General features: G+C 50.7%; 48 protein-coding genes (2 of these 48 running past the window's edge). 24 read left to right on the top strand and 24 right to left on the bottom strand.

Going from position 1 to position 57,671, the window contains the following annotated elements; translation table 11 throughout:
- Positions 1-494, bottom strand: the 5' portion of a protein-coding gene (locus EVJ28_RS04470) for a Sau3AI family type II restriction endonuclease (protein ID WP_131488105.1). 877 nt of this gene lie to the left of the window's left edge; only the first 494 of its 1,371 coding nucleotides appear in the window; the start codon lies at positions 492-494; the stop codon falls past the left edge of the window.
- A gap of 142 nt (positions 495-636) precedes the next feature.
- On the opposite strand from EVJ28_RS04470, the gene dcm reads away from it, so the two are divergent.
- The 7 genes from dcm to EVJ28_RS04435 all read left to right on the top strand — a co-directional run bounded on the left by dcm (position 637) and on the right by EVJ28_RS04435 (position 11,142).
- Positions 637-1,971 (top strand): DNA (cytosine-5-)-methyltransferase, encoded by a 1,335-nt coding sequence (gene dcm, locus EVJ28_RS04465; RefSeq protein WP_131470465.1) that lies wholly within the window; start codon positions 637-639, stop codon positions 1,969-1,971.
- A gap of 294 nt (positions 1,972-2,265) precedes the next feature.
- On the top strand, positions 2,266-5,256 hold the full coding sequence (locus EVJ28_RS04460) for a UvrD-helicase domain-containing protein (RefSeq protein WP_145963148.1): 2,991 nt from the start codon (positions 2,266-2,268) through the stop codon (positions 5,254-5,256).
- On the top strand, positions 5,249-7,867 hold the full coding sequence (locus tag EVJ28_RS04455) for a hypothetical protein (protein WP_131470461.1): 2,619 nt from the start codon (positions 5,249-5,251) through the stop codon (positions 7,865-7,867). The genes EVJ28_RS04460 and EVJ28_RS04455 overlap by 8 nt, the downstream gene beginning before the upstream one ends.
- Complete coding sequence (locus tag EVJ28_RS04450) at positions 7,845-8,048, top strand: hypothetical protein (protein WP_131470459.1); 204 nt, start codon at positions 7,845-7,847, stop codon at positions 8,046-8,048. Before EVJ28_RS04455 ends, EVJ28_RS04450 begins: the two co-directional genes overlap by 23 nt.
- Before the next feature lie 15 nt (positions 8,049-8,063).
- Positions 8,064-9,491 carry a 3'-5' exonuclease gene (locus tag EVJ28_RS04445; RefSeq protein WP_131470457.1) on the top strand — a complete coding sequence of 476 codons (1,428 nt, stop codon included), beginning with the start codon at positions 8,064-8,066 and terminating at the stop codon, positions 9,489-9,491.
- A 49-nt stretch (positions 9,492-9,540) separates the two neighbouring features.
- The gene (locus EVJ28_RS04440; protein ID WP_131488101.1) at positions 9,541-10,047 is read left to right on the top strand and encodes an HIRAN domain-containing protein; all 507 of its coding nucleotides are present in this window, start codon (positions 9,541-9,543) and stop codon (positions 10,045-10,047) included.
- A gap of 72 nt (positions 10,048-10,119) precedes the next feature.
- On the top strand, positions 10,120-11,142 hold the full coding sequence (locus EVJ28_RS04435; RefSeq protein ID WP_131470453.1) for an HNH endonuclease: 1,023 nt from the start codon (positions 10,120-10,122) through the stop codon (positions 11,140-11,142).
- A gap of 46 nt (positions 11,143-11,188) precedes the next feature.
- Here EVJ28_RS04435 and htpG read toward each other — a convergent pair whose 3' ends face one another.
- The gene (gene htpG, locus EVJ28_RS04430; protein ID WP_131469561.1) at positions 11,189-13,057 is read right to left on the bottom strand and encodes a molecular chaperone HtpG; all 1,869 of its coding nucleotides are present in this window, start codon (positions 13,055-13,057) and stop codon (positions 11,189-11,191) included.
- A gap of 301 nt (positions 13,058-13,358) precedes the next feature.
- Positions 13,359-13,985: a TetR/AcrR family transcriptional regulator gene (locus EVJ28_RS04425; protein WP_131466078.1), complete on the bottom strand. Its 627-nt coding sequence runs from the start codon at positions 13,983-13,985 to the stop codon at positions 13,359-13,361.
- 122 nt (positions 13,986-14,107) lie between these two features.
- Here EVJ28_RS04425 and EVJ28_RS04420 point away from each other — a divergent pair, with 122 nt between their 5' ends.
- Positions 14,108-14,857, top strand: a complete 750-nt coding sequence (locus tag EVJ28_RS04420; protein ID WP_131466080.1) for an SDR family NAD(P)-dependent oxidoreductase — start codon at positions 14,108-14,110, stop codon at positions 14,855-14,857.
- 33 nt (positions 14,858-14,890) lie between these two features.
- Here the strand turns inward: EVJ28_RS04420 and EVJ28_RS04415 are convergent, their stop codons facing one another.
- Positions 14,891-15,217 carry a hypothetical protein gene (locus EVJ28_RS04415; protein WP_131488099.1) on the bottom strand — a complete coding sequence of 109 codons (327 nt, stop codon included), beginning with the start codon at positions 15,215-15,217 and terminating at the stop codon, positions 14,891-14,893.
- 122 nt (positions 15,218-15,339) lie between these two features.
- Between EVJ28_RS04415 and EVJ28_RS04410 the strand changes: the two genes are divergently transcribed.
- The gene (locus EVJ28_RS04410; RefSeq protein ID WP_131488097.1) at positions 15,340-15,774 is read left to right on the top strand and encodes a hypothetical protein; all 435 of its coding nucleotides are present in this window, start codon (positions 15,340-15,342) and stop codon (positions 15,772-15,774) included.
- Between the two features lie 30 nt (positions 15,775-15,804).
- Here the strand turns inward: EVJ28_RS04410 and rluF are convergent, their stop codons facing one another.
- The 3 genes from rluF to EVJ28_RS04395 form a co-directional block, all read right to left on the bottom strand.
- Positions 15,805-16,515 (bottom strand): 23S rRNA pseudouridine(2604) synthase RluF, encoded by a 711-nt coding sequence (gene rluF / locus EVJ28_RS04405; RefSeq protein ID WP_131457879.1) that lies wholly within the window; start codon positions 16,513-16,515, stop codon positions 15,805-15,807.
- 59 nt (positions 16,516-16,574) lie between these two features.
- Positions 16,575-17,222 carry a C39 family peptidase gene (locus EVJ28_RS04400; RefSeq protein WP_131488095.1) on the bottom strand — a complete coding sequence of 216 codons (648 nt, stop codon included), beginning with the start codon at positions 17,220-17,222 and terminating at the stop codon, positions 16,575-16,577.
- 75 nt (positions 17,223-17,297) lie between these two features.
- On the bottom strand, positions 17,298-18,674 hold the full coding sequence (locus EVJ28_RS04395; RefSeq protein ID WP_131488093.1) for a YjiH family protein: 1,377 nt from the start codon (positions 18,672-18,674) through the stop codon (positions 17,298-17,300).
- A gap of 275 nt (positions 18,675-18,949) precedes the next feature.
- Here EVJ28_RS04395 and EVJ28_RS04390 point away from each other — a divergent pair, with 275 nt between their 5' ends.
- Complete coding sequence (locus EVJ28_RS04390) at positions 18,950-19,942, top strand: MsnO8 family LLM class oxidoreductase (RefSeq protein ID WP_131457876.1); 993 nt, start codon at positions 18,950-18,952, stop codon at positions 19,940-19,942.
- A 39-nt stretch (positions 19,943-19,981) separates the two neighbouring features.
- Here the strand turns inward: EVJ28_RS04390 and EVJ28_RS04385 are convergent, their stop codons facing one another.
- A complete protein-coding gene (locus tag EVJ28_RS04385; RefSeq protein WP_131488091.1) occupies positions 19,982-20,293 on the bottom strand; it encodes a hypothetical protein in 312 nt (103 codons plus the stop codon).
- Positions 20,294-20,448: 155 nt separating this feature from the next.
- Between EVJ28_RS04385 and EVJ28_RS04380 the strand changes: the two genes are divergently transcribed.
- From EVJ28_RS04380 to EVJ28_RS04370, 3 genes are read left to right on the top strand one after another with little or no spacing between them, the layout of a single operon-like run.
- Positions 20,449-23,643 carry an EAL domain-containing protein gene (locus EVJ28_RS04380; protein ID WP_131488089.1) on the top strand — a complete coding sequence of 1,065 codons (3,195 nt, stop codon included), beginning with the start codon at positions 20,449-20,451 and terminating at the stop codon, positions 23,641-23,643.
- Between the two features lie 17 nt (positions 23,644-23,660).
- Complete coding sequence (locus EVJ28_RS04375) at positions 23,661-24,521, top strand: MBL fold metallo-hydrolase (RefSeq protein ID WP_131488087.1); 861 nt, start codon at positions 23,661-23,663, stop codon at positions 24,519-24,521.
- Positions 24,521-24,958 carry a GNAT family N-acetyltransferase gene (locus EVJ28_RS04370; protein WP_236634036.1) on the top strand — a complete coding sequence of 146 codons (438 nt, stop codon included), beginning with the start codon at positions 24,521-24,523 and terminating at the stop codon, positions 24,956-24,958. Before EVJ28_RS04375 ends, EVJ28_RS04370 begins: the two co-directional genes overlap by 1 nt.
- 28 nt (positions 24,959-24,986) lie before the next feature.
- On the opposite strand, the gene guaC is transcribed toward EVJ28_RS04370, so the two are convergent.
- The 9 genes from guaC to EVJ28_RS04325 form a co-directional block, all read right to left on the bottom strand.
- Positions 24,987-25,970: a GMP reductase gene (guaC, locus tag EVJ28_RS04365; protein WP_070328030.1), complete on the bottom strand. Its 984-nt coding sequence runs from the start codon at positions 25,968-25,970 to the stop codon at positions 24,987-24,989.
- A 202-nt stretch (positions 25,971-26,172) separates the two neighbouring features.
- Positions 26,173-28,239, bottom strand: a complete 2,067-nt coding sequence (locus EVJ28_RS04360) for a PAS domain S-box protein (RefSeq protein ID WP_236634035.1) — start codon at positions 28,237-28,239, stop codon at positions 26,173-26,175.
- 93 nt (positions 28,240-28,332) lie between these two features.
- Complete coding sequence (locus EVJ28_RS04355; protein ID WP_131457870.1) at positions 28,333-29,517, bottom strand: MFS transporter; 1,185 nt, start codon at positions 29,515-29,517, stop codon at positions 28,333-28,335.
- A gap of 140 nt (positions 29,518-29,657) precedes the next feature.
- Positions 29,658-30,914, bottom strand: a complete 1,257-nt coding sequence (locus EVJ28_RS04350; protein WP_131488079.1) for an MFS transporter — start codon at positions 30,912-30,914, stop codon at positions 29,658-29,660.
- A gap of 126 nt (positions 30,915-31,040) precedes the next feature.
- Positions 31,041-33,050 (bottom strand): catalase, encoded by a 2,010-nt coding sequence (locus EVJ28_RS04345; protein ID WP_131488077.1) that lies wholly within the window; start codon positions 33,048-33,050, stop codon positions 31,041-31,043.
- Between the two features lie 110 nt (positions 33,051-33,160).
- On the bottom strand, positions 33,161-35,245 hold the full coding sequence (locus EVJ28_RS04340; RefSeq protein WP_131488075.1) for a heparinase II/III family protein: 2,085 nt from the start codon (positions 35,243-35,245) through the stop codon (positions 33,161-33,163).
- Positions 35,246-35,347: 102 nt separating this feature from the next.
- Positions 35,348-35,998, bottom strand: coding sequence for a hypothetical protein (locus EVJ28_RS04335; protein ID WP_131457867.1), 651 nt, complete (start codon positions 35,996-35,998; stop codon positions 35,348-35,350).
- Between the two features lie 51 nt (positions 35,999-36,049).
- Positions 36,050-37,255 carry an NAD(P)/FAD-dependent oxidoreductase gene (locus EVJ28_RS04330; RefSeq protein ID WP_131488073.1) on the bottom strand — a complete coding sequence of 402 codons (1,206 nt, stop codon included), beginning with the start codon at positions 37,253-37,255 and terminating at the stop codon, positions 36,050-36,052.
- Between the two features lie 98 nt (positions 37,256-37,353).
- Positions 37,354-40,860: a chitobiase/beta-hexosaminidase C-terminal domain-containing protein gene (locus tag EVJ28_RS04325; protein ID WP_131488071.1), complete on the bottom strand. Its 3,507-nt coding sequence runs from the start codon at positions 40,858-40,860 to the stop codon at positions 37,354-37,356.
- Between the two features lie 387 nt (positions 40,861-41,247).
- On the opposite strand from EVJ28_RS04325, the gene EVJ28_RS04320 reads away from it, so the two are divergent.
- The 6 genes from EVJ28_RS04320 (at position 41,248) to EVJ28_RS04300 (ending at position 46,453) form a co-directional block, all read left to right on the top strand.
- On the top strand, positions 41,248-42,003 hold the full coding sequence (locus tag EVJ28_RS04320; protein ID WP_131470217.1) for an alpha/beta hydrolase: 756 nt from the start codon (positions 41,248-41,250) through the stop codon (positions 42,001-42,003).
- Positions 42,004-42,171: 168 nt separating this feature from the next.
- Positions 42,172-43,827: a glycoside hydrolase family 13 protein gene (locus EVJ28_RS04315; protein WP_131470281.1), complete on the top strand. Its 1,656-nt coding sequence runs from the start codon at positions 42,172-42,174 to the stop codon at positions 43,825-43,827.
- A gap of 48 nt (positions 43,828-43,875) precedes the next feature.
- The gene (locus tag EVJ28_RS04310; RefSeq protein ID WP_131470218.1) at positions 43,876-44,208 is read left to right on the top strand and encodes a hypothetical protein; all 333 of its coding nucleotides are present in this window, start codon (positions 43,876-43,878) and stop codon (positions 44,206-44,208) included.
- A gap of 64 nt (positions 44,209-44,272) precedes the next feature.
- Positions 44,273-44,476: a YwbE family protein gene (locus EVJ28_RS04305; protein WP_016508010.1), complete on the top strand. Its 204-nt coding sequence runs from the start codon at positions 44,273-44,275 to the stop codon at positions 44,474-44,476.
- A gap of 1 nt (position 44,477) precedes the next feature.
- The gene (locus EVJ28_RS14195) at positions 44,478-44,645 is read left to right on the top strand and encodes a hypothetical protein (protein ID WP_016507944.1); all 168 of its coding nucleotides are present in this window, start codon (positions 44,478-44,480) and stop codon (positions 44,643-44,645) included.
- A gap of 347 nt (positions 44,646-44,992) precedes the next feature.
- Positions 44,993-46,453, top strand: coding sequence for an alanine/glycine:cation symporter family protein (locus tag EVJ28_RS04300; RefSeq protein WP_131488069.1), 1,461 nt, complete (start codon positions 44,993-44,995; stop codon positions 46,451-46,453).
- Between the two features lie 45 nt (positions 46,454-46,498).
- Here the strand turns inward: EVJ28_RS04300 and EVJ28_RS04295 are convergent, their stop codons facing one another.
- Together EVJ28_RS04295 and EVJ28_RS04290 are read right to left on the bottom strand one after the other, a co-directional pair.
- A complete protein-coding gene (locus EVJ28_RS04295) occupies positions 46,499-47,299 on the bottom strand; it encodes a formate/nitrite transporter family protein (protein WP_131470220.1) in 801 nt (266 codons plus the stop codon).
- 96 nt (positions 47,300-47,395) lie between these two features.
- Entirely contained in the window at positions 47,396-47,782 is a 387-nt protein-coding gene (locus tag EVJ28_RS04290) for a VOC family protein (RefSeq protein WP_070328049.1), read from the bottom strand.
- 80 nt (positions 47,783-47,862) lie between these two features.
- Between EVJ28_RS04290 and EVJ28_RS04285 the strand changes: the two genes are divergently transcribed.
- From EVJ28_RS04285 to EVJ28_RS04275, 3 genes are read left to right on the top strand one after another with little or no spacing between them, the layout of a single operon-like run.
- The gene (locus EVJ28_RS04285) at positions 47,863-48,981 is read left to right on the top strand and encodes a GTPase (protein ID WP_131488067.1); all 1,119 of its coding nucleotides are present in this window, start codon (positions 47,863-47,865) and stop codon (positions 48,979-48,981) included.
- 12 nt (positions 48,982-48,993) lie between these two features.
- Positions 48,994-50,136: a YcjF family protein gene (locus tag EVJ28_RS04280; RefSeq protein WP_131488065.1), complete on the top strand. Its 1,143-nt coding sequence runs from the start codon at positions 48,994-48,996 to the stop codon at positions 50,134-50,136.
- Between the two features lie 41 nt (positions 50,137-50,177).
- Positions 50,178-51,140 carry a 2-hydroxyacid dehydrogenase gene (locus tag EVJ28_RS04275; protein WP_131457859.1) on the top strand — a complete coding sequence of 321 codons (963 nt, stop codon included), beginning with the start codon at positions 50,178-50,180 and terminating at the stop codon, positions 51,138-51,140.
- Positions 51,141-51,187: 47 nt separating this feature from the next.
- On the opposite strand, the gene EVJ28_RS04270 is transcribed toward EVJ28_RS04275, so the two are convergent.
- The 4 genes from EVJ28_RS04270 to EVJ28_RS04255 form a co-directional block, all read right to left on the bottom strand.
- A complete protein-coding gene (locus EVJ28_RS04270; RefSeq protein WP_131457858.1) occupies positions 51,188-51,799 on the bottom strand; it encodes a YflT domain-containing protein in 612 nt (203 codons plus the stop codon).
- A 13-nt stretch (positions 51,800-51,812) separates the two neighbouring features.
- The gene (locus EVJ28_RS04265; RefSeq protein WP_131457857.1) at positions 51,813-52,328 is read right to left on the bottom strand and encodes a YflT domain-containing protein; all 516 of its coding nucleotides are present in this window, start codon (positions 52,326-52,328) and stop codon (positions 51,813-51,815) included.
- A gap of 114 nt (positions 52,329-52,442) precedes the next feature.
- Positions 52,443-53,264 (bottom strand): hypothetical protein, encoded by an 822-nt coding sequence (locus tag EVJ28_RS04260; RefSeq protein ID WP_131457856.1) that lies wholly within the window; start codon positions 53,262-53,264, stop codon positions 52,443-52,445.
- A gap of 79 nt (positions 53,265-53,343) precedes the next feature.
- Entirely contained in the window at positions 53,344-53,757 is a 414-nt protein-coding gene (locus tag EVJ28_RS04255) for a methylglyoxal synthase (protein ID WP_016507946.1), read from the bottom strand.
- A gap of 224 nt (positions 53,758-53,981) precedes the next feature.
- Here EVJ28_RS04255 and EVJ28_RS04250 point away from each other — a divergent pair, with 224 nt between their 5' ends.
- On the top strand, positions 53,982-55,754 hold the full coding sequence (locus EVJ28_RS04250; protein WP_131457855.1) for a mechanosensitive ion channel: 1,773 nt from the start codon (positions 53,982-53,984) through the stop codon (positions 55,752-55,754).
- A 119-nt stretch (positions 55,755-55,873) separates the two neighbouring features.
- A complete protein-coding gene (locus EVJ28_RS04245) occupies positions 55,874-57,352 on the top strand; it encodes an HD domain-containing phosphohydrolase (RefSeq protein WP_131457854.1) in 1,479 nt (492 codons plus the stop codon).
- Positions 57,353-57,391: 39 nt separating this feature from the next.
- On the opposite strand, the gene EVJ28_RS04240 is transcribed toward EVJ28_RS04245, so the two are convergent.
- Positions 57,392-57,671, bottom strand: the 3' portion of a protein-coding gene (locus tag EVJ28_RS04240) for an AzlD domain-containing protein (RefSeq protein ID WP_131457853.1). 23 nt of this gene lie beyond the right edge of the window; only the last 280 of its 303 coding nucleotides appear in the window; its start codon lies off the right edge, out of view; the stop codon is at positions 57,392-57,394.

Here is a 57,671-nt window from a genome sequence, read left to right as displayed (position 1 = left end):
AAGTGGGCCTCCCCACGTCTGATTTTTGCGACAATCGTCTCCCAATCTTGACGCATCACATCTAAATCTTCTTCGGAGAACTCGTTCAAGAACGCCTTATAGATGCGATAGTCGTCGATGGGGATGTCCGGCTCATATTGATAAAGCATGATGAGCATGCTCGTGGCTTTTGATAAGAAGCTCGATGTCTCGAATGAATATCCGTGCTCGTTATGATAGTCGATCATGTTCAAAACAAGCCGTTCTTTTGATGAATATGTACCGTTCTTATTTTTCTTGAAAGGTGTGACCTTCAACTCGATGCCGAGCTCCTCGAAGTCAGGTCGTGCATCCGAGTTGATTGGGTATCCGAAGTGGCTCTCCTCGATGATATGTCCGAGGGCGCCTTTCGACCGAACGTTCTTGATGCGTCCGGTCGTGTCGATTTCGCCGAAAGTCTTCCCCTCAGCCTCTCTCGCTTTATCCATAAGCTCTTGTATCGTTTCGTAGCGCAAAAAAAGACCTCCTGAAATTTACATTTATAACCATTATAGCGTATCGGTTGATCGATTTCACTGTTCGTGATACACTAATTCCATTGAGTAAATATAAAAAATAGAGTAAATTTAAGATAGAAAATACGAAAGGGTGTTCCCATTGATTAAAGTAGTTGAGTTATTTGCTGGTGTAGGAGGTTTCCGCATCGCACTTGAAGGAATTAAAGACGTGAATGCCGAGCCTACATCGGACAAATTCGATGTAGTTTGGGGCAATCAATGGGAACCGGCGACGAAGAGTCAACCGGCCTTCGATTGCTACGCCGAACGTTTTAAAGGGCGAGGCATGCATATGAATGAGGATATCGCTTTGTCTTGGATGGAGGCCGGGCCACACCATCTGTTGGTCGGTGGCTTCCCGTGCCAAGACTATAGCGTGTCGCGCAGCTTGAAGAACGAGCAAGGACTCCAAGGGAAGAAGGGCGTCCTGTTCTGGGAAATCATGAACATCATCGAGCAGGAGAAACCACCTTACGTTCTATTGGAGAACGTGGATCGACTCATGAAATCTCCGGCCAAACAACGTGGTCGTGACTTCAGCGTCATGCTTCGTGCTTTCGCCGACCAAGGCTATACGGTTGAATGGCGCGTCATCAATGCGGCCGATTATGGATTCGCGCAACGTCGCCGCCGCATCTTCATCTTCGCGACACGTGAAGATTTGAACCACTCAGAACGGGCGCGGAAAGCGAACCCGGAAGAATGGTTACTCGAGTCAGGATTCTTTGCACCGGCCTTCCACGTACACGAACTGACGAGCGAGAAGCACCCGGGGGCAGATTTCGAACTCCCGGAGGATATTGTCGAGATTTCTGATACGTTCTCGGCAACATATCGCAACGCGGGCATCATGACTGGTAGTAGAGTGACGACGCTAGAGACGCTACCGAAACGAGAGACGCCTAAAACGCTCGGAGCAGTCGTGCAAGAAGTCTATGAACAGTTTGGACCCGCGCCGGAGCAATATTACTTGGACATTGATACGATTAAAAAATCGGGTCGGAACGAACAGGAAGAATTGGCCTACCTGAAAGGGCCAAAGAAGATTGAGCGGACCTCGGCGAGCGGGCACGTCTACATCTATGCCGAAGGTGGCATGTCTTATCCGGACTCCCTCGAACTTCCGGGTCGGACAATGTTGACGAGCGAAGGAACGTGTAACCGTTCGAGCCACGTCATCGAGGACCCATATACAAAGAAACTACGTTATTTGCGTCCCGAAGAGTGCGAAGGATTGAACGGATTCCCTTATGGATGGACGGAGACGATGACCGATCGCAAACGTTACTTCACGATGGGGAACGCACTCGTCGTCGGATTGATTGAACGGATGGGCCATCGGATTGCAGAGGTTCATGAACAAGAGGACAATCAAAACATCTTGCAGGAAGCGAAACAGATGCAACTGCTAGGTACGTATAATAACTTCAAATGACAAAAAACTCCCATTAATTTAAATGGGAGTTTTTTGTTTTTAGTTTAGAAAGTATACCCATGTTTGTTATTGTATAATTAAGTAAAAAATATGTGAAGGTGGTAGTTTAAGATAAAGCGCTCAGTACTTTCTATTCTAAAGTCCTCGCGACATATAGAGGAGTTTTTAGATAATACCTATTCCGAATACTTGAGTATACCAGAGACAATTCCTGTTGAAGTGCATCACTCTACAACATTTGGACTCCCTAGCTTTTTGTCGAAGCTAAGACAACAAATATTATCATCAAACAGATTGCCAAGTGTCACTGAATTTATGAATCATTTTTCTTCATCTGTCCTTTCAAATGTAAACGAAAGGGAGTTGGTGAAGCATCATGTTCAACGCGCGGCGCATCTAGCTTACCTTGGTTTGGTTCGAGATTTCCATTTCGCGCTTCTGCTCCAAGAGTCTGGTCATTTTGATGAAGTAATCAGCCACGAAGAGGTTGATCTTCAAATGAAGCTTGATATCATTGTGAAAAAAAATGATGTAGCCATGGGAATTCAATTATTCTCTGGAAATGAAGAAACTAAAGCCTTGAAAATGGCGAATGCTCTTAAAACAAGATCGATTCAATCCGGGATAAAAGAATATTATTTTCCGTTGGATGGGAAATTAGCCAGACCTCAATCAAGGGTGTCTAAAATCGGAAATATGACTTATAAATTATACAGTCGTGCAGACGTTGAGCATATCGCTGAAGTTTTAATGAATGAGTCTTCGGATAAAATCGATTCTTCCGCAGTTCCAAAACAATTTTTATCATTGTCACCTCATCTAGACGAAGAGGTCGTCGATACTGGTGAAAAAATTCCCTATTCAATCTTATTGATTGAAAATGAGCTCTCGAGGAGTCGGATCGACAAGCTGAAGAAATGGGCAACACAAGGGACAAGGGTTGACGTAATGACAAGAAATACAAGTATTATAGAAAATCAAAAAAATCTTACAGTACACGAGCTTACTGAAGAAGTTGATGAGGCGCTGTTGATTAAAAATGGCCGGATATCCTCGGAACGTGAACGTTACATAGTAAACAACCAATTGAGTTCCCGATTCAACTGGGGACAGTATTATGTCGAGCATGCCCCATCAACTGCTGATATTTTAGTGAACGCTGGTGCCGGCAGTGGTAAGACAACCACCATGATTTCGCGCATCATGTATTTAATTCATACAAGTGATGTTAGGCTCGATTCCATCGTGATGATCACGTTCACTCGAGAGTCTGCGGCGTACATGCGAAAGAAAATAAAAGAACGTCTTCAATCTTACTATCAGACGACGAATATGACTAAATATCTAGATTTGATGGAGCAAGTTAATAGTATGCGAATCATGACAATAGATGCTTTTTCCAAGTATTTATTCGAACAATTAGGTGTGGTAGAGGGCTGGGGGAATACGATTGCAGTCGCTTCGTACAAATATCGCACAGAAACAATCATTCGAGAGGAATTCGCAAGGTACCTTACAGAAGAAGTCAAAGACGAGGAATTGCCTTATTTTTCTGATGTCGAAGAGTACAAGATGATCAAGTTTTTCATACATGTACAGGGCGAGTTAGATAAAAAAGGCTTGAGCGGGGACAATGACTCTCTTATCTGGGATCCCGCAGAAGACAGTCCAAGAGACATGAAGTATCAGCAAGCGACCCAGTATGTGATTGAACGGATGGCGAGTCGAATTAAGGAAGAGAAGTTGAGAGACAATTCACTAACGTTGTCGGACATAAAACGAGATTTATTGACCGTTGTTAAAGGTAACCGACAACTGGCGATAGAGCCTGCCATCGATTATATCTTTGTTGACGAATTTCAAGACACAGATGATCCTCAAATCGAATTGATTGTGTCTTTGTCAAATTCACTAAAAGCCAAGTTGTTCGTGGTAGGAGATATCAAGCAAGCGATTTATCGTTTTCGTGGTGCGAGTCATACAGCCTTCGAGAGTTTAAAACGACTAAAGAATGATTTCCTCTCCTATGAATTGACAATCAACTATCGAAGTTCGAAATTGTTGCTAGAGGAAATGGAAAGACTCTTCAAGGCATGGAAACAGAATGGCCGCTTACCTAATGAAATGAAAAACGGTGTTGACACGGGTAGACTAGTCTCCTATCTGCCTTCCAGAGTTGATGAAGAAGAGATTCTACACATCTCGACAACTAAAAAACCTAAACTCGAAGATATCATTCTTCATATGTATGACACGCTGCCATCAGACAATAAAGAGCAATCGATACTTGGTATATTAGTACGAAAGAACAAAGAAGCTATAGCTATAAAAGAGTTGTTAAAGGACCTAAGGAAAAATGACCGAGATGATTTGACATACGAAGTTACTGTAGGCGGGGGGCTATTCAAATCTTCGGCGGCGAAAGACCTCCTGCTCTTAATTCGTATATTAAAAAACGAAAACTGTCCGGAGAGCTTTTTTGCTCTTTATCAATCTGCTTTCGTTGAAGATCCTTTTGATTTTAATCATCTGATTCAGTACGAAGGTGACACTGACCAACTGACTTCAGAGATGACTCGGACTCTCGGTGACGAAAGATGGCAGTGGTTGCGTAAGGCAAGAGAAGATTTAAGGATAAAGCCTTTTTACAAAGTGCTTCAAAACGTTGTGATGGAGCTCCCGTATAAACGCATCATGGGGGCACAAGGATACCAACCCCATGAACTCATCCAATATGAACGAAACTTGTATAAAGTTTTAGACATTGCGATTAAACGTCTGAAGAGCGAGGTCAACAATCCTGTCGCTTTATATGATTGGTTGAGAATCCAATTAGCGACGAACCGTGATGAGGATGAAGCGAATATCGATAAAAAAGATATCAAAGGAGATAAGATCATTCGGGTGATGACCGTCCACAAGGCAAAAGGACTTGAATTTCATTCCGTGTTCATTCCGTTTACCGATTCAAGTTTGATACAAGGCTATCAACACAAGGTACTTCTCGCTTCTAAAGAGTCGAGCAGTCCTGCCAAGGTGCTGTCTTTTCAGTTTAAGGAAAATGGTGAAGTTTTCAATACGGCCTCTTTTCAAACGATAAAAAACGAGGATATCACCGAGACATTGAACGAAGAAACAAGGCTTCTCTATGTTGCGATGACGCGAGCCGAGCAGCGGCTGTGGATCAACGCGGATCGACCTCATATACCTAAAGGAACATGGGATAAGGATACGTGGGAAAAATTGATACGAATGGCTTTACGAAAGGAAACGTCAAATGAATAGACAGGTACTGACTTACCGGGTGCCAAGTGACTTGACATGGAAGGACTCAAAGTTTCAAAAACAATTTAACGATGTTCTCCATATCGCGGCAACACCTACGCTTCATGAATCGATTAATGAAAATTTAAGAATCTATCAGTGGCTAAAAGCACCGATTCTAACAATCAATCCATTGTTGGAAGAGGTACAGGGCCATGTTTGGAGTAATCAAAAGAATCAAATGCGTCAATACTTAGAGATTTCACAGGTTCTCAGAGCTAGATGGGAATCTTCGTCGAATGCTGATGTTCGAATACGAAAACATATTTTATCGTTCGAGAAAAATAGAAAAGAACTGATTTATACAATCCGATTGTTAAAAGAGTTACGGTTAGACAATGTGTTTTCAACCCTTGCCGATAAAAGTGATGAAGAATCATTGCTGCACGACATATTAAGTGAAATGCGTGATGACATACGACCGATTGCATGGGAAGAGCAACTAGAATCAAACTCTGAGTATTTCACCAATCTCGTGAAAAAATTCTTGCAACGTAATGCGAAAACCAAGAATAATCTGCATCAATTTAACATTGGTGAAGAAGATAAAATTGATGATCAGGTTGAAGCGTCATTAAATAAAAGAAAGATAGTCTTACATGGATTTTATTTCATTACCCCGCTACAGGAGTATTTTTTTAAGCATTTAGAACAACAATTCGAATTGATATTCGTGAATTATTATGATGAACTTCTACCTCACACCTACGAAACGGTAGAACGGTTTCTCTGGAAAGAAAAAGTGCCTTGGTCGGCTTCTTTCAACGAACCTACTGTTCAACATCCATACTCGGTACAGCTGTTAGAGGGACTTGAGGGTCGTCGTTTCCATTCGTTCACAGAAACCGAACCAGGAAAAGTGACCGTATACTCGAACATGTTAGAGTTTCTCTCAAAGGAACGGGAAATTCGAGAGCGCGAAAAAGAGCATAAGTATGAGCACTTCATTTCTTGTCGAGGCGGGGAAGTACGAGAACAGTTATATTATGCAGGGTTGATTGAAAAAAAAGCGCCATCATTAATTGATTATCCGATTGGCCGTTTTCTATTCGAACTGCACAATCTGTACACAGAACAGAAGACACCGCATCAAAACTCTTCAGTCATCGAAAGAATATTAAGACCAGATGTATTACAGAGGTTATTCAACAGTGGACATCTTTATGTAGATGGAATAGATGGTTCCAAAATCAACATGTCTTTGTACACGAAACAGTTAGATCAACTCCTCCCTTATTTTTATCTCGGTGAGGGATTTCTCGATGGACGAGACGCACAATATTTGACGATAGAAGAGTGGCTTGAAAAGATAAATTTCTTGATTGAAGAAAAGGAGAGATGGGAATCACTACGTCCTTTACCTGAAGGTCGTGTCCATCGCCTGCATGGGAGACCTCTAGAACAACTTTCTTATTTCAAAGTCAGCATTGAGGATATGAAGGTTATCCAACAGGGCCTTCATATGATTGGGCGGATGGTCCATGAACTATTTGAAATCGAAACTGATGTCAAGATTGGAGAGCACCTTGAAAAGCTGAAGACCTATGTCAGCGTCTCGGCTGAAGAGAAACGTCATGAAGAAGAAGTGGTCCTGCTAAAAGACCTGATGATGAAGCTTGAAGAACTAAAAGATGAGACCTTAAAGTTCTCACTATTAGACATCATGGATGGTCTGCGTTTTTATCTTCAATCAGGACTACAAAGCTATGATGATGAAGACGAGATGATAGACAAGGTTGGAGCGCTCTTCGTCGCAGATGGGATGGCGTTCAAGCAAAAGCGAAATATTCATCTCGGATTTATTGATGCGGATGCATTACCGATGAACACCAAATATAAGATCTGGCCACTTTCGAGTAAAACAATCGATGAATTGAGCGTCTCAAGGTCAGAGCTACATCTTTTCAAAGAGTTGAAGAACCTATCCGGGGCCATAACTAGATATTTATTGTATACATTGTTAATTGGCGCAAATGACGTAAGGGTTTCGTACGTGAGGAACTTAGAAACGGGCTACGAATTAGATATGGCTCACTATTTCAAAGTGGCTGACTTCAACAAAGAGCTCCCAGAACTAAAAGATGAAGAATTCGATTTATCAACAAGGACTAACGACATTGTCTTACCAAATTTTGAGCATCGACTGTTACAAGATGAGACCAATCAATGTCCACAACGCGCTACATTTTCTTATATCCTGAATGACTTTGGAACTTACTCGTCCCGATTCCATCAGCAGCTACTCTATAAGAAGATGCTTAGAAGTGTTCACAATGTGTTTAAAGACTGGGGCAAAACTGAGACGTATGTTTCTTATTTGTTCCCACAGTTGAGCGGCGCATACCGAAAGTTGATTTTGGAGGAGGTTAAACAGGAACCAACCCGATATCGAGAGTCCCGCTATGAAATAGAAAATGTCAGCTATAACGGCTCTTTAAAGAATTTTAGGTTGTTTTACAAGAAACCTGATCAATCCGTTGATAGTCTAGCTAACCCAGGAAACCATTGTCGCTTTTGTGAGTTTCTAGAGATATGTCGTGAGGGGAATTATGCAATCGATGATGAAAACTAATAATCATGAAATGTTCGAAGCCTTGAGTAAAGAGTTCATCTCGGCATGGATGACACCTCTTGTGAAAAGGGAGCCGCAAGGAATTCGGCAGGAAATCACCGATTTAAGTGTTTTGAAAAAGCAGGAACAAGAACTAGAGGAACAAAGACGCAAGAGTTTTTTTGAAGACGACTTTTTTTAAAGATGGAGTGATCACATGGTTAAAATAACCGTTACAAAGCAGCAAAACGATGCAATTAACTTTCAGGCAGAGCACGTGTTAATCAAGGGGGCGCCAGGTAGTGGGAAGACGACCGTTCTTTTGATGAAGATTGAAAAAATCTTACATGCAAACCCCAACGCTAAAATTTTGTTGATTACATATAACAAGACGTTGGCCGCCTATGCCCAAAAATATTTAGCCGACAGAGGATATAGCCAATGTAATTTAGAAGTGCGAACCTTTCATTCTTGGGCATCCAAGTATTTGAGACAGATTAAAGGGAAATTTTCTTCCTCTTCTTATCAAGTGGATAAGCTCTTCGATAACTGTTACGAGAATCAGAAAACGAAAGATCACCGTTTTTACAGTGATGACAAATTCAAATCGTTCTTGAAAGACGAAATTGAATGGATCAAAGGGAAAGGTATCGTCTCCGAGGATGAGTATTTGAACATACGCCGGAGCGGACGGATGGTCAGCCTTCAGCAATCGGACCGAAAAGAAGTATACACCTTCATGAAACAGTTTGATAAAAATTTAACAATGGCATCTATCATTCCTTTTGATGAGTATGGCATCCAACTTCACCAAAATCTTGATATCGTTAAAACAAAAGAATCCTATGAGTACGTGATGATTGACGAAGCGCAAGACTTAACACAAGTTCAGCTCATCGTCTTGAGAGAGTTGAATCCAAAGAGTCTAATCATTTCTGCGGATATCGGTCAACGCATTTATAAGACAGATTTCACTTGGAGAAGTGTCGGAATCAACATTGTTGGCGGGCGGACAAAACATTTAGAAGAGATGCATCGATCATGTCAGGAAATCGTCACGATGGCACGCCCGCTTTACAACAAAGATTTGAATAGTAATTCTTCAAAAAACAGTGAAGAGGCTCGTGAGGAGCTAATCGTACCTAAAAAGAGTAGTGGTTTTTTACCAGAAATTCATCAGTATGGCAAGCACGAAGAAGAATATGAGGGTATCCTGAAGCTTGTTCAGGAGTTATGGAATAAGACATCAGATAAAGATATCACTATCGGTGTTTTATGCCGACATAAAATGCACCTCAAGAAGCTTAAGGGGATGATGCCTTATAGCATTCCTCATGAGCATATTGAAAAAGAAAACGGAAGTTGCTTAACACCTGGAGTGAAGTTCGTAACAATGCATTCCGCAAAAGGACTTGAATTTGATGTAGTCATTATTCCACGTTTCACAGATAAAAATTTACCGAGTCTTAAAAGAGCAGAAGCGGAAGAGGAAGTTGAGGACGCTATCCAAGTAGAAAGAAGGCTCTTGTACGTGTCGATGACCCGGGCGAAGACTAGATTGTTCATTACTGGATATGGTAACAAGATGAGTCGTTTTATGGATGAGTTTGAGAGAGGCACTTATAATCTCATTGCTTATCAGTAAGGTTTAACGATACTTGTAACAGGCATACTTTGTTTAATGGGGTGGAAGATTGTTAGAGTTTATTGTTGTTGCCTTCATAGTATGGGCTCTTCTTGAAGACAGAAAAAATAAAAATAGGTCGAAGCGAACAAAGGAAACACATCGACAACATCCACATCATACTAATGGTCGAACAAATCGAAATGAAAAATATACGAATGAGAATTTTTCTGATTTTTTCCCGGAATTAAAAACACAAACCTCAAAAACGAATGAATTAAAAGTAAACAGGATTATAAGATTAGCTGGTGTCACCTTCGAAGGAAGGCAGAAATTGATAGCCGAAACAAATACAAATGAAAATATAAGATTGAAGAGAGAACCTTATAATCCACATGATAAGAATGCTATCAATGTGTACGATAGTAAAAATCGCAGTTTAGGTTGGATTCCAAGGGAAATTGCAAGAGAATTAGCCCCTTTAATGGACAAAAGGGTAACCTTCAAAGCTGAAATAATACAAAAAACGGGAGGAAGTTATCCAAGAGGTTTAGAGATTCGTGTTTACTCTCTGTGAAACGGATATTTTTAAAAATCGATAATTCAACTGAGGTTTTTGCACTCTATACTTAATTTTGAGGTGACTTGTATGGTTTGGATTGAAATGAGAGATCTCAGTAAAGAACAAGGTATAAGAGAGAGCTTCAAATTTTCAAAAATGCTATGGAGTCCTGCATACAAGAATAGTACATCGATAAGGAAATCTGCATATTGGGAATCTCTTCTTGAGGTAGAGGAGGGCGATATCATACTTCATCTCGTGAAAGATGCTTCAAAAAATAAAGATGAAATGAGGTTTATCGGTTACTCCTTAGCAATGAGTAAATGTAATATTGTAAAGACACATGCTCCTCATTCTCAATACGAATACTGCAATACATTCTATACGGTACCTTTACAAAGTTATCAAAAGTTTAAGGATGCAATATCTTTAAAAAAAATCTTTGAACTCAATAAGGAACCACTAGTTACTTACTGCGAAAATAATAACCGTAAAGACAAAGGTCACAAAGAGACTATCTTCTATTGTCAAAGACAAAATAGTCTTAGAATTGTACAGGGTGCTTACTTTTCAAAAGTAGATAATGAACTATTCAACGTTTTGTTTGAGATACGTAAAGATTTAGAGATAAAAGAGTCGACGTTATCGTACGAGTCGGGAGTTAAACCTCAGAACCATGAATTGAATAGTGAATTGATTCGAGAGATGAAAGCAAGAATAGGGCAACAAAAATTTTCTCGACAGGTGAAAGAGAATTTTAATTCTGAGTGTTGTTTTCCTGATTGTCGGTTTAATGATGGGAGACATCTAGTGGGGGCACATATCGTACGGTGGAGCGATGATGTTCAAACGAGAAGAGATGTTAGGAATGGTCTCTCACTGTGTAAACTTCATGATGCTGATTTTGAACTAGGTTTTTTCACTCTAGATCAACAATATAGGATCCGGGTGAACAAAAATTATTTTGGGACAGAGGATAAAAGTTTTTGGGTATCTACAAATCTCCTTCCCTTTGAATATAAAAGGATTAAAAAGTGTCAAGAGTTTCCCGCAATAGAATATATAAAAAGACATTGGGATAGAATTGATTTCTTCCCAGATATTCAATGACAAAAAATAAAAGGCAGAGTGCGTTGAACCGCCCTCTGCCTTTCAATCATTCTGCCATCAACGCACACACTGCATTCGAATACGCTACCGGATCTTCAAGCGGTAACCCTTCGATGAGGAGTGCTTGCTGGTAAAGAAGATCGGTATATTGTTTCGCTTTCGCCTCGTCTTCCGTATAGACGCGTTGCAACGTTTGGAAGATGGCGTGGTCGGCGTTCACTTCGAGCACTTTCTCTGCTTTCATGCCGCCGCCGTTCGGCATCGTGTTCATAATCTTCTCCATCTCGATCGAGACGTCACCTGCGACCGTCAAGCAGACCGGATGCGACTTGAGACGAGTTGACGCGCGCACTTCTTTGACACGATCGCCAAGCTCGGTCTTCATGAAGGCAAACAAGTCTTTATTGTCTTCATTGAGCGAATTCGCCGCCTCATCATCGAGACCGAGGTCACCGCTCGCGACCGACTTGAACTCTTTGTCTTCATAAGACTGGAGCACTTTGATAGCGAACTCGTCGATCTCTTCCGTGAAGTAGAGGATCTCGAAGCCTTCTTCTTTCAAACGTTCCGTTTGCGGGAGAAGGTCGATACGATGGATCGATTCGCCCGTCGCGTAATAGATGTACTTCTGGTCCTCTTTCATACGCTCGACGTATTCTTTCAGCGAGACGAGCTTTTTCTCGTTCGACGAGTGGAACAAGAGCAAGTCCTTCAACTCATCCTTCGCGGCGCCGAACTGGTCATAGACGCCGAACTTGATTTGGCGGCCGAACGCGTCGAAGAACTTCTCGTAGTCCTCGCGCTCATTCTGAAGCATCTTCTCGAGCATGCCTTTAATTTTCGACTTGACGTTCTTAGCGATGACGCGCAGTTGGCGGTCCTGCTGCAACATCTCCCGGGAAATGTTGAGCGATAGGTCTTCCGAGTCGACCATCCCTTTGACGAAACCGAAGTAGTCCGGCAATAAGTCAGGCGACTTCTCCATGATCAAGACGCCGTTCGAGTAGAGCTCGAGCCCTTTCTCGAACTCTTTCGTGTAGTAGTCGTACGGGACCGTCGATGGGATATAGAGGATCGACTGATAGCGGATCGAACCGTCGACGTTCAAGTGGAGATGTTTGAGCGGCTCGTCGAAACCGTAGCGCTTCTCGTGGTAGAACGCCGTGTAGTCCTCGTCCGTCAGTTCGTTCTTCCGCTTGCGCCAAATCGGGACCATACTGTTGATCGTCTCTTCTTCGACGTAGTCCTCGAATTCTTCCGAGTCGTCTTTTGGACGGTGTTTTGTCACGTCGAGTTTGATCGGGTAGCGGATGAAGTCCGAATGCTTCTTGATGAGCGAGCGGATCTCATATTCCTCTAAGAACGAAGAATACGTATCGTCTTCGGTGTCGGCTTTCAAGTGTAAGACGATTTCGGTTCCGATCTCTTGTTTAGACGTCGGCTCAATCGTATAGCCGTCGATGCCGTCTGACTCCCACAGATATCCTTGGTCACTGTCGACGGAACGGGTCCGGACCGTCACACGGTCGGCGACCATGAACGCCGAGTAGAAACCGACGCCGAATTGACCGATCAAGCTGTGGTCTTCTTCCATCTTCGTCGCCTGCTTCATCGCGAGCGAACCGCTCTTGGCGATGATCCCGAGGTTCGATTCGAGTTCGTCTTCCGTCATCCCGATCCCGGTGTCACGGATTGTGACCGTGCGTGCGTCTTTGTCGAGTTCGACTTTGACGAAATAGTCGTCCTTGTTGAAGTCGATCGCCTCGTCCGAGAGGGCGCGGTAATACATCTTGTCGATGGCGTCACTCGCGTTCGAGATGAGCTCACGCAGGAAGATGTCCTTATGTGTATAGATTGAGTGGACCATCAACTCTAAAATTCGTTTCGATTCGGCTTGAAACTGTTTCTTTGTCATGACCGTTCTCCTTTGTCGTTCGATTTTGGCACTCTGTATACAAGAGTGCTAACACTCTTCATTATCCTAATTTTTGGAGAGATGTCAAGGCGGATGAAAACAAAAGATTGACGACGAAGCATCATTCGAGTATTGTTGAGTACATGCGATGAGCTGGTCTATGTAAGACGGCGGACATTCCTTCGGGAGCACGTTGTGGAGCGTGGTTCGACGCGGTAGACTTTTCGAGAGCACCTCTTTAGAGAGGTGCTCATTTTTTTTGCCTAAACATCAAGCCCCTTCAATTGCGAAGGGGCTTTTGTCATGCCCGCACGTAAGCGAGCAGCATCTCTTTCAAGACGCGCTGTTGGATCGTCGGGTCGATATCTTTCTCTAAATAGCTGATGTGCGACTTCAAGATGATGTTGTTGCCGAACGTGCCGAACGCGTTGATGACGGTGATGACCGTCTCTTTCACGTCGATATCGTGACGGAACGACCCGTCCGTCCGCCCGTCTTGGATGAGCGGCTCGAGCGTCGCCATGATTTGGCGCTGCAGTTCGATATAGCCGTCGATTCCAGGGAGCGGGGAGGCGACGAACGAGGCGTAGCTCTCGAACGCCTCGCGGAATCGGGAGTGGCTCGTCTGACGCAGCTGTTGCCCAAGCAAATAATCGAGTATTGCTTCTAGTCTTGAATAAGCGTCTCCAGGATGCGCCGTCAATTCCTTGAAGACATGCAGCGTCGGTGTCAAGTTATGGATGGCGGCCGCGACGATCAGTTGATCTTTTTTCGGGAAATAGCGGAACAGCGTTGCCACCCCGATGTTTGCAGCGTCGGCGATGTCCTGCATTTGGACGCGCTCAAACCCGTCTTTCAAAAAAAGTGTCTCAGCTTGATCGATGATGTGATTCAAGCGCTCTTCTTTATTTTGTTGTCGTTTGTTCATCTAATCACCTCTTTGTTGTCTCGTCATTATAACGTGTTCAGGCAGTTTCGTTGAGAATCAAATGTGCCTCGTCTATTATTATGATAGTTAGACTATCATATTTTAAGAATGGAGAGAATTTAATGCGGTTAAAGGGGAAAGTTGCGGTCATCACAGGTGCAGGCAGTGGTATGGGAGAAGCGACGGCGAAATTGTTCGCAAAAGAAGGGGCGACGGTCGTCGCGACCGATATCAATCTTGAAGCAGTAGCGAACGTCGTCGAGTCGATTCGAGCGCAGGACGGGGAGGCGCTTGCGATTCGCCATGACGTAACATCACGTACAGATTGGGAGAAGGTTTACGCAGAAGTCCAAGCAACGTGCGGCAAGCTCGACATTCTCGTCAACAACGCTGGCATCGCGCTCGCTAAACCATTTTTACAGCAGACAGAAGACGACTGGGCGCGGACGTATCGCATCAACATCGATGGCGTCATGCTCGGAACACAATATGCGATCCCGCTCATGGAGAAAAATTACGGCGGCTCGATCGTCAACATCTCATCAATTTCGGCGTTGACCGGTATGGCCGGAGCAGGAGCGTATACGGCATCGAAAGGTGCGGTCCGCTCGCTCACGAAAGCAGCAGCCGTCGATTACGGCAAACATAACATTCGCGTCAACTCGGTCCACCCGGGCTATATCGTCACGCCGATGAGCGCGCCGCATATGGAGCATCCGGACTATAAACAGCATTTCTTGAATCAAGTCGCCTTGCCGAACTTAGGGACGGCGCATGAGGTGGCGGCAGCCGTCTTGTTCCTCGCGTCAGACGAGGCGAACCATATCACCGGCATCGAGCTCCCGGTCGATGGGGGCGTCACGGCTAAATAAAAGTAGGGTCTCATCTGAGGCCCTACTTTTTCGCTACTCCAAAATCCCGACAAGTTCCATGACGAGCAGGACGAACAATCCTGAACCGAGAACGGCCGCGAAGAAGACGAGGACGGCGTACTCTTTTTGTTTCAAGATGGCCCACCAGCCGGTCACAAACGCCCCGAGTCCAAGCGCGGAGAACGTGGTCATGTAGCTGAGCCGAAGCATGTGTGCGGCATTGTCATTCCATAGCGTTGACGTGAACGTCGTATCAAAGCTGTCGAGTAGGAGGAACGGCACATACATGGCGAGAAACAGCCCAATCAAAATGATTGACCACTTGCCGACCGAGGTGCGGGGGAACAAGGCGCCATTCATGACGATTCACCTCTTTTCCGTACAAAGTCATCTGTATGTGTAGTATTCCCGTTTTAGCGAAAAGTTGACGATTTTCGCTAAAACGACATGATATAGTCGGAACTAGAGAGCAGGTGAAAAGAATGGTGCATCAATTTGAGATGGAACGAATTTGGATAGATGAGACGGAGCTGTTTTACCAGGTGAAACTTCAGCTCTATGCATCCGTCTGTTCGAGCAATCAAGACGTGTACATGCAGGACGACATGCTACAAGAACTGGTTGACGTGGCATCTCGATTCAATGACGCCAGGGGTAAAGAACCTGTAGTCTGGCAGCCGATGGGCGAGGACTCGAATGACTTACAAATCAAGATGGCGTTCAACTTGATTGATCGGACAGGCACGATTCAAGTCGACGTCTTCATCCATGACGAGTGGCAACACGATCCGTTCGACCATTTCCATGCGGCCTTCAAATTCAGGACGACAATGGGGCAACTCGATGACTTGAGCGCCCAACTGAAACGTTTTATCCATCGTGAGACCGACCGTGTCTCATCGCTCTATGAACGCTAACAAGCCCAGACAAAAGCGTCTGGGCTTGTTTCAGTACCATTCTTTCGGTTCGTAATTCAATTCGCGGAACAACTGCTCGCGCTCTTTTTTCGACAGGTCGCGCCATTGTCCGGGCGGGAGCTTGCCGAGCGTGATGTTCATGACGCGCACGCGTTGAAGGCGGTATACTTCGTAACCGAGCGTCTCACACATGCGGCGGATCTGGCGGTTCAGTCCTTGCGTCAATGTGATGTTGAAGTCGAACTTCGACAGCGGATGGACTTTACACGGTAACGTCTTTTGACCGAGGATTTTGACGCCGGCTTCCATCTGTTCGACGAACTCTGGCGTGATCGGCTTGTCGACCGAGACGATGTACTCTTTCTCGTGCTCATTTTCGGCGCGCAAAATCTCGTTGACGATGTCGCCATCATTCGTCATCAAGATGAGCCCTTCTGAGTCTTTGTCGAGCCGTCCGATGTTGAAGATGCGGAGCGGGTGGTTGACGAGGTCGACGAGGTTGCCTTTGACTTTTTTCTCTGTCGTACTCGTGACGCCGACCGGTTTATGGACGGCGATGTAGACGTTGTTGCGGGCGACGCGGGCGGCCGAACCGTTGACGAGTACTTCGTCACCCGGGTTTACTTGGTCCCCGATTTTCGCTTTCTTCCCGTTGATCGTGACCCGTCCTTCTTCGACGAGACGATCGGCTTGGCGGCGGGACGCCTTGCCAGATTCACTAATAAATTTGTTAATACGCATGGTTACACGTCCTTATGAAATGATACTTCACTATACCGCATTTAGAGGGGGGATCACAATTACTGTCCGCTAGGAGGAAGGACGCGGGTGATGCTGCCCCAAAAGTTGAACTCGTTGAAGTCGATATAACGGATATTCTGTGAGCGATTGTCGAGCACCTCGAGCAAGACGACGTCCGGGAAGCCGGGCTTTTTAAAGATCATATAGCCGATTCCGGTGACGGAATGATTTTTATAAAATCCGTTCGCCATGTTCAAGATGAAGGGACGGTTTGCCGCGAGTTCACGCTCGAACGTCGACCACTTCCATAAATAGCGGGAACTCCCGTGCCCATCATAGCCATAACGAGACCAGAGTTTTGTGACGATCGCACTGATTCGTGTCGGCGGCGTCCCTTTCTCGTCTTTGAACTGATGGGCGAGGGCGATCTCGCGCGCGTCTTGTTGGATTTGAAACACGTCGTCCGGGATGTCGGGATAGCCGTGGTCATGGTAATAACGGAAGATGGCCGTCATCGATGTGAGGGTACAATTATTCTTCCCACCGTTGAACGCTTTTTGAAGCAACGCCGGGACCCCGTCGACCCGTTGCTTAGATTTCACCGTCCAATGTCCATGATAGCGGTCGTTCACATACGCTTCCGGGTCGATGATGCCGGCATAGCTTTTTTTCGCAATCTCGAGCTGTCCGGCGTAATGATGTTCCATGGCGCACCCCTCCCTTTTCTCCATTATACAAACAACGCCTCTTCCCAGGGAAATATGAGAAGAGGCGTTCTGTCGTCAAAAGACCAAGTGGGCGATCCCGACGACGATCGGGAGCGTGATGAACGTCCGGAGCAAGAAGATGAGGACGAGGTCGAAGAATGAAATCGGAAGTTTCGACCCGAGGAGCAGTCCCCCGACTTCCGACATGAAGATGAGCTGCGTGACCGATACAGTGGCGATGATGAACCGTGTCATCTCGCTCTCGATACCGCTGCCGAGGACGGCCGGCAAGAACATGTCGGCGAAACCGACGACCATCGTCTGAGCGGCGGCTTCCGCCTCCGGCACTTGCAACAGCATCAAAATCGGTTCGAACGGTTTGCCGAGAATCGTAAATAGCGGCGTGTACTCAGCAGTGATGAGTGCGATCGTTCCGACGGCCATGACGATCGGCAAAATACCGAGCCACATGTCGAGCACGTTTTGGAAACCGTCTTTCAACGTGGCGACGAAGCTCTTGCTTGAGCGTGACTTGAGCAACGCTTGACGGAGTGCCCATTTCGGCATCGAGACGTTGGCCGGTACCGGCTCTTCCGGTTTCAACTCGGTCTCTTCATACGGGGTGTCGGCTTTTTTCGACAACGGATAAATCCGTGGCATGATGAGCGCTGCGACGATACCTGACACGACGATGGCGCCATAATATTGTAAGAAGTAAGCATCGAGCTCCATATACGACAAGATGACGATTGTGAACGTGATCGAGACGACCGAGAACGTCGTGGCGATGACGGCGGCCTCTCGTTTTGTGTAGTAGCCGTTCTCATATTGTTTCGTCGTCAACAGAATCCCGATCGTCGCGTCACCGACCCAAGATGCGAGCGAGTCGAGCGAGGCCCGGCCCGGCAGTTTGAAGAGTGGGCGCATCACTTTGGTGAGCATCGTCCCGACGAACTCGAGCAGTCCGAAGTTCAACAGGAGCGGCAGCAACATGCCGGCAAATAAGAACGTCGCGAACAAAATCGGAATCAAATCATACAGCAACAGGCCACCCGTAAACTCGGATGTGATCATCTCCGGCCCGATCACGAGCAACGTCATCACCCCGGCAATCAGACCGACGACCCGCATCCCGAACCAGAACGGTGTGACGTTGAACAGTGAATTGAAGTGTGGCCGCTCGAGAATGAACGCGGGTTTGGCCATGTACGTCCAAAGTGACCCGAGCACCGAGATGCCCATCATGATGACGGCGAGTGTCGGGACGACACCGCCGATCAAACCGATCAATTGGTTCGACAAGAAGGCGACCGGGATCGTGAATCCGTCATCGGTCGGAATCGGCACGATGAAAAACATGAGTCCGATTAAAGATGGAATCAAAAATTTTAAAAAGTCGTTGGACGTGAACGATGTCCCGTCTTGGCCAGGCTTGTTTGGTGTTTGATTCATGTTAGTTACCCCATTTCCCCGAAATAGTAGTTGGCGCATATCACCCGCATGTCCCCATCATGCGTTTCGTGATTTGCTATGAAGGAATCGCGTCTTCTCGTTCATTATAAAGAAGGGGTTACGTGCCTAGCAACAATCCGTTGTAATTTTCTGAAAAAAGACAGCGTCACGATGAGCGGACTATTCGTATTGTCAAGTCGACTTTAGTATGATGACGGCGAGTCTTACAAATTCGAGATATTCAACATATATACTATAAGGAGTGGATGATAACGATGAGATTAAGCGTCCTCGATCAAGCACCGGTGACGTCCGGCCATACGTCAGAACATGCATTACAGAGCGCCGTCGAACTCGCCCAAGTGGCAGAAGAGCTGGGCTATTACCGGATGTGGATGGCTGAACATCACGGCGGCATGTCGTTCGCGAGTTCGGCCCCGGAAGTCATCGCGGCCTATATCGCTGCGAAGACGGAACGAATTCGTCTTGGGTCGGGCGGCATCATGATGATGCACTATTCGCCGCTCAAGATGGCTGAAGTGTTCAAGACGCTGAGCGCACTCGCACCAGGTCGAATCGACTTTGGGGTCGGCCGGGCCCCGGGTGGCGACGCCAACGCCATCTACGCGATGTCGCAAGGACAGAAGCCGATGATGGACGGACTATATGAGAAATTGCAGACGACACTCCAACTGATCAACGATGAGACGCCGGAAGAACGGTGGTACAAAACGACGCCGGCCGCACCGACCGGGGTGACGCTCCCTGAGGCTTGGCTGCTCGGGTCAAGCGGCAACAGCGCCGTCCAAGCCGGCCGCATGGGCGTCGGCTACTCGTTCGCCCAATTTTTTAACGGGGAACTGAGCAAAGACACGCTCGACACGTACCGGCATCACTTCACACCGTCAGCGTTCATGGAGAAGCCTGAAATCAATGTCACGTATCTCGTGACGACGGCCGAAACGGAGGAAGAGGCGGAATATTTGGCGCGTCCGTCCGACTTGTCACGCCTATTCCTGATGAGAGGGCAGCTGCGTCAATTGCTCAGCCCGGAAGCGGCCAACGATTACCCGCTCACCGAAGTCGACAAGATCCACATCGCCAACAACCGGGCCATCCATCTCGTCGGGACGCCAAAACAGATCGCGGCGCAATTGCAGGACGAGTCCGTGCAGTATGGCTTTGACGAGGCGATGATTTGCAGTATCCAACATACACAAGCACAGCGGTTGAACGTCTACCGTCTGCTCGCGAAAGAACTCCTCTAACGAAACGCTCCTTCTCATATCGGGAAGGAGCGTTTTAGATTAGCGGAACAGTTGCATAAGCACGAACAAGGCGACGAGTCCGCCGAGAGAGACAGTAAAGAAGACGGCGACCGAGCGTTCTTGGTTGCGGAGGATGGTGTATAGACCGACGACGAACGCACCGAGGGCAGCGGCGATGGCTGACATCGAGAAGACGACACCCCATGTGTTATCGAACAAGGTGTCGAAGTTGAACGGTTGACCCGACTGGACGATGAGAGCAGAGACGACTAAGAGCAGAAACACGGCGAGCAACAGGACAACGGACCATTTCCCTGGTCGCGTCTGTGGATAGACGTTCCGACTGAGCATGACGGTTCACCTCACTTTTCATCTAAACTCATTTACCTATACCCGATTTTTTTAGCTATTTCCAAAAATACTTTCCCTTTTTTTGAACGGTTTTATGAACAAGTCGGCGTAAAAGTTCTAAACTAAAAGAAATGGAGATTGTATGGAGGTAAAGTATGCAACAGATGAAGGCCGATCCACATTATTTGTTTGATGTATTCGTTCGCTTGTATCGAATGGTCTTTTTGATGGAAGTGACGCCGAAAGGGTATCGTTACGTCCGTGTCAGTGAGCAAGGGAAGCGCGCGTCGTCGCTTCCGGACGATGTGAGCGGTCGCTATTTGCACGAGATGTATGCCCCGGACGTCGCGAACGAGTTGATTTTGCACTATGATGTGGTCGTTTCGTCTCGTGAGCCGGTCTATTTCATGTCAAAGATGAACATAGAAGCTAACACCGCACGCTTCGCCTCATCCATGCTCATGCCGCTCGAGGACGACACTGGAGAAGTGCGCTACGTTCTCGGTTTGACGACCGACTTGTCGGAAGATGCGGAGATGAAGCTACTCAGCAGCATCGAGAACATCGATTATTTGACGGGCATGCCGAACTTGATGAAAGTGAAGCTCGAGCTTGAAAAACTGTTCGCCAAACGAGAGCGTGAGGAAGCGACGAGCGTCATGCGCTTCCATATCAACCGTTTTAAGATCATCCTGTCGCTCCAAGGGGTGGAGCGATCGCAACGTTTAATCAAAGAGATGACCCGTCACTTATCTGACTTGCTGCCGAAAGGCTCAATCATCGGTCGCGTCGACGGGGAAGATTTCATCGCCGTACTGCCGCATACCTCGATCGAGACGGCATACATGCACGGGGAACGTTTACTGGCGACGATCGCGGATTACACATACCATGTCGCCGAGACCGAGTTCACCCTGTCCGGCTGTCTCGGTATCAGTTCTGGCAGTGAAGACGCCGACCAAGTAATCATGAACGCGTCGACGGCGTTGCTCGAAGCAAGGCAAGCCGGTAAACAGATGATTAAAGTGTATGAGAAAGACGATTATATGCAGCACTACATCGACGAGATGACGATTGAGATGGAGCTGCATAAAGGATTGAAGGCAGGCGAACTCGGCGTCGTCTATCAGCCGAAAGTAGACTGTCGGAATGGCACCGTCCATTTCGAGGCGCTCGTCCGCTGGAAGAACACGGTGCTCGGAAACATTTCGCCTGAAACATTCATCAAAATCGCGGAAAAGTCACTGTTGATCGAGGACATCACTGAGTTCGTGTTCGAACGCGTCTGCCGCGACTTGAGCGATCGATCCGAGTTGTTCAACGGCCGCCGTGTCGCGGTCAACTTGTCCCCGGTCTTGTTCCGTCAAGACTACGTCCGAAGCAATCTGATCCCGCTGCTTACGGCGTATGGCCTCTCAGCTGATCAGTTCGAGTTTGAGATCACGGAACATACGCTCATGCAGGAACCGCTCATCGGGATCCATACAGTCGACTATTTGAAGGCGATGGGATTCCACATCTTGATTGATGACTTCGGCGTCAGCTATTCGTCACTCAACTATTTGAAGATGTTCGACATCGACGGCATCAAGATCGACCGATCGTTCATCAGTCAGCTCGATAAAGACAACGGATTAAAAGAATATGAGATCGTCAAACTGATCGTCGCACTCGCTAAAAAACTGAACTTAGCAGTCACTGCGGAAGGCGTCGAGACGGAAGCGCAGTACCGCGCGATCCAGCGGCTCGGATGCGACGACGTGCAAGGCTATTTCTTCAGCCGGCCGCTCTCGCTCTCTAACCTCGAGCCGGCACTTGAGACAATCGTCTGTCAATACGAGGCGCTGCGGTTAGACGGCTCGGACCGGTCCAAGTTAGAGGTGCGGTTCGATGAGACGGAGGCCGAGCGATTGAAAACAATCCTTCGGCTCGAAATTTTAGATACCCCGCGGGAAGAACGGTACGATCGCATCAGCCGACTCGTCGCGAAGACGCTCGAGATGCCGATCGCGCTCATCTCGATCCTGACAACGGACCGGCAGTGGATCAAATCGTGCCAAGGTACTAATTTCGAAAGTCCACCCCACATCGATCGGAAGTGGACGCTATGTGACCGCGTCGTGACCGGCCGGGGACCACTCGTGATCGAAGACGTCAAAACCGCGGAGGCGTTGAGTGAAAATCCGTTGCTCGAAGGGATCGGCTTTTATGCGGGTGTGCCGCTTATGACGAGAAGCGGACACGTCATCGGAACGCTCTGCGTCACCGACGGAGTGCCCCGCTCGTTCGAGCATGAGGCGGTGCAGACGCTTGAAGATTTTGCGCGTTGGGTGATGGCCGAAATCGAATTGACCGAACAGGCACGTGCTCAAGAGCGGCGTCAACAGACACTCGAGTCGCTGTACGAGGTGACGGCCATCCAAGCCCCGTTTGCTGACAAGCTGAAGCGAATCCAAGAAGTGCTCAGGGAGTGGATCGGTTATTCGCATGCCGTCATCTTCTCGACAGAATCACGCCAGCGCGTCCTGTCCGCCGATGGGGATGCCTGGATCGATTGGACGGACGAGCGCCTGCAGCACGTTCATGCGCTGACGACGGTCGGGCATCAAAAATTGAAACGTTCGGAGCTCGTCCTCGAAGGGGTCGAATTCGCATCGATGATCAGCTTGCCGTTATCAAACGAAGGCAAGACGTTCGGATGGGTCGTCTTCCTGGCGGAGCAGGGCAGTTTAAACGATGTCGCCGATGCGGTGGCAATCCACGAGATGACGGACACGATCTTACTCGTGACCCGTTGGATGGAGAACGAGATTCGCCGAGAACGTAAACATCAGGAAGTGATCGAGCTCATCACAAAAGACGGGCTGACTAAATTGCCGAACCGTCACTCGCTCATGACGGACTTGAGACAGACGATGAATCGGAAACGGCCGGTGGCGCTCCTGTTCATCGATTTGGATGATTTCAAGCGAATCAACGATACGCACGGTCATCTCGTCGGCGATGAAGTGCTCGTCGAAGTGGCGAAACGTATTGGATCGTTCAGTCACATGCATGCAGGGAAAGCGTACCGGTTTGCCGGGGATGAGTTTTTGATTGTCATCGAGACAGGTCCGGAATCGCTTGAAGAAGCCGTTTTTGACCAACTATCGACCGTGATTTCCCGGGAAATCATGGTCGGGGACGGATTGGCACTACATCTCTCGGCCAGTATTGGTGTCGCATATTCTGATGCTAGTTTGTCTTCCCTCGACACGCTCATCCATCACTCGGATGCGGCGATGTATATCGCTAAAAACGGTGGCGGGGACGGCTACTATATTTATGATTCGTATCAAGAAAACAAGTGAAAGAAAGGAGGGGGCTCATGCAGACGTTAAAACGCTACTCAGACCGCTTTTGGTATATGACGCCCGTTAGTGAGACGGACCGGCCGATCATCGGCGCGGTCGTCGGGGACACCCATACGCTCATGATCGATGCGGGCAATTCCGAGGCCCACGCGAACTTATTTTTAGACGCCTTGGCCGAGCGGGGGATCAGCCGTCCGTTGCTCGTCGCGTTGACGCACTGGCACTGGGACCACATCTTCGGTCTGTCGGCGTTACCAGATACCGTCTCGGTCGCAAGTAGGGCGACGAAAGCGAGGATGGAGCGTCTCATGCCATACAACTGGGACGACGAGTCGCTCGATGAACGCGTCGAGAGCGGCATCGAGATCGCCTTTTGTGCGGAGGCGATCCGGCTCGAGTTCGGGGACACCCGCTCGATGCAAGTCGTCCTACCGACCGTGACGTTCGACGACACATTGACGCTCGACCTCGGTGGCGTCCACGTCTTGTTGAAACACGTCGGGGGCGATCATACGGCCGACGCGGTCGTCGCCTATATCCCGGAAGAGAAAGTGCTGTTTTTAGGGGACGCGCTATATGCGAACTTGTATGCCCCGTCTTGGCGGATGACGGCCGGGGAGACGCTACGGTTGTTGAGCGTCCTCGACACGTTCGAGGCCGGGGCGTACGTCTGGTCGCACGGTCAAGTGGCGACGCGGGCAGAGTATGAGAAAGACCGTGATACGTTACGGATTCTAGCGCAAATCAGTCTCGATTTCCCGGGAAATAAAGGGTTGATAACGGCTCAATACGAACGATTGACCGGTCGTCTGGTTGACGAAGAAGAGCAAGAACTGATCACGTTTTTTGTGAACGGGTCAGGTGGTGAAGCGTGATGGACATCATCCACATCCGTGAAGACGACGAGGCGTTCCAACAGTTTTTGACGAGTCGGTTGCGTGCGTTCAACGATGTTCATTCAGCGCATCACCGGGCGATCCGCAATGCCGACGTCCCGGTCGTCCAGTTGAAAGTGGAGCGTGACGGTCAAGTGATAGCCGGACTGTTCGGTAGCGTCTACTGGGGCTGGTTCGACCTTGACCGGTTATGGGTTGACTCCAACCATGCCGGTGAGCGGATTGGGACACGACTCCTTGATGAAGGTGAGCGTCATGCCCGCGCACTCGGCGCCACGCAAGTAAAGCTGACGACATTTTCGTTTCAGGCGAAAGCGTTTTATGAACGTTTCGGCTACGAGGTGGCCGGTGTCCTCCGCGACTATCCCCCGGGCTCTGACTACTACATGATGACGAAACGTTTGACCGATGCATGAAAAAGGCGACTCGCGCGAGTCGCCTTTTTCAGTACACTTTATCCCCGTTGAAGATTGAGTTTTTCACCATGACGTAATCGACGGTACGTAACGCGTCGAGGTTGTTCCCACCCGAGTATGAGATGGCCGACTGGAGGTCTTGCTCCATCTCGGTCAACGTGTCTTGAAGCGCCCCTTTGTGCTCGACGAACACTTTCTTGCCTTCGACGTTTTTCCGTTCCCCTTTTTGGAATTCAGAAGCCGAACCGAAGTATTCTTTGAGCAGTTTCCCGTCCTGCTCGAACGTCTCCCCCGGAGACTCGTCGTGACCGGCGAACAGTGAGCCGATCATGACCATCGACGCCCCGAAGCGGACCGATTTGGCGATGTCGCCGTGCGTGCGGATGCCCCCATCCGCGATGATCGGTTTCGTCGCCGCCTTGGCACACCAGCGGAGCGCGGCGAGTTGCCAACCGCCTGTCCCGAAGCCGGTCTTGATTTTCGTGATGCACACTTTTCCCGGTCCGATGCCGACTTTCGTCGCGTCCGCCCCGGCATGCTCGAGCTCACGGACCGCTTCCGGTGTCCCGACGTTCCCGGCGATGACGAACGAGCTCGGAAGATGCTGTTTGATGTGTTGGATCATCCGGATGACCGCGTTCGAATGGCCGTGTGCGATATCGATTGTGATGAATTCTGGTGTATGTCCCGCTTCGGCGAGCTGTTCGACGAACCGATACTCGTCTTCTTTCACGCCGACACTGATTGACGCGTACAGGCCACGTCCGTGCATGTCTTCGATGAACCGTAGCCGCGTTTCCGGATTGAACCGGTGCATGATGTAGAAATAGCCGTTCTCAGCGAGCGAGAGCGCCACGTTCTCATCGATGATCGTCTGCATATTCGCCGGAACGACCGGAAGGCGGAACGTGAGGCCGCCGAGTGTGACGCTCGCGTCACATTCCGAACGACTATCGACGACACATTTTGCCGGAATCAATTGAATATCTTCATAATCAAACACTTTATCCATCGTTTGCACCCCTATTTACGAACATTTTAATTGAGTTGTCTAGAAATACTTCGCCCATTCGGTAATGTAACGCATTTTTTGATGAAAGTCAAAGGGATGTATCGAAAAAATGTATATTTTCAATACAATAACGTTATTTATATTCTTAATGTTCGTGTTTAGGCTAACTACGTTAATGTTTCACGTGAAAAAAGACCGCTAGTCAGCGGTCTTGAAACATCACATATCGGTTGCGGCCGTTCGACTTGGCTTCATAAAGTGCGAGATCGGCTTGCTTGAGCAATCGTTTCTTTGTCATGCCTGATTGGTAACGAGCGACACCGACACTCGACGTCGTGACGAACGTGTGGCCTTCGATCTGCCACGGGTGCTGGAGCGAAGCGATCAGCTTGTCGGCGACCCGGTCAGGTGCTGACAAATCGGTATAGCGGATCAATACAGAGAACTCGTCGCCGCCGAAGCGGGCGATCACGTCTTGTTTCCGTAGCGCCTGGGTGAGACGGAGTGAGAACTGTCGCAGCAGCTCGTCACCGACGTCATGTCCGAGCGTGTCGTTGATCTGTTTGAAATGATCGATATCGAGCGAGAGGATGGCCAGCTCCTCGCCGTCCTCTTCGACCCTCGAGAGTGCCTCTTCTAAGTAAGCCAAGAAGTAACGGCGGTTCGGGAGCTCGGTCAGCGTATCGTGGTAGGCTAAGTGTTTTAGTTGTTTCTCGAGTACTTTACGCTGCATGATCTCACGGGTGACCGTTAAATAGTGCAGCAACGTCGCTTCTTCATAGATAGCCTGAATTTTCGTCTCGAGCCAAATCCATCTGCCATCGTGGTGGAGGTGACGAAACTCGAGAGTGAGCGGCTCACTGCCAGCCATCATCGCTTTGAGCTGTTGTCTCGTCGGCGTGACGTCTTCCGGGTGGATGAAGTCGAGCGTATTCTTACCTTCGTAAACCGCAGGCGCATAGCCGAGGACGCTCTGGTGGGACGGCGAGGCGTAGCGGACACGGCCGTCGCGCTCGAGGATACAGACGAGGTCACTCATGTTTTCCGTGATCAGCCGGTACTGGGTCTCACTTTGGCGTAACGCCCGTTCCATCTCTCGTTTCTCGGTCATATCACGCAGGACGGTCATCACAGCGGTCGCCCCTTCATAATCAATCAATAGACTGCCGATATCTATGTGTAAGTGCTGACCGGACGGCGTGACAAGGACGATTTCCGTGTCTTGGACAGGATCACCGAGCTGCAAGGCAGAAAGGCGTTTCCTCGTCGCCTCATGGTATTCGGCAGCGATATATGTAAAGATGGATTCGCTCTCGATATACGTCTCCCCGATCGTCTCTAACGCCACGGCGTTCGCATATAAAATCAGGCCGTCTTTATGGACGATGATCCCCTCTGGAATCGTCTCGATGAGCTGGCGATAGCGTCGTTCGCTCTCTTGTAAAGCTCGTTCGGCGGTCTTCTCCGGCGTATGGTCGATGATGATGGCGAACAGGCCGGTGATGTTGCCGCCGATCTCGATCGGGATGTTCAAGACGGCGAGGTCGAGCGCTTCACCCGTCTTTTGATGCGCCGTGACCCCGTACTTGTGGGGCTTTCCGGATAAGGCGAACTGGAGTCCTTCGCAGACGAGCGGTTGTTCCGAGTCCGGCAGCCAGTCGAGGAACGAACGGTTGATGAAGTCGGCCTCGCAATAGCCGGTGATGTTTGTGACGGCAGGATTGATCGACTTGACCCGAAGTTCGGGGTCGAGCACGAAAATGCCGTGGGGCGAGTAGCGGCGCAACGACTCATGCTGGTCACGTAAAATCGATAGCTCGAGCTCACGCCGTTTCCGCTCCGTCACTTCCCGAACGACCGAGATGACGTGGGTGCAGGCACCGGATTCGTCAAATACCGGCGTCACTTCCGACTCGAAATAATGAAGCGGCAACAAGATCACATCTTGGTACTCGAGTGTTTCTGAGTAGAACGAATCAGCGAGGCGGCAGTCTTCATAGACGATGCTCTTTCGTGCGCGAATCGCCTCGTCATAATGGTGGGTGATGAGTGCGGCTGTCTCGGCCGGAACCATGTCGCCGACACACTTTCCGACGTCAGCGTCTGTCCAACCGATGGCCTGCTTCCCCGGCTCGTTCACAAATACATAGCGATAGGTGGAACCGTCCACTTCCATGAAGAACACAAAATCCGAGATTTTGTCGAACGTCTGGAGCAGGATGGAAGAATGGTGTTGGATCGTCTGGTCGGCGCGCATAATGTCCCTCATTTCAGTCGAATTTTTGACACGTCATTCTTATATTACAACATTCATAAAAAGATGTGTGAACATTCCAAAAAAGACAGGACTGTGAAAGTCCTGTCAGGCAGCTTGTTTGAGACGGTCCCGTTCTTGGCGGCCGTTCATCACGTAATACAAGAAAATCGTGAAGGCGACGACCCCGGCGAGCAACAGATAGATGGTAGAGAAACCGGTCAGCGGGATGAGTAGCCCGATGAAGTAGGGACCGAAACCGAGCCCGGCGTCGAGGGCGATGAAGAACGTCGACGTCGCCATCCCCATCCGTCCAGGTGAGGCCGCCTTGACGGCGATGGCCTGTGTACCGGACTGGATATTGCCGAAGCCGAGCCCGATCAACGCGCCGGCGAGTAAAAGGCCCAAAGCGCTCGTCGCTTGGCTAAGGACGAGCAGCCCGACCGCGAAGATGAAGATGGCCGGATACATGACGACGTTGGCGCCACGCGCGTCCATGAGCCGTCCCGTGATCGGGCGCGACAACAGGACGGAAATCGAATAGACGAGGAAGAAGACGCTCGCCGCTTCGACGAGGTCGAGTTCGGTCGCGTAAAAGTTGATGTAAGACAAGACGCTCGAAAAGCTGAGCGCGGCGATCACGATGATGAGCGCGATCGGTAACGCCTTCGGCTCGACGAACGCCTTAAGTGACAACCCGCGAACGATTTCCGGATTGTCGGCCTCGGGAACGGTGACGAACAAGGCGCTCACTAAACTGACGACGCCGACGACGAGACAAGCGATAAAGATGGTCGAGAAACTCGTATATTGGCTCATCAGCAAGCCGACGAAAGGGCCGATGGCGGTGGCGAGCGTCGAGCTCATGCTGTAGTACCCGATACCTTCACCTTTTCTCGCTCCGGGAATGATCTGTGCGACGATCGTGCCGGTCGCTGTGCTCGATAAACCCATGCCGAGACCGTGCACGAAGCGGGTGAACAGTAGGAAGCCGACGCCGAGGTCGACGAAATAGAGCAGGATCGTGGCCGTGAAGAAGGTCAGCCCGATCAACAGCGTCTTGCGCCGTCCGATCGAATCGATCAATCGTCCGATGAACAGCCGGCCGACGAGCGTACCGATGATGAAGATCCCGGTCACGAGACCGGCCTCACTTGTCGTCGCGCCGTACGTCGAAACGGCGTGGACACCGATCGTTACCATGAGCAGGAAAAAGATGAGCGTCAAGAAGAAGTTGACGAGTGAGATGATGAGGAAGTCTTTCGTCCATAATTTTTGTGCGGTCAATTGCATCGGCGATGAGGCCTCCTTATTTGTTTGAACCTAAATAGTTAGTAAACATAACTAAAGGAGTATAGCAAATTGATGAGAGCTTGTCAGAGACGACGCATTGTGCACGAAAAACCGATTCGCGTGAGCGGATCGGTTTTTCATTAGATCAAGTGGCGGCGGTACCAGAGGACGATCGGTACGAGAACGAGTGAAACGATCCCACCGAGCAGTGATAGCGTCAAATAGCTCGACTGGGAGGCGATGATACCGGACAGCATGCCGCCCGAGGCGCCGGACAAGGCGATCCAGACGTCGACCGATCCTTGCGTCTTCGCTCTCGTCTCGGGTGTCGTCGCATCGACCAAGATGGCCGTCCCACTGATGAGACCAAAGTTCCAACCGACACCGAGCAAGACGAGACCGACGATCAACAAGAACAGCGAGTCGGCCGGTGCGAACGCCGCGACGACGCCTGCGAAGAATAACGTCATCCCGGAAGCGATGGCCATGATTTCACGGCCGACTTTGTCGACGAGCACGCCGGTCACGAGCGAGGGTAAATACATCGCACCGATATGGAAGCCGATGACGAGACCGACCGCGCTCAGTTCATGGCCGTGCTGCCGCATGTGGACAGGTGTCATCGTCATGATGGCGACCATGACGATTTGGCTGAGCACCATGACGAAAGCACCGACGTACACGCCAAGACGAGAGTGGACTTCTTCGGGTTGACGTTGCGTCGCGTCTGTCGATTGCTTCCGTTTCGATTCGATGGCTCGGGCGACGAGGAGCGGGTCAGGGTTCAAAAACACGATCAAGATGAGACCGGCCACGAAGTAGGCGGCTCCCGCGAGTAAAAACGGACCAGAAAGCGTCGGGATGCCGATGGCGTCAGCAACCCGCCCCATCGGTTCGACCAAGTTCGGTCCGGCGACGGCACCGAACGTCGTCGATACCATGGCGATACTGACCGCGGTCGCCCGTTCGGTCGCATTCGCCAAATCCGTTCCGGCGTAACGGGCCTGGAGGTTACTCGCCGTCCCGGCTCCGTAAATAAGGAGCGACACGAACAAGAGCGGTACGCTCTCGAACGCGGCGGCAAAGATGACACCGAACGCACCGAGGGATCCCGTCAAGAACCCGGTCGCGAGTCCGACCCGGCGTCCGACCCGTTGCGATATCATCCCGATCAGAAACGCGGCGCCGGCAGAGCCGAGCGTGAACAGCGCCGTCGGGACACCCGCATACGCATCGGTCCCGAGCAGGTCGCGGGCGAGGAGCGCCCCGACGGTTATGCCTGCGGCGAGGCCGGCACCCCCGAAAATTTGAGACAGCACGACGACGAACAACGTCCGTTTATACAGACGGCGTTGTTGCTCGGTGTCGGTCACATATGAATCAATCTTATTTCGCATGACACGATTCCTCCTCCATCAACTTATACCCCACCTAGTATAACGTTTGCAGGCGTGGAAAAGAAGGGTGGACAAAAAAGGACTCGACTCGAAAATACCGAGTTGAGTCCTTCCGTTCGTGAATCGTCAAGCGCGGTCCCAGAACCGGGCTTTGGCAATCCCGTCGATGAACGTGTCGAATCCGTCGAGACTGTGCTGTTTGAACGTGTAGACGCCAGGTTGGTCCGTCTTGACGCGGCACTGATCGAGCACTGAATCATCGTGTAAGTGCAAAGCGAGCGGCTTGAAGTGTTTATACGTGTTCTCGATAAACTCGAGGACGTCGTCTTCGACCGAACTCGCGGCGCTGATGAGGAAAGCGGCGTCGAACAGGCTCGAGTCGACCGTATCGTACGTCTCTTTCACTTTGAGGTCACCGAGCGTGTACGATTTCTTCCCGACGAGGCTATAGTTCACTTTTTTGTCGGCGAGCGCTTGGACCCACGCCTTCACTTGCGCGGCATCGACATCACCGGCGAGAAGGACGGCGACGCTCTTCGTATCCGGTTTCGAGATCGTGTTCGCCATGCTGAGGGCAGGCGATGTTTTGTCCGAGACGACTTCGTTGTTCTCGGCAGGCAGTGCGACGCCTAAGTTGTCGGCGACGACCGAGGCGAGGTGACGGTCGATCCGGTTCAACAAGTCGACGGCGTTTTCTTTCACCATGTCCGATTCACACTTGCCGAGCTCAAAGCTGCAGGCGTCTTGAATGTGCTTCTGTTCGACCGGGGTCATGCTGTTGTAGAACATTTTGGCTTGTGAGTAGAAGTCGAGGAAGCTGTCGCTGCGGCCACGGACTTTGTGACCATCGACTTTCTCTTGGTAATGCTCAAATCCACCTTGGTCGACCGGCACCGGTGCTGGCTGATTGTTGTTGAGCGCGTTTTTATGGTAGCTCGTCTGGCCTTTATGGACCGACATTTGATGCATGCCGTCGCGTTGATTGTTATGGAACGGACAGACCGGTTTGTTGATCGGGATCTGATGGAAGTTCGGTCCGCCGAGACGTGACAGCTGTGTATCTGTGTAGGAGAACAAGCGCCCTTGCAGGAGCGGGTCGTTCGAGAAGTCGATACCGGGAACGATATGCCCTGGATGGAATGCGACCTGTTCGGTTTCGGCGAAGAAGTTATCGACGTTCCGGTTGAGCGTCATCTTCCCGACAAGTTTGACCGGGATCTCTTCTTCCGGCCACAGTTTGGTCGGATCGAGGATGTCGAAGTCGAACTTGAACTCGTCTTCGACTGGGATCATCTGCAGACCGAGTTCCCATTCCGGGTAGTCGCCTTTATCGATCGCCTCATACAAGTCGACGCGGTGGAAGTCGGCGTTTTTCCCGACGGCCTTTTGCGCCTCGTCCCACACTTGCGAGTGGACACCGAGCTTCGGTTTCCAATGGAACTTGACGAAATGGGCTTTCCCTTCCTTGTTGACGAGTCGGAACGTGTGAACGCCGAACCCTTCCATCATGCGAAGGCTGCGCGGGATCCCGCGGTCGCTCATCGCCCACATGACCATATGGGCCGTCTCATGGTTTTGCCCGACGAAGTCCCAAAACGTATCGTGGGCACTCCCGCCTTGCGGGACTTCTGTATGCGGTTCCGGTTTCACGGCATGGACGAGGTCGGGGAACTTGATCGCGTCTTGGATGAAGAAGACCGGCATGTTGTTCCCGACGAGGTCGTAGTTGCCTTCGTCCGTATAAAACTTCGTCGCAAATCCACGGACGTCACGGACCGTGTCGCCGGATCCGCGCGAACCTTGCACCGTCGAGAAGCGGACGAAGACAGGCGTCACTTTCGCAGGATCGTTCAGGAAATCCGCTTTCGTATAGTCGGCGAGCGATTCGTATACTTGGAATTCACCGTGGGCACCGACGCCGCGCGCGTGAACGATCCGTTCCGGAATCCGTTCATGGTCAAAGTGCGTCATTTTTTCACGGAAGTGGAAATCTTCGATGAGCGTTGGTCCCCGAAGTCCCGCTTTGAGCGAGAACTCATCCTCCGCCATCTTCAGTCCTTGGTTCGTCGTCAGTCCTGCTGCTTGTTCATTGTCGATCGTATGTTGTTTCAACTGTTCTTCTTTTTTATTCCCCATCATGTTGCCTCCCCATAAGTATGCTCTCCCGACGTAAGCCGTGATTGACCTACTGTACGGTTTTTCCCTAACGCTACGAGAAGAAACCCCCATTTTAAAATGGGGGTCGGTTAGCGCAGCATCGACAACGTCTTCGTCGTTCCATCTGATAAGGTGTATCGGACGATATAGTGGCGGGAGGTCGTCTCCATTTTGTAGGAACTGATTTTCGTCGGTTTTTCCCCGATGTGAAGGAGTGTCAAGTACGTCACACCTTTCCCGCGCTTTGTTGTCGCGACTTGATTTCGTTGTTGCCAATCGTAATCGCGGTACGAGACGTGACTCGACCCGACGGCGAGTTTTGGAATCGAGCCGACCTCAAGTTGCAGGAGATGGAGCGAGCGGCCAGTCGCGTCTTTGAAGTAAGCGTATCGACTGCCACTCGCCACCCGGTGCAATCCGACACCGAGATGGAACCGCTGGACGAACGATTCGGTCACCGGACTCGTGACCCGGTCATAGACGAGCACCGTCCCGTCACGGTCATAGGCGAGACGCCGAGTGTGCGACATGCCGTTCCCGATCAATTGGCTCGTCGCGGAAGCCGTCCACTGAATCGAGGAGGTCCCGACCGACGTGATCTGGCTTCGTCGCAAGTTGCTCGGGATCAATCGGAAGCTTTGCCCGGCAACGTGAACCGTATTGTGAGCAGCGGCTTGGAGCACGACGTTCCGTTCAGGACGCTTCGTGTACGCATAACGTCCGCTCTCGACTAGGAAATCGCGGCCGTAACCGTACAAGTCGATGGACAGGTCGTCAGCATGTTTATGGATGTTGCTATGGTAACCAGCCGTCATCGTCACTTGGACGGCGTCTTGGAACGGTCCGGAGCGTCCTCCCCAATGTTGCCTGAAGAATGCGTATTGATTGGACAGTCGGCCTGCCTTGACCGTAGGCTGCACTCCGGCCTTACCTCCCGTCATCGCATAGAGGAGGTGGGGATACCGTTCAATGTAAGGGATGGCGTCCGTTCGGTGGGTGATGGACGGTGTGTCGCCGAACATCGGCAACGTGCCGTTCGGTTTGAGCATATACGTGAGCGCCACCGGCATGTCTTTCACGTCACGCATTCGACTCGACAGCGCAAAGCGGTTCGCCGACGCCCAATCATTGAAGCGGGCGAGTGTGTCATATAGATAGATTTGATAGTAGGGTGAGTGTTCGAGATGGACGCCGTCCGCACTCAAACTATGGTTCAGTTGTCTCGTCAGTCGGGTCGTGGCAAGCCCTCGCCAAGCCGCAGAGCGGTCAAAGGATCGATGCGTCTCGGCAACGGCCGAGAGCGCCATGTCTTGAAAGATACCGTGGTTGTTATTCGGTTTATAAAAGCTCGTCTTCGCCAAGAGCGTCGCGTGTTCATAAAGTGTTTTCGCAAACAGTTGTGAGAACGCTGGGTCAGTATTGACACGCGATGTCCGGAATACGTTCCAAAAATTGAGCAAATGGAACGTACGGATCGCGGTACCGTGGTCATGGTAAGGCCATGGGTGGCGCGTATAGGCTGAAATCGGATATTGCTTCGTCCAGCTCGAGATGATTCGCTTCCCGTAACGGAGATACTCATCTTGTCCGGTGGCGGCGTAAGCTTGCGTCAGTTGGTTAAGTGTCGTGAAATAGTGAATTTGAAACTTGAATGAGTTTGAATCGACGTTTGGGACGTACTTGTCGAATCGATATGTATCAATATTTGGGACGCGCAACTGATAGGGTGGTGATGGGATATACCAATTCCCCTTTATGGCGGCGTTGGCTCGGGCGATGGCAGTCGAGTCTTTCAGCTTGTCGTAATAGTAGGGGATGTGTCCGCGCGTCAGCGTCCTCATGTATTCGTGAATAAGCCGTGTGTTTGCCGAGTCCGCAATCGCGGTTAACGATAGGTTCGTCGAAATCAGTTTTCCATCTTGCTTCCTTACGTACCAGGTCGTTCTTCCGTCAACGAGGCGATAGTAGGCACCCGATGTCGTGACGGCTCGAAATATTTTCGTGCTTTTTAGCGTCGTCTTCGGGATGAGTGTCTTGCCTGAAAATTGATAAAGTATGGTGCCGGCGGAGACGCTTACTTGATATGGGGTTGGCGTCGCAGCTTCGACGTTTTCGGGTGAAATACTAATGTTGATCAGGAGCAATAAAACCAAGACGATAACGGAGCGTCTCATAAAGTGTCGTCCTTTCTGGAGCACGATTCAGCAAAAAATCCCTGCCCCATACAGTTAGCCGTTGGGGGAGGGAAGTCCTGCTTGTTTAGTGAACGAAAGGTGTCACAACGCTGCCCAAACGCTCTGCTTCAAGACGATATGCTGCACTTTTTCAGGCTCGAGATCGTATTTCGTCGAGATGGTCCGGGTCACTTTTGCTTTCAAATCAGGGTCGTTGGATTGTTTCGCCTCGTAAATCTTGTTCCACTCTTCCCAGACACGTACCTCGCCTTCAGATAGTTGGCCGGTCCATTCCTTCTCGCGAAGTTGCCAACCGAACACCATGTCGTCGTAGTCGCCGGCCTCGACCGTCTCGGCGAGCGACCAGTCGCCTCCTGGCGCGTAGACGGCCTGACCGAGGGGAGAGTCCGTGCCAATATACGCCTCGTGATCATAAAAACGGATCAACGCGGCTTGGAACGTGTCTCGTTCGGTCACGTCACGCATGACGTCATGGCTGATGGACTGGAGCGTCTCGACGTCAGGACGTCCGTGGACGACGACATCGTATTCATAGCGGACCGCGTCATCTTCATGTATCGGTTTGCTCGCTTCAATCGTATAAGTTGCTTCGTGCTGAGACATCTGCTCGGTTTTGTCTTTCTGTTTCGGCGGGTCATTCGGCCACACGTAAGCGGTGAACGCGATGGCAGGGACGAGCAGCAGCGCTCGTCTCAGACGATATACCCACTTCGGTTTTCGTTTCGATTTCATGGTTATCACTTCCAATCTTATGTATGAAAAAATCCCCTGATCGCCAGGGGATTAACGCGTCCGATCTAATCGTACGAGCCGTGCATCCGAATTGTCGATGCCGCGCACTAAATCACTCAAGATTTTAGAACCTAACATGCTGTAAACCGTACCGTTACCGCCATACCCGAGCAGGTAGAACAGGTTTTTCCGGTCCGGGTGTTCCCCGATGAAGGGCAGGTGGTCGATTGATTCACCGAACAGAGCTGCCCAAGCGTATTCGACTGTCAAATCGTACATCGGGAACAGCGCCGCGACTTCTTGGCGAATCCGCTCGGCCCGATTACGGATGAGCGCGTCACTATGAGGTGTCTCTGGTTTTTCCTCGTCGAGGCCACCAGCGATGATCCGGCCATCGACCGTCGTCCGCAAGTAGAGGTAAGGACGCTTCGTCTCCCAAATGAGCGCCTGTCCGTCCCAATCCTTGAAATCCTTGATTGGATTCGTCGCGATGGCGTAGGAACGGTTGAGCTCGATGCGATGGGTGTCGAGCAGTGGTGCCGGCCCGTAACCGGTCGCGAAGATGACGTGTCCAGCTTTGAACGTCCCGTCTGGCGTCAAGACGAGCCAGACGTCTCCGTCAGGTACGACCTCCGTCACGTCCGTCTCCTCGAAAATCGGAACGTCGTTCATCGATAGGTGGCGAACGACTTGGCGGCTGAGCGTGAGCGGGTTGACTTCAGCATCGCCTTTTGTGATCAGTGCGGCCGGTTTATCGAATGGGAACCGGTCTTGGAGTGCCGTTTGATCAAGCCATTCAGCGTCAAACCCGTGCTTGGTGAGCATCTCATATTCACGTTTCAGTTTGGGGACATCTGCCTCCTCGCTCGCGAAGCAAAGGCTGTCGCGTCGGATATAGACGTCTTTTGCGTCGACGGTCTCGGCGACCTCGTCGAGCGCATCGACCGCCTCCCTACATAATTTATAGAAGCGGACGGCATCGACTTCCCCGATCTGGTCAGCAAGCTCATGCAACATGATGTCGTTTGAATATTGGATGAGCCCAGTGTTCGCCGCCGTACTTCCGGCTCCGACTTTCCCTTTGTCGAGGACGGCGAAGTCGATGCCGTCCTTATAAAGCGTGTAAGCCGTCAATGTGCCGGACATGCCGGCTCCGATGACGAGCACGTCGTACTGTTCTTTTTGGATCGGCTTTTGTAAGACGATCTGTTCCGACTCAGTGATCGGCCAATATAAGTTCCCGTTGTGCATTTCCATGACGTCATCCTCCGATAATCAGCATCTTCTTCTTAATGCCCGAATTTTGAGATTGAAAACGCAAAAAACCGCAGACGAGATGTCTGCGGTAGCGTTCGTTATTTTTTGACGACAACTGTTTTAGTAGACGCGCCTTTCGTATACGTGATGCGTTTGACGTTCTCGGCACCACGAATTTCTGCAAGGTTCGTCCCGTCGACGATGACTTCTTTGACGGTCGCGCCTTTAAAGTCGATGATGGCACCGGCTTGTTTCGGCTTCACTTGAACGACGACGTTTTTGAGCGGGTCACCCGTCAATTCCGTGTAAACGCCACGCACGAAGATGCCGTTCTTGAAGTTCGTCCCTTTACCGATCGTCACGCCGATGAAGTCGTCTTGAAGGACAAGACGGGCAGCCTTATTGTTCTCGACCGTGTAGCGTTTCACGTCGACAACGGGTTCCGGTGTGAGGTCGATTTGCGCGAGGACCGGATCGTGGTCACTGGCCCGGCCCGACATCTCTGTGAAGTCGGCGTTGACGTGGATCATATCGATCTCGGTCGTTGCCGCTAAACGGTTCGACACGAGGATGTGGTCGAGCACTTGCGAGTTCCCTTGGTAGACGTAAGAGTAACGGTCGACGGCAGGGACTTTCTCGACCATGTTCGTCATCAAGTCACCTTTGAAGATTTGAAGCGCGTCCGAGAACTCGAAGTCGTTGAAGTCACCGAGGGCGACGACGTTCGCATCCGGGTTATCGGCTTTCACGTCCGCTACGAAGTTGTGGACGAGTTGTGCGATTTTTTTCCGTTGCACTTCACTGCCGAGCACGACCGGCTGTTGTGAACCGAAGAAGCCGGTGTCGCCGCCTTTTGAATTCCAGTGGTTGGCGATGACGACGACGTTCTCGCCTTGGAAGTCGAACTGGGCCGCGAGCGGCTTACGTGAGCTGTTGAATGCTGGGTCGAGTGGCGCGATTCGGCCCGGGTTATGTGTCAATTTTCCGTTTTCGTAACCGACAGCCGTTGTCGCGTCACCGGCAGGGATGCCTTCCGTGAGCGAGACGCGCTCCGGATTGTACAAGAAGCCGACACGAATGTTGGCGTTCGGTGCGCCGCCATCTTGATTATTCTCCGGATCGATGTTGACGTACTTGTACGACTTGCCGCCGATTGAGACGATATCATCGATCAAGCGTTGATAGCTTTGGTCAGCTGCAGCATCTCCTGTGCTTTGACCGTTGTTGTCTTGAACTTCGGTCACGCCGATGATGTCCGGGCTGTTCAACTCTTCGACGAACGCTTTCGCCAGTTTGAGTGCTTTCTCGTCCGACGTCTCCTTCACGTTGTTCGAGAAGTTCTCGAGGTTGTAAGAAGCGATCGTCAACTTGTCTTCTTCTGCCTCGATGAATGTCGTCTCACGCTTGGCATCACCTTTGACGAAGGCAGCTTTCATCTCATCGAGACCTGCTTGAATTTTGTAGTTTCCATATGAATAACCGACGACACCGACGATCGGTCCGTTGAAACGGTCACCGGTCGCGACATCGAACTCACGCGCTTCTGCGTTCGGTTCGAGACGGAACTGGATCCGTTCCGGGTTGGCGTCGTCTTTTTTGAGGAGCACGCCGCCGTTGAACGTCTCGGTCGGTGTCCCTTCGAGAACGGTCACGAGATCGCCGTACTGCTGCGGCGACACCGATTTGAGATTTCCGGTCTCGACGCGCATCCCTTCGAGGCTTTCCCAGAAATCGATGGCGTCTTTGTCTGGATTGAAGACGGCGAGGGCGTCGCTGTCGATAAACTCGGTCGGTAAGTTCGACTCGTCAATCTTCACTGGCGTCGGGAGTGTGACGCCACTCTTCACGACATCGACTTGTCCGTTGCGTGTATCGATTTGTGTCATCAACATATCTGTCCGTTGGCGATCGCTATAGCCTTCGATCGCATACTCGCTGACGACACCTTTCACGCTGACGAGGTCTCCGACTTGAATGCCGGCGATCGAACGGCCGCCATACAAGATGATGCCTTCTGACGTGCGTGCGTCTTGGTCTGCTTCCATGTCCGGTGTTTGAATGTAGTAATACGTCGTTCCCATCGAGACGAACGTGTACGTGACGATTCCTTCGACGCCTTCGACCGTTTGGCCGTTCATCGGTGACGTATGGCTCGCGCCTTGGATGTCGTGGATGCGGATCTTATCCGTGATCTTATAGTCGTACGTCGTCACGGCGCTGAACGCATCGCCTGACTTGACGGCGACTTTGAGCGTCTTCGTCGTTTCGACACGGACTGGATCTGTATAACGTGTCCCGTTCACTTTCGGGTCTGACCCGTCGAGCGTGTAATAGATCTCAGCGCCCGCAGTCGTCGTCGAAAGCGTCACGTCTTGAGGTCCGACGAACGTGCCGGCGCCTGGCTTCGCTGTCGCAGGGCGGAGGACAGATGCGTCAATGACCGTGTCAGACGTGTCGCGCGGAATGATTTGATAGGCATCATCGAACTGTTGAACGATCCCGGTGATTGATGAGTAATTGACGTCTGTCTGTAAGTCGAGACTGCCGCGCTCGTCGCGGACGATAAACTCTTTCGTCCCGTCTGTCGCCGTCAAGTTTTGGCCGCTGCCTGTTAGTGTGACGTTCTTCACCGTCACGAGTTCAGACTCGACGTCTTCGTTGACTTGATCGCCCGTGACGACTTGTGCGGTCGGTACGTTTGACGTTTGTTTCGAGACGACGACGGCGCTGTTCAATTGAAGGAGTTCACGATATGAACCGACGACACCCGTGACGACGACTTCGTCACCGACGTTGACGGCGAGCGAAGTCGGTCGGACCGATAGGCCGCCAGTCGCGTCTTGGATTGAAATCGTATTGGCGAGTTTTGCCGTGACGACCCCTTTAATCGTGACCGTCTCGCCTTCAGCCTTCGTGCGGGCATCATTGATCGAGATTGGTGTCACTGGTGCCGGTGGTTCTTCCGACCCGCCATCCCCATACTCGACACCTTGGAACGTGTGCTTACCGAGATCCGTGAACGAATCGGTCGGGAGTGAGGTCCATTCGGTGGCCGGATCGAACGCATCCGTACCGTTAGCATCTCCGGTCGTGACCGTATCTTTACGAATCAACGTCTGGTCAGCGGTTGCGACGCTTGTTCCCCATTTTGTGCCCGGGTCGACACCGATTTGACCGAAGACGTCGAGCACAGTGTCACCTTTTTTCAAGACGAGCGTGTCATCACCGTTAAAATTCGTCACACCGCTCGTCGCATTTGATTTTGCCTTGAGCGCCTCACTCGCACTGCCGTTGACGATGACATACGTGCCACCCGGTTGCAGGGTCCCCGTCAAGTTGAGCGTCGTTCCAGGAGCCGTCCCGCCGTTTGAATACAGTTCGAGCTTGTAGGCAGAGAGGTCGATGGCTGAATCGGTTCCGTTGAACAATTCAATCGCTTTGTTGTTGCTTGATCCTTCAATATACTCCGAGATGAATAAGTCTGCTGCGTTCAACGTTTCGGCTTGTACGTTTGCCGCGATCGGCGTCATGCTGCTGACGATCAGTCCGGCTGATAAAGCGAGGCCGGTCATTTGTTTGAGTGAACGTGCTTTTGGTTTCCCCATGTTGTAGTCTCCCTTTGGTATGTAGATGGCCGATACGATTTCCCGATTCGTTTGGTCACTTGTTGAGCGTTTAGCCCCCTCCTAGTCAATACGAGAAATGATAGCGCTTACATTATTCGACTAGTGTCTACGAAAATGGCTCGTTACGACTCCATCGATTGGTGTATTTGACTATCATTTACCAACTTTGCAACTACATGTTAAACATAACCAAGCAGACGTCAGAACTCAATCTTCTTTTAACGAAGTTCATATTACATTTCGATTACAAGGTAATGAGTTTTTGGATTTTTCCCTTTTAGGTTGACGACAAGGCCATGAACTCTTACAATTCATTAATACAAATTAAGTGTATCGGTTAACTGTGAATTAATAGGGAGGAAACGAATGACGACGACTACTTATCCGGTCATCCCGGGAGCGGGGACCTTTTATTATGAAGGGAATCAAACCGGGATATTATTATGTCACGGTTTTAATGGGACGCCACAAAGCGTGCGCGATGTCGGGATCGACTTGATGGAAAAGGGCTTCACGGTGTATGCACCTCGCTTGACGGGGCACGGGACCGACCCCGAGGACTTTAGATGTTCGACGAACAAGTGCTGGTATGAGAGCATGGAAGCAGGTATCCGCTTCTTGCGCGAGCGATGTCGCCACGTCATCGTCGTCGGACAATCGATGGGCGGGACGCTCGCCTTGAAAGCCGCGCTCGCTGGCCTTGCCGACGCCGTCATCACGATCAACGCGGCGTTGTCTGTACCGGGCTACGCGTGTCATGCGGCTGACGACGTCTGTCGCTTCATCGACGAGGACGAGCCGGATATCAAGGCAAATGACGTGTATGAGATCGTCTACGACAAAGTACCGACGTCGGCCATTCGCGAATTGCTCGCTTTAATCGAGGAAGTTCGGCCTCGTGCGTCGGACGTGGACGTTCCGACGTGCGTCATCCATTCCGCTGTCGACCACGTCGTCCCGCCGGAAGATTCGATGTGGTTGTATGACAAGATTCAGGCGCCGAAGCAGCGTATCGTTTTGGAGCAATCGTACCATGTGGCGACGATGGACCATGATCGCGGTCGGTTAGCCGACGCGATCGGTACGTTCTGTGAACAAGTGACGACGGTTGAACAAATGTAGTCTCTAAGACTGCATTTTTATTTGCACTTCTTTGCAAACGCTTGCACTAATGATATTGTAAGATTAGATTTACCCAAACAGTGGTATGTACCTTCATTGATACTAATCGTAGGCTTAGGAGGAATTTGGCGTATGGAGACGGCGTTCAGACAAATTGAGAAGCAAGGCATCGCCCGGGCATGGTGGAAAGAAGCCATCGCCTATCAAATATACCCACGCAGTTTCAAAGATTCGAACGGGGACGGTATCGGCGACCTCCGTGGCATTATCGAAAAGCTTGATTACTTGGAAGACCTCGGCATCGATGTGATCTGGCTCTGTCCGATGTATAAATCACCGAACGATGACAACGGCTATGACATCAGTGATTACGAAGACATTATGGAAGAGTTCGGGACGATGGAAGATTTCGATGCGTTGCTGAGCGCGGTCCATGCGCGAGGGATGAAGCTATTGCTAGACCTCGTCGTCAACCATACGTCAGACGAACATCCATGGTTCGTCGAATCGAAAAGTTCGAAAGACAACCCGAAGCGGGATTGGTATATATGGCGAGACGGATCAGAAGACGAGCCACCGAACAACTGGGCCAGCATTTTCGGCGGCTCGGCCTGGGAATATGACGCGGCGACCGAGCAGCACTACCTTCACGTGTTCTCTAAAAAACAGCCTGACTTGAATTGGGAGAATGAAGAAGTGCGCGGTGCAGTCTACGATATGATCAACTGGTGGCTCGATAAAGGAATCGATGGGTTCCGGGTCGATGCGATCAGCCACATTAAAAAGATGCCGACCGAGACGACGTTGCCTTCCCCGGATGGCAAACGTCACGTCACGGCGTTCTCGATGTATTCAAATATCGAGGGGATCCACGAGTATCTCCAAGAGATGAAGCGAGAGACGTTCGCCAAGTACGATATCATGACGGTCGGGGAGACGAATGGGATCGAGCCGAAAGCGGCCGACCTGTGGATGGGACCTGGAAACGGGGCGATGAACATGGCGTTCCATTTCGACCACGTCGATATTATGCGCAAGTCCCGGCTCGCCCCGCTTGACGTCGTCGAACTGAAGCGTATTTTTGACAAGTGGCAACAAGGGTTGCTTGAAACAGGGTGGAACGCCCTCTATATCGAGAACCATGACATGGTGCGTGCCGTCTCGCTCGTCGGGGATGAGAACCACTATTGGCGTGAGAGTGCGACCGCGCTCGGGATGATGTACTTCTTCATGCACGGGACGCCGTTCATCTATCAAGGGCAAGAAATCGGTATGAAGAACGTGCCGTTGCCATCGATTCACGACTACGATGACGTCGCGACAAAGAACGAGTACTTCGAACGGATCGCCAACGGGATGAGTGAAATCGACTCGATGCAACACGTTTGGGGGACGTCGCGCGACAACGTCCGGACGCCGTTACAATGGGACGCTTCGCTGCACGGCGGCTTCTCGTCAGCCACCCCGTGGATGCCGATCCATGCCGAGTACGAGACGTTGAACGTGGAAGCACAGTCTAAAGACGTGAACTCGATTCTGTCGTTCTACAAGGCGATGATCCGACTGCGCCGAGCCGAGGAGACGTTCACGTATGGAAGTTACCGCGATCTCTTGCCGGAACATCTGCAAGTATTCGCGTATGAGCGCAAGTTCGAGCAACAATGCTTTTATGTGCTCGTCAACTTGACGGCGAATCCGGCCGAGACGACGCTTCCTGGTCTTGACGAGGCGACACTCGTCTTGACGAATGAGGTGGACCCGGAACCGATCGAGCAAGACACGTTCATGCTGAAGCCGTTTGAAGCCCGGTTATATCGCTTATAATGACGAGACACCTTCCATTCGGGAGGTGTCTTTTAGGAGGGGGTCAGTATGCATCAGATCGAACTCGGGAACGACGACGTCACGGTTCGATTCATCATTGCTGAGGCTAATCGTACGACGTTAAAACTCGTCCTCGCTCGAGACGCAGAAATGGTCCGGACAGCTGACTATGTCTCGTTTGGACGAGACCTTACCGAGGCGTATGAGCAATTGAGTGGTAAGGCCCAACTTCAAAATGAGAGCGGCCGGACGATTTTAAGGATTGCGTTCAACAGGGGACGGGTCGATGTCTCAATCGCGTGGGGACAAGGCGTGATGACGTTTGCGACCGATCAAAGTTATTTGACGAAAACGCTTGGTCAGATCGGTCCGTTTGAATAGACTGTGACAAATGCGGGAAAAGAGCATATGATAGAGGTTGACTATACGGAAAGGGGTGTCGGGTATGGATGGTAAGAAACGCGCGGACATTCGCCCAGGACTCCACGTCCAGATCGTCCTGAAACAAGATCAGCGGAGCGGGAAGTTGACGAAAGGCGTCGTCAAAGACATTTTGACGAACTCGCCAAGTCACCCGCACGGCATTAAAGTACGCTTAAACGATGGACAGGTCGGTCGGGTAAAAGTGATCGAAGCTGGAGGTGAATAATATGAGTGAAAAGAAATTGAGTTTCCAAGAGGCGATGAAGCAAAAACTCGCCGAGAAGAAACAGAACGAAACGAAAGTGCCGACAGGACTTCGTGGGACGAAGCAAAAACCGTTGACGAACCAGTTGACGAAAAAGCCGAACAACCAGAAGAAACGGACCGGCGTATAAACCAAGCAGTTGCTCATGCGAGCGACTGTTTTTTTGTTGGGGTCAATCAGGCGACGCATCAATGAAATGACGATCGTTGAAGTTACGCAGGTGAATCTTCTTTTTAAAAAGTGAAACCTTAAATCAAATAACAGAATAAAAATGATGATTTATTCATTCTTCCAAAATAGTATGTAAGCGCTTTAAGTGTTGGTTTTTCAGTCTTTTTGTTGTGTATCATGTGAATTTTTTGTGAACTCACCTATAAAAAAATTGTTGCTAATTGTCAGAATCTTTGTATAATTCAGAACTAAGACATCATAAAAAAATCTTCAACTTAGATTTCCACAACAGGGAGGAACTTATTCATGGAAGCTGTACAAAACTTGTTACAAGGAAGCGTCGACTTTTTAAACAACATCTTATGGTCGTACGTGCTTATCGTCGGATTGATTGGGGCCGGGATTTACTTTACGGTCAAGACAAGGTTTATGCAGTTCCGCTACTTAAAAGAGATGTTCCGTGTCGTCACAGAAAAATCAGATGCCACAGATAGTAAGAGCATCAGCTCGGCGAAGTCGTTCTTCATCGGAGCGGCAACGCGAATCGGAACTGGTAACTTGGCCGGGGTCACGGTCGCGATCACACTCGGTGGACCGGGAGCAGTGTTCTGGATGTGGATCGTCGCCCTCGTCGGTGGCGCTACCGCGATGATTGAGAGCACGCTCGCTCAAGTGTATAAAGTAAAAGACGACGTCGCATACCGCGGCGGTCCAGCTTACTACATTGAAAAAGGGCTCAACAACCGCGTCCTTGGTATCATCTTTGCAGTATTGATCGCATTCACGTTCGGTCTTATCTTCAACTCGGTACAATCGAACACGATCGCAGCAGCGTTTGATAACGCGTTCGGTCTCGAAGCTGCAGTCGGTGGCGCTATCCTCGTCGTCTTGACGGGTCTCGTCATCTTCGGTGGCGTCCGACGTGTCGCGAACTTCTCGGCAATCGTCGTACCGATCATGGCTGTCCTTTACTTGATCGTCGCTCTTTATGTCGTCGTCGTGAACATCACAGAAATGCCAGCCGTCCTCGGCATGATCTTCAAGAGCGCGTTCGGAATCGAGCAAGCGTTTGGCGGTTCGGTCGGTGCGGCTATCATGATGGGTGTCCGTCGTGGTCTCTTCTCGAACGAAGCTGGTATGGGTTCGGCACCGAACGCAGCAGCGGCAGCAGAAGTGTCACACCCGGCGAAACAAGGTTTCATGCAGACGCTCGGTGTGTTCTTGGATACGTTGATCGTCTGTACGGCGACAGCGGCTATCGTCCTCCTTTCGGACAGCTACGCGGCTGGTAACGGTGAAGGGATCGCACTCCTTCAAAACGCGTTGGCTGAGCAAATCGGTGCTTGGGCACCTGGCTTCATCGCCGTCAGTGTCCTCTTGTTCGCATTCAGCTCGATCGTCGGTAGCTACTACTACGGTGAGACGAACATCGAGTTCATCAAGAAGAGTAAAGGCGCTGTCTTCGGTTTCCGCCTTCTCACAATGGGCTTTGTCTTCCTCGGTTCGGTCGCGAGCCTCGGCTTCGTTTGGAGTCTCGCCGACTTGTTCATGGCCGGTATGACGCTCATCAACTTAGTCGCCATCTCGCTTCTCGGCGGTGTTGCCTTCAAAGTACTTCGTGACTACGAAGAGCAACGGGCCCAAGGTCTCAACCCACGCTTCTCGGCCCGTAAGCTCGGCATCGAGAACACGGAATGTTGGGACGTCGACGAGGACGAAGTCGCAGAAGGTACGGTTCAAGTCGCCGCTGCCGATTCGTCAAAATAATCATTTACGCAACAACAGGGGCCCTGCATCGGGGCCCCTGTCTTTTTATGCGTTCTGGCGGAGCGTTTCCACGTTCGCCGTCCCAGGTTTTGCGTTCAAATGGAGGTACGTGCCGGCGACGAACAAGGCGCCCCCGACGATGTTGCCGAGTGTGGCAAACAGTAGATTATAGAGTGCGAGCCCGATGTTGATGGCTTCAGACGGCGCATAATAGAGGGCGAGCCCGAAGATACCCATGTTGGCAATCGAGTGCTCGAAACCGGCGGCGAAGAAGACGACGACCGGGAGCATCGTCAACATGATTTTGGCGACGTCGTTTTGCGTCTTAAGCGGCATGAAGATGGCGATACAGACGAGTACGTTACAGAGGATTCCTTTTAAGAAAATAGCGAGTGCGTCACCGCTCATCTTTTTCGCGGCGACGACGGATAAGAGATGGTCGCTACCGACCTCACCCATACTGTGGGCGCCGATGACGAGTACAGTGAGCAACAATGCGCCAACCAAGTTGCCGACCCAACTGATGCCCCATACTTTGACGAGATCGCTCCATGCGACACGTCCACGCTTCGCACCGGTATACAAGTACATCGTGTTGCTCGTGAACAGCTCTCCGCCCATCCAGACGATAAAGACGAGTGCGACCGAGAAACTCATGCCGGCAAACAGAATCGTCCCTGGTACATCGATAAACATGTTTCCGACCGTAAATGCGAAGACGACCCCGATCCCGATCAAAAAACCGGCGACGATTGAACGAAGTGCGTATTGAGCGAACGAGTGACGAAGCAGCGTCGCTTTTTTATGGGCGGCTTCTTCCATATAATCGATAACTTGTTTTTCCATTTGAATAAGACCTCCTTTAGACAACTTAAGTCTAGGAGGTCTTAAAAAAGTTTGCAATTGTTTTCACAAACTTTTGATGAGAGGATTTGTATCCGTTCACATCGTTGCCACGAGTTCGACTTTGATGCGGTCCGGGTCTTCGAAATAGAGCGCGACGTAGTTCGGACCGCCCGCATACGGAAAACGGTCGGCGTACAGCTCGTTGAAGCCGTAACGGGACAAGCGACTGCGAAAAGATTCGAGTTGCTCCACCGATTCAGCGTGAAAGGCGAGGTGGTTCAGTCCTGTTCGCTTCCGATGGTACGAGGGTTCGAGGTATGCCGGTTCGGTTTGAACGAAGACGAGGTACGTCTCACCATGACGATAACTTTTTCCGTGTTCCCATTGTTGGTATACCGTATACCCAAGCTCTGTGAGGAGCCAATCCCAAGCGATTAAACTTTTGTTCAGGTCAGAAACATAGAGCTCTACGTGGTGAAGCATGCGTCTCATCCTTCCGTCGGACGTTTCAAAAGCGGCCGTTTAGTATAATGGTATTATACAACGACTGCAGGGGGAACCATATGGACAACACGGGGCTTGTCTCGAACATATTGATCGCGGGAAAAACAGGCGTCGGCAAGAGCGCCTTCTTGAACTATATTTACGGACGTGACGTGGCCGAGTCACGGGCGGGCAGCCCGGTGACGGCAGAAGGCCTGCACGAATACGAGTATTACGATCTTGAACGCGGGATCTTGTTCCGCTTTTTTGATACGTGGGGACTTGAAGCCGACCGGTCTGAAGAATGGCATGAAGCGGTCATCGCCGTCGTCAATAAGCGGGAAGGGGCACTCGACATCGCTGACTGGTTCCACACGATTTATTATTTGCTGTCAATCAACTCAGGTCGTGTCGAAACGTATGAGCTCGAGGCGATTTTGAAGCCGCTTTACGCGAAAGAGAGCAACGTCACCATCATCTTGACGAACTATAATCCGGACAGCGCGATGAACGTGGAGAAAGCCGAGGCGATGGAAGACGTCTTGATGCGAGAACTTGGCATCAATCGTGACGCCATGATCCGAGTGAACAGTGTCGAGAAAAAGCTGCTGAGCGGACAAGTCGTACCGACGCTCGGTTATGAGGCGGTCTGGCAGCGGAACCGAACGAACCTCTGGCAGGATGTCGAGCGGAAATTACCGCTCAACTTGACCCGGCATTTATTGGACGAGCTCGAAGCGTGGCGCGACCGCAGTTACCGTTCGGCTGAAAAAATTCGGATAATCACTCCGCAAGCGATGATTAGCTGGAAAGCGCGTCAAATCGAAAAAGATTTGGAGAGCACGCTCGAACAGGCCGCGCTCACGACGGAAGAAGCGATGGCGCAGGGGGTCCGTCATTACATTCAACTGATGGAGCGCTATCCGCTCGTCGGCAAAAAGGCGGACGTCGGTTTCAAGACGCGCCGGGTCGAACTCGGCTTTGATTATTCATTTAAGCGGACGATTCGAAAGATGGTGCTCGGGATGATTCCTGGCATTCATTTCATTTACTGGGCGTTCAAGCGTCGGACGGCGGAGCGAGGCATCAAAAAAGCCATCGACCAACAGTATGAGACGGTCAGGCAAGCGATCGTTCAGGACGTGCAACGTGGATTCGAGAACGAGATGAAGCAGCTTGGGCGTACGCTCAAGCAATGAGGAGGAAGTCATATGGAGAAAAAAGTGCCATTTAATTTAGATACGTACGATTTGAAAGAGGAGTTAGGTCGCCTGCGGGGCGAAGTCAAAAAACCAAACATATTGATCGCCGGTGCGACCGGTTCTGGGAAGAGCTCGGTCGTCAACCATGTGTTCGGTCGCGATTTGACGAAAGTGGCGGCCGGCGAGCCGGTGACGCGTGGAATCCACCAGTTCATGAGTGATGACATCGCGATCGTCCTCTATGATAGTGAAGGGTACGAGATCGGAAGTGAGCGCCAACAGGCGTATGCCGACGAAGTCATCGGCTTCGTCGAACGGGCGCAGACAAAACCTGCGGCCGAGCAGATGCACCTCGTCTGGTACGCCATCAACGCCTCGATGAAACGGGTCACACCGCTCGATCGGACGCTGATCAAACAGTTGAACGACGTCACTTCGGTCGCAGTCTTATTGACGCAAATCGATCAAGTCGACATGGATGAATTGACGGCGCTGCGAAACGAATTGGCTGGAGTCGTACCGGAAGACGCAATTTTTCAGGTGAGTGTCGCCGGTGAGTTATTGAACGATGCTGAACTTCGGGACCACCTTGACTGGGAACGTCTCGTCACATGGTCGGTCGAACAGCTCGACCAGTCACTTCAAGAAGGATTGCTCATGGAGATTCACGCGGAGAGCGAAGCGATGCTCAAGCTGAAACGTAAGAAGGCGAACCGGATCATCTCGGGCTATGTCGCGAGTGCTGGGACGGCTGCTGCCGTGCCACTCCCGTTCGCGGATGCCATCGCGTTGACACCGATCCAAGTGACGATGAGCGTCCACTTGTTCCGTTATTGGGGCGTCAAAGCGAGCGATGACATGTTGAAAACGTTGATTGGCAGCACGATCATCCCGCAAATCGGACGGACGCTTTCGAAGACGCTGTTGTTGAACGTCATGAAGTTCTTCCCGGGTGCGAACGCGGCGGCGAGCGTGATCAATGCGACAGTGGCATCCGGGATCACCTGGGCAATCGGCCTTGCTATCAATGAAGTCGCGTATCGCAATGCGATGGACTCTTCGAAGACGATCGAGCAACTGCTCAACAGTGACTTTAGTTCATTGTTCGATCAGTTCATAAAAGAGAATCCGATGTCGAAAGACAAATCGTGATTCGAAGTTTGTTACGATGAGAGAGAACAGGGGGAATGGATATGAAGAAACGAATTTACATCACACGACGTCTGCCAGAAGAAGCAGTGGCGCCGCTGCGAGACAAGTATGACGTCCGCATGTGGGACGAAGAGGCGGTGAGCGTACCGCGTGACGTCTTGTTGAAAGAAGCAGCATCGGCTCATGCGCTATGGACGATGCTCAGCGACACGATCGACCGCGAGTTGATCGAACAGGCGCCTGACCTCGCAGTCATCTCGAACTTGGCCGTCGGTTATAACAACATCGACATCGAAGCGGCAAAACAGCACGGCATCGTCGTGACGAACACACCGGACGTCTTGACCGAGACGACAGCGGACCTCGCGTTCGGACTCATGATGATGACCGGGCGCCGGCTCGGAGAGGCAGAACGTGACTTGCGGGCGGGGGAATGGAAATCGTGGACACCGATGGGCTACGTCGGGATGGACCTGTATCAGGCGAAGCTCGGGATTATCGGGATGGGACGCATCGGCGAGGCGGTCGCACGCCGGGCCCGCGGCTTTGACATGGACGTCTTGTACCATAACCGGACGCGTCGTCATGAATCGGAGTCGATGTACGGATTCGTCTACGCCGAACTCGATGACTTGCTCGAGCAGTCGGATTTCGTCGTCGTGCTCGCACCGCTCACCGAACAGACGCGTGGCATGATCGGCGCCGACCAGTTTGCCAAAATGAAAGACACGGCCGTCTTCATCAATGTCGCCCGCGGCGAGATCATTGATGAGTCGGCACTGTACGAGGCGTTGAAAGCCAAGCAAATTTGGGCAGCGGGGCTCGACGTGTTCGCGAAAGAACCGGTGGCGATGGACCATCCGCTCTTGACGCTTCCGAACGTCACGACGCTCCCGCATATCGGCAGCGCCACGATCAAGACGCGCCTCTCGATGATGGCGCTCAACCGAGAAGCCATCGTCAACGTACTTGAAGGGAAAGAACCAAAAAATCGATTGACGTAAAAAAAGAGGAACCTGACATCATGTGTCAGGTTCCTCTTTTCTGTCCATTAAAAGCGGCGAATGTTGTCTGGATCTTCAACATCGTTGCGTAACGCTCGGTCATCGAGCCCGCGAAGCTTCGCTTCTTTATCGTTCAGTTTGGATTTTTCATCAAGCGTGTCTTGTTCTTGATCGACGGCCCGGTTCGGGTTGTCTGGTGCGGATTCGTTAAAAGGCTTCGAATCGACTTCCAAACCGTCAGCGGTATGATGTCCTTGATGGCCTGTATCGTGCTTCGACTCGTTGTAAGGCGCCGAATCGATTGTCAAACTTTCATTGTGACGGCGTTCGTAGTCTTCATCGACATAGATCAAAATCTTGCCGGCCTCGACGTCGCTGTAATGGCGGTTGACTTCTTCTTCGCTCAGTCCCATGTTGCGGAGCCCGGCGTGAACGTCTTCGTGGCCGCTCAAGAATGAACGGACTTTGTCGAACCAACTTGTATCGTGTGAGGCCTCGGTGTGCACGTCCGTTTTACGGCGCAAAATCGAGACGCTGTCCTCATGTTTGGAGACGACGTATATGTCTGAGTCTTTGTATCCTTTGACACGTAGCTCTTCGATTTTTCCTAGAGCCGATTCTTGCGTGTCATACATGCTAATAAATCGTTTCTCACTCATGGTTGTCTCCTCCTTATAATCGGCGATGGTCCTCTAAGCCGGAATGTCCCCGTACAATCGGATCTTCTTTCGTACCGCGTGGTTTTTCATCATGATCATTGAACGGTTTGGCGTCGAATGCAATCCCGTCTGCCTTTTCCCCTTGATCGTGGTCGAGTTCACTGTCTTTTTTATACATATTCGGATAGCGCTCGTACGAATGTTTATCAACGTAAAGCAACAGTTTGCCGTCGTCGATGGCTGAATAGTATTCCTCTGCCTCGGCATCGCTAAGACCCATATTACGCAGCTCATCGCGAATCCGGTCGCTGCCGTGAAGGAATGCTTTGACGCGGTCTAACCAATTGACATCGCGAATCCCAGACTCGGCGTTCACGTCGGTGTGATCGCGCAATGCGGAAATTTCCCCGTTCCGCTTGGCTACGACATGCATATTTTTCTCCGCTTCCCCGGCCTTTTTGAGTTCGTTCACTTTGTCCATCACTTCTTGCTCGCTATGAAATAACCCAATCATTTTACGGTCTGACATGGTCTGCCCCCTTTATCATCTCGTCTTTCGATTAAATTGACGTCACGGTATTAGTAATTTCCGTTCTGGCGAATGTTCAAACAAAAAACGCCATCTCATCTGAGACTGGCGTCATTAATAGTAAATGGTCATCGTATCGTTCCCTAGATGGCAACGCGTGCTCTTCCAGACAAACTCGGCGAGTGTCCACAGCGCCATGAAGCCGCTGATCGCTAACAACACTAATGCGTAGATGGGCGTCAATTGAATCAAAAACGACCATCCGAGCGTGAACAGGAGCGGTTGAATCAGGATCACGAAGCCGACATACACGAGAATGATGAGCAGTGCGAACAAGATGCGGCGTCCGATCGTCTGAAAGTGGTGACGGAAGCGCGTCAGTAAACCGAAGACGGCACCGGTCAGTAAGACCGGCAGCACGAAGGCGAAGTAATCGAGTGGATACGAGGCCGTCGGTGCACTGAACAGCCGCAGACTGAACAAGTCGTCCATGACGAGCAGCAGGTTGGCGTAGGCGAACGCGATAATCATGCCGAGCAGCCAGCCGAACTGGTTCCAAATGCGGCGAGACGATTTGATCGCCTCGATTTTTGTGTAGGCGAGAAACGAGACGTCACGCTTTTCGATGTCTTGGAGTTCGAGCTGCGTCTCGTTCAACCGCTCGACGGCCCAGTCGAACTCACGGTTCGCTTGCACCTTCTCATGCATTTTAAGTTCGCCTGACTGCTCGATGATGGAGCGGTAACGGCGACGATACTCGTCGTTCGTTTTTGGTTTTTCGATCAAGAACATCGCATAGGCGCGTGGGTCTTGACTCGTCAGGCCGTCGAGGGATTGACCGCTTCTTTCTGCTTGTTGAATATACCCGGCCAAACTGTTGAGCAAGCGCTCCGCTGTTGAGTTGTCGTCTAACAGTTCAGACAGATGCGTTCGCACTTGTTCGTAAAATTGCTGTACGGTCGGGTCGTTCGATACATGTGGGTTCAGGACAATTCCTCTCTTCTATATAAAATGGTCATACAGGCGGTTCGTCGTTATGGGAAAGTTTGAGCGATTCAAAGTCGCCTTGTTCGATGCTACGAATCAAGATTTCACTTCCGCCCATGTTTGTGGCGAGCGGGATCGAGTAGACGTCACAGAGGCGCATCAATGCACTCACGTCCGGCTCGTGGGGTTGGGCGGTCAACGGGTCGCGGAAGAAGATGATCATATCCATCTCTCCACGGGCGACCGAGGCGCCGATTTCTTGGTCACCGCCGAGCGGTCCCGACTTAAAGCAATGGACCGGAAGTCCCGTCGCTTCGGCGACACGTTTTCCGGTCGTTCCCGTCGCGAACAAATGATGTTTCTCTAATACGTGAGAATAGGCTTTGACGAGTACGATTAAATCATCTTTTTTCTTATCGTGGGCAATCAGGGCGATGTTCATCTTGACTCCTCCTTAAAAAGACTTCTTCTTAATTCGTATCATATTTGAACTAGAAAGACACGCCTTGTTTATCAAGGTAAAATTTTCCTTAAAAAATATTTTTCCAGTTAATATTTATTCAGGGATAAGAATTGTCTATGTTTAGGCATATGAAAATGTTGGTATTTATAAAGGGAGTCAAATAAATAATAATCATTTCAAAAGAGATTGGAGGAAGATGTCGGATGAACGATACAACGTATAATTTCAACACGTTCATGTCTTGGTTGCCAGAGCTCTTGCTTGCACTTCTTGTCCTTGTCGTCGGTTTTATTTTGGCGAAAGTTCTGGAAAACGTGACGCGCAAAGCGCTACGTAAAGCGCGCCTCGACGATCGTGTTGGTGTCAAGCAAGAAGGAGAGCCGGAAAAAGCCGGAAAAGAAGAAAAGCGGTGGACACCTGAACGGATCATCGCGAAAATCGTCTTCTTTGGAGTATTACTTCTCGCATTCTTAATCATCTTCGAATTTATGAACGTGCCAGCGATCACGCAGCCGTTTAGCCAAATCTATGAGGGCTTCTCAGGTTTAATTACCGGAGTCGTCAAAGCAGGTCTCATTCTACTCGTCGCCTGGATTATCGCGACGCTCTTGAAAAAAGCGATTCAAATGGCTGGTCATCGCCTCAACTTGAGCAAGTTGATGGAGAAGACAGGTCAGGAGTCGACAAGTGTCAACCAGACGAAATGGGTCGACACGGTCGCAAACATCGTCTTCTACTTGGTGTTGTTGCTAGCACTTCCTGCCGTCCTTGACGCGCTCGGTCTCCGAGGCATCAGTGGACCGTTTGAAGACTTGTTGAACAGCTTCCTCGCCTTCATTCCGAAACTCGTCGCAGCGGCACTCATCTTTGCGATTGGTTATATCGTCGCGAAAATTGTCCGCGATATTTTGACGAAGTTCTTGGAAGCGGCAGGACTCAACAAGTTTGCCGAGAAACTTCACTTGGAAGATTATGTGAAAGGGTCAAGCCTTGCGAAAGCGGTCGGTACGGTCGTCTTCATCTTGATCATGATCCCGGTCACAATTTCAGCACTTGAGGCACTCGACATTCGAGGCATCTCAGACCCTGCCATCTCCATGTTGAACAATGTCTTGGCCATGATTCCGAACATCATCGTCGCAATCGTCTTGATTCTCGCTGGTGTGTTCGTTGCCAAATGGCTCAAAGGGGTGGTCGTATCACTTCTTGAGAATTTGGGCGTCAACTCGCTCGCAAGCAAGATGGGTCTCGGTGGACGTTCGACATCATCGACGTCGATTGCTCAAGTAATCGGCACGATCGTTCAAATCATCATCATCTTGTTGTTCGTGTCGGAAGCTCTGCAAGTCGCCAACCTCGACTTCATGGCCTCGCTCGCGACTGCAATCTTTGCTTACTTGCCGATGGTCATTGCAGCCATCATCGTCTTGGCGGTCGGCTTCTGGCTCGCCAATATGGCAGAGCGTCTCGTCGGCAGCGTGCTCGTCGATGCGTCAGGTCAACCGAGCGTACTACGCCACGTCGCGAAGTATGCGATTCTCGGGATCGCCTTCTTCATGGCCATCAGCCAGCTCGGCATCGCGCCGATGATCGTCAATACGGCGTTCCTGCTTATCCTTGGTGCTGTCGCCCTTGCGTTCGGCCTTGCCTTCGGTCTCGGTGGACGTGAAACAGCAGCTCGCTACTTGAAAAAAGCTGAGAAGAGCATCGATGAGACGGAAGTATCAAAAGAGGGTCTCGAACAAGAGAAAGCACAAATGAATCAAGAAGCTGAAGCTGCGAAGCAACAGGCGAAGCAAGGTATCGATCAGTCGAAACGTGAAGCGGATCAAACGAAACAAGAGTTGAAACGTGAAACGAATCGGACAACGGATGTGACGAACGTGGACGGTCCAGAGCCGAACCCGTTCCATGAAAACATCACGCCAGAAGATAACCGTTCACCCGACGACAACGAAGGTCCACGTCGTCCATAATCAGTGAACTGAGCGAGTCTCTCTAGTGAGAGGCTCGCTTTTTTTTGCGCTGTGAAAAAGGGTGATTTTTGGTCGATAAACAGAATGAGAGAAGTCGGTGAAGAATAGGAGGGGTCAAAGTGTTTGAACGCTTTCAAAATACGTTAATCATGAATTATATCGTCGGTTCAGGAATCGCGGTGTTCGGTGTCGGGGGTCTGTTCATCTTCCAAACGCTCGAACTGTCCCGTGCTGAAGTGATGTCTTTGTTTGCGATCATGGCGGTCTCAGTTGTCGTCATGATCAGTCTCGAATTACTGATGTATCGGCGTCACATCCGGCCGATTCGGAGCGTCTTTCGAAGTGAGGCGCCTAGTTATGAGGCGCTTCAACAGGCGTTCGATCAGACGAGTCACTTTCCGACGTTGACGGTAAAGCGCATACTAGGACCTCATTTATTTGGTCTTTCAGTTTCGTCCATGAGCTTGACCGCATTGGCGATTCAACAAAACTGGATCGATTTGCCGTATCGTTTGATTGGAATGGCGGCTTTTGGGGCGGTATTGATCGCGATTTTACATGCGCTCATCGAGTTCTTTTTGACGTATCGGTCGGTCGAGCCGTTGTTGCTTCATTTACAAGATCAAAGTGAGCAGCTGTACGATACCCCACTCCAGGCGTCGTACCAGTCAATTAGCGTCCGGACGAAGCTTTTGATCAGTATGCTCGTCATCGGGGTGTTTCCGGTCATGTTGTTCATTCTCGCTTCGGGCGTCCAACTGTCGACCGTCGAGCAAGTCGACGCATATTGGCAGTGGGCGGCTTTGATTTTAGTCGTCATCATCGGTGTCGCGACGTTCAGTAGTCTGCTCCTATACGACAACATCAAGCGTCCGCTTGCCACGTTGACACAAGGGGTCGAACAGCTCGATGCCGGCGAGCTGAAACCGATCGATAACCCGTATGCTGATGAGTTTTCGCAGCTGGTGAACGGGTTCAATCAGCTGGTGAAGAACGTCAATGAACGCGAGGACGAAAACGAGCAACTGCTGAACAGCTTGTTCGTCTTGTTCGCGGCTACACTCGACGCCCGTGATTCCTACACAGCCGGCCATTCGGAACGAGTGGCCGCCTATTCTGTCGAACTGGCATACGCGTTAGGTTTACCGCAGGCGCAGATCGAGTTGCTCCGTAAATCGGCGTTGCTTCATGATATCGGGAAGATCGGGATTCGTGACGACGTTTTGTTGAAAGAAGGAAAGTTGACAGATCACGAGTTCGCCCAAATTCAAGAGCATCCGACAATCGGGATTCATATTTTGAATCAGATCACGTTGCCGGTCTCACTTCAGCCACTCATGACGGGTGTACGGTCACACCATGAACGAATCGACGGGAACGGCTATCCAGACGGATTGTCCGGTGAAGCCATCCCGCTCTTTGGCCGCATCATGGCAATCGCTGACGCCTACGACGCGATGACGTCAGACCGTCCGTATCGGCAAGGGATGCCTGTCGAGAAGGCGCTGTCGATTTTAGAGAGCGGGCGCGGCATCCAATGGGACGCGGCGTTCGTCGATGTGTTCGTTCAGCTGCGCCGTGAGGCGTTGTCCGCCTAAACGATAACAGGTCTGTCTCCGCGGAGACAGACCTGTTTGTCAGATGAACGTTTCGACGACGTACACCCCGAGGATGCCACCGAGCACGACGAGCATCAAGTTGACGCGCAGCAAGGCGAGCACGGTCGCGAAGGCGCCTCCGGCCAAGGCTGACGACAGGCTGCTCGTCGAATAGAGGATACCCGGGAAAATCAAGCTCGCGAGCACGGCATACGGCGTGAACAACAAGAAGCGCTTCAAGAGCGGCGGTAACTTCAAGTCGCGCAGCCAAAGGAGCGGCACGAGCCGCGGGACGTACGTGACGAGCGCCATAGCGAGG

Source organism: Exiguobacterium sp. SH3S3 (assembly GCF_004337115.1).
Taxonomy (GTDB): domain Bacteria; phylum Bacillota; class Bacilli; order Exiguobacteriales; family Exiguobacteriaceae; genus Exiguobacterium; species Exiguobacterium aurantiacum_A.
The sequence above is the reverse complement of the archived record's forward strand: the minus strand, read 5'-3'. Positions and strand labels throughout refer to the sequence as shown.

Coding starts and splice junctions, on each gene's coding strand:
- EVJ28_RS04455 (WP_131470461.1), top strand. CDS start 5,249: ATGAATAGACAGGTACTGACTTACCGGGTGCCAAGTGACTTGACATGG.
- EVJ28_RS04450 (WP_131470459.1), top strand. CDS start 7,845: ATGCAATCGATGATGAAAACTAATAATCATGAAATGTTCGAAGCCTTG.
- EVJ28_RS04445 (WP_131470457.1), top strand. CDS start 8,064: ATGGTTAAAATAACCGTTACAAAGCAGCAAAACGATGCAATTAACTTT.
- EVJ28_RS04435 (WP_131470453.1), top strand. CDS start 10,120: ATGGTTTGGATTGAAATGAGAGATCTCAGTAAAGAACAAGGTATAAGA.
- htpG (WP_131469561.1), bottom strand. CDS start 13,057: ATGACAAAGAAACAGTTTCAAGCCGAATCGAAACGAATTTTAGAGTTG.
- EVJ28_RS04425 (WP_131466078.1), bottom strand. CDS start 13,985: ATGAACAAACGACAACAAAATAAAGAAGAGCGCTTGAATCACATCATC.
- EVJ28_RS04420 (WP_131466080.1), top strand. CDS start 14,108: ATGCGGTTAAAGGGGAAAGTTGCGGTCATCACAGGTGCAGGCAGTGGT.
- EVJ28_RS04415 (WP_131488099.1), bottom strand. CDS start 15,217: ATGAATGGCGCCTTGTTCCCCCGCACCTCGGTCGGCAAGTGGTCAATC.
- EVJ28_RS04410 (WP_131488097.1), top strand. CDS start 15,340: ATGGTGCATCAATTTGAGATGGAACGAATTTGGATAGATGAGACGGAG.
- rluF (WP_131457879.1), bottom strand. CDS start 16,515: ATGCGTATTAACAAATTTATTAGTGAATCTGGCAAGGCGTCCCGCCGC.
- EVJ28_RS04400 (WP_131488095.1), bottom strand. CDS start 17,222: ATGGAACATCATTACGCCGGACAGCTCGAGATTGCGAAAAAAAGCTAT.
- EVJ28_RS04395 (WP_131488093.1), bottom strand. CDS start 18,674: ATGAATCAAACACCAAACAAGCCTGGCCAAGACGGGACATCGTTCACG.
- EVJ28_RS04390 (WP_131457876.1), top strand. CDS start 18,950: ATGAGATTAAGCGTCCTCGATCAAGCACCGGTGACGTCCGGCCATACG.
- EVJ28_RS04385 (WP_131488091.1), bottom strand. CDS start 20,293: ATGCTCAGTCGGAACGTCTATCCACAGACGCGACCAGGGAAATGGTCC.
- EVJ28_RS04380 (WP_131488089.1), top strand. CDS start 20,449: ATGCAACAGATGAAGGCCGATCCACATTATTTGTTTGATGTATTCGTT.
- EVJ28_RS04375 (WP_131488087.1), top strand. CDS start 23,661: ATGCAGACGTTAAAACGCTACTCAGACCGCTTTTGGTATATGACGCCC.
- EVJ28_RS04370 (WP_236634036.1), top strand. CDS start 24,521: ATGGACATCATCCACATCCGTGAAGACGACGAGGCGTTCCAACAGTTT.
- guaC (WP_070328030.1), bottom strand. CDS start 25,970: ATGGATAAAGTGTTTGATTATGAAGATATTCAATTGATTCCGGCAAAA.
- EVJ28_RS04360 (WP_236634035.1), bottom strand. CDS start 28,239: ATGAGGGACATTATGCGCGCCGACCAGACGATCCAACACCATTCTTCC.
- EVJ28_RS04355 (WP_131457870.1), bottom strand. CDS start 29,517: ATGCAATTGACCGCACAAAAATTATGGACGAAAGACTTCCTCATCATC.
- EVJ28_RS04350 (WP_131488079.1), bottom strand. CDS start 30,914: ATGCGAAATAAGATTGATTCATATGTGACCGACACCGAGCAACAACGC.
- EVJ28_RS04345 (WP_131488077.1), bottom strand. CDS start 33,050: ATGGGGAATAAAAAAGAAGAACAGTTGAAACAACATACGATCGACAAT.
- EVJ28_RS04340 (WP_131488075.1), bottom strand. CDS start 35,245: ATGAGACGCTCCGTTATCGTCTTGGTTTTATTGCTCCTGATCAACATT.
- EVJ28_RS04335 (WP_131457867.1), bottom strand. CDS start 35,998: ATGAAATCGAAACGAAAACCGAAGTGGGTATATCGTCTGAGACGAGCG.
- EVJ28_RS04330 (WP_131488073.1), bottom strand. CDS start 37,255: ATGGAAATGCACAACGGGAACTTATATTGGCCGATCACTGAGTCGGAA.
- EVJ28_RS04325 (WP_131488071.1), bottom strand. CDS start 40,860: ATGGGGAAACCAAAAGCACGTTCACTCAAACAAATGACCGGCCTCGCT.
- EVJ28_RS04320 (WP_131470217.1), top strand. CDS start 41,248: ATGACGACGACTACTTATCCGGTCATCCCGGGAGCGGGGACCTTTTAT.
- EVJ28_RS04310 (WP_131470218.1), top strand. CDS start 43,876: ATGCATCAGATCGAACTCGGGAACGACGACGTCACGGTTCGATTCATC.
- EVJ28_RS04305 (WP_016508010.1), top strand. CDS start 44,273: ATGGATGGTAAGAAACGCGCGGACATTCGCCCAGGACTCCACGTCCAG.
- EVJ28_RS14195 (WP_016507944.1), top strand. CDS start 44,478: ATGAGTGAAAAGAAATTGAGTTTCCAAGAGGCGATGAAGCAAAAACTC.
- EVJ28_RS04300 (WP_131488069.1), top strand. CDS start 44,993: ATGGAAGCTGTACAAAACTTGTTACAAGGAAGCGTCGACTTTTTAAAC.
- EVJ28_RS04295 (WP_131470220.1), bottom strand. CDS start 47,299: ATGGAAAAACAAGTTATCGATTATATGGAAGAAGCCGCCCATAAAAAA.
- EVJ28_RS04290 (WP_070328049.1), bottom strand. CDS start 47,782: ATGCTTCACCACGTAGAGCTCTATGTTTCTGACCTGAACAAAAGTTTA.
- EVJ28_RS04285 (WP_131488067.1), top strand. CDS start 47,863: ATGGACAACACGGGGCTTGTCTCGAACATATTGATCGCGGGAAAAACA.
- EVJ28_RS04280 (WP_131488065.1), top strand. CDS start 48,994: ATGGAGAAAAAAGTGCCATTTAATTTAGATACGTACGATTTGAAAGAG.
- EVJ28_RS04275 (WP_131457859.1), top strand. CDS start 50,178: ATGAAGAAACGAATTTACATCACACGACGTCTGCCAGAAGAAGCAGTG.
- EVJ28_RS04270 (WP_131457858.1), bottom strand. CDS start 51,799: ATGAGTGAGAAACGATTTATTAGCATGTATGACACGCAAGAATCGGCT.
- EVJ28_RS04265 (WP_131457857.1), bottom strand. CDS start 52,328: ATGTCAGACCGTAAAATGATTGGGTTATTTCATAGCGAGCAAGAAGTG.
- EVJ28_RS04255 (WP_016507946.1), bottom strand. CDS start 53,757: ATGAACATCGCCCTGATTGCCCACGATAAGAAAAAAGATGATTTAATC.
- EVJ28_RS04250 (WP_131457855.1), top strand. CDS start 53,982: ATGAACGATACAACGTATAATTTCAACACGTTCATGTCTTGGTTGCCA.